This is a genomic window from Cupriavidus sp. 10L45, from assembly GCF_056395225.1.
Genome location: NZ_JBFTJC010000014.1, coordinates 1 through 54,379, shown reverse-complemented (window position 1 = coordinate 54,379; position 54,379 = coordinate 1). Strand labels below are relative to the sequence as shown.

The 54,379-nt window shown below is 68.4% G+C and carries 54 protein-coding genes (1 of these 54 cut by a window edge); 24 read left to right on the top strand and 30 right to left on the bottom strand.

The window, feature by feature from the left end; translation table 11 throughout:
* On the top strand, positions 1 to 2,924 hold the 3' portion of the coding sequence (locus tag AC1DFU_RS22820) for an efflux RND transporter permease subunit (RefSeq protein ID WP_441593379.1). Its footprint begins 250 nt before the window's first position; only the last 2,924 of its 3,174 coding nucleotides appear in the window; its start codon lies beyond the left edge, outside the window; it ends in the stop codon at positions 2,922 to 2,924.
* On the top strand, positions 2,921 to 4,396 hold the full coding sequence (locus AC1DFU_RS22815) for an efflux transporter outer membrane subunit (protein ID WP_092299463.1): 1,476 nt from the start codon (positions 2,921 to 2,923) through the stop codon (positions 4,394 to 4,396). The genes AC1DFU_RS22820 and AC1DFU_RS22815 overlap by 4 nt, the downstream gene beginning before the upstream one ends.
* Before the next feature lie 12 nt (positions 4,397 to 4,408).
* Here the strand turns inward: AC1DFU_RS22815 and AC1DFU_RS22810 are convergent, their stop codons facing one another.
* From AC1DFU_RS22810 to AC1DFU_RS22800, 3 genes are all read right to left on the bottom strand, one after another.
* Positions 4,409 to 5,776 carry an MATE family efflux transporter gene (locus AC1DFU_RS22810; protein WP_441593378.1) on the bottom strand — a complete coding sequence of 456 codons (1,368 nt, stop codon included), beginning with the start codon at positions 5,774 to 5,776 and terminating at the stop codon, positions 4,409 to 4,411.
* Positions 5,769 to 6,299 (bottom strand): winged helix-turn-helix transcriptional regulator, encoded by a 531-nt coding sequence (locus AC1DFU_RS22805; protein ID WP_441593377.1) that lies wholly within the window; start codon positions 6,297 to 6,299, stop codon positions 5,769 to 5,771. Before AC1DFU_RS22805 ends, AC1DFU_RS22810 begins: the two co-directional genes overlap by 8 nt.
* A gap of 74 nt (positions 6,300 to 6,373) precedes the next feature.
* Entirely contained in the window at positions 6,374 to 7,294 is a 921-nt protein-coding gene (locus AC1DFU_RS22800) for a LysR family transcriptional regulator (protein ID WP_092299131.1), read from the bottom strand.
* Between the two features lie 120 nt (positions 7,295 to 7,414).
* On the opposite strand from AC1DFU_RS22800, the gene AC1DFU_RS22795 reads away from it, so the two are divergent.
* The 5 genes from AC1DFU_RS22795 to AC1DFU_RS22775 all read left to right on the top strand — a co-directional run bounded on the left by AC1DFU_RS22795 (position 7,415) and on the right by AC1DFU_RS22775 (position 12,859).
* Positions 7,415 to 8,920, top strand: coding sequence for an acyl-CoA synthetase (locus AC1DFU_RS22795; protein WP_441593376.1), 1,506 nt, complete (start codon positions 7,415 to 7,417; stop codon positions 8,918 to 8,920).
* Between the two features lie 51 nt (positions 8,921 to 8,971).
* A complete protein-coding gene (locus AC1DFU_RS22790) occupies positions 8,972 to 9,952 on the top strand; it encodes a Bug family tripartite tricarboxylate transporter substrate binding protein (protein WP_441593375.1) in 981 nt (326 codons plus the stop codon).
* A gap of 81 nt (positions 9,953 to 10,033) precedes the next feature.
* Positions 10,034 to 11,548, top strand: a complete 1,515-nt coding sequence (locus AC1DFU_RS22785; RefSeq protein WP_477159813.1) for a chloride channel protein — start codon at positions 10,034 to 10,036, stop codon at positions 11,546 to 11,548.
* Between the two features lie 187 nt (positions 11,549 to 11,735).
* On the top strand, positions 11,736 to 12,008 hold the full coding sequence (locus tag AC1DFU_RS22780) for a hypothetical protein (protein WP_092299119.1): 273 nt from the start codon (positions 11,736 to 11,738) through the stop codon (positions 12,006 to 12,008).
* 98 nt (positions 12,009 to 12,106) lie between these two features.
* Entirely contained in the window at positions 12,107 to 12,859 is a 753-nt protein-coding gene (locus AC1DFU_RS22775; protein WP_092299116.1) for a hypothetical protein, read from the top strand.
* A 159-nt stretch (positions 12,860 to 13,018) separates the two neighbouring features.
* Here AC1DFU_RS22775 and dapB read toward each other — a convergent pair whose 3' ends face one another.
* Both dapB and AC1DFU_RS22765 read right to left on the bottom strand, forming a co-directional pair.
* Positions 13,019 to 13,828 (bottom strand): 4-hydroxy-tetrahydrodipicolinate reductase, encoded by an 810-nt coding sequence (dapB, locus tag AC1DFU_RS22770; protein WP_441593373.1) that lies wholly within the window; start codon positions 13,826 to 13,828, stop codon positions 13,019 to 13,021.
* A gap of 56 nt (positions 13,829 to 13,884) precedes the next feature.
* The gene (locus AC1DFU_RS22765; RefSeq protein WP_092299110.1) at positions 13,885 to 14,334 is read right to left on the bottom strand and encodes an Lrp/AsnC family transcriptional regulator; all 450 of its coding nucleotides are present in this window, start codon (positions 14,332 to 14,334) and stop codon (positions 13,885 to 13,887) included.
* Positions 14,335 to 14,482: 148 nt separating this feature from the next.
* Between AC1DFU_RS22765 and AC1DFU_RS22760 the strand changes: the two genes are divergently transcribed.
* The 3 genes from AC1DFU_RS22760 (at position 14,483) to AC1DFU_RS22750 (ending at position 17,581) form a co-directional block, all read left to right on the top strand.
* Positions 14,483 to 15,694, top strand: coding sequence for a saccharopine dehydrogenase family protein (locus AC1DFU_RS22760; RefSeq protein ID WP_441593372.1), 1,212 nt, complete (start codon positions 14,483 to 14,485; stop codon positions 15,692 to 15,694).
* Complete coding sequence (amaB, locus tag AC1DFU_RS22755; protein ID WP_092299104.1) at positions 15,691 to 17,211, top strand: L-piperidine-6-carboxylate dehydrogenase; 1,521 nt, start codon at positions 15,691 to 15,693, stop codon at positions 17,209 to 17,211. The genes AC1DFU_RS22760 and amaB overlap by 4 nt, the downstream gene beginning before the upstream one ends.
* A 136-nt stretch (positions 17,212 to 17,347) precedes the next feature.
* Positions 17,348 to 17,581, top strand: a complete 234-nt coding sequence (locus tag AC1DFU_RS22750) for a hypothetical protein (protein WP_441593371.1) — start codon at positions 17,348 to 17,350, stop codon at positions 17,579 to 17,581.
* A 50-nt stretch (positions 17,582 to 17,631) separates the two neighbouring features.
* Here AC1DFU_RS22750 and AC1DFU_RS22745 read toward each other — a convergent pair whose 3' ends face one another.
* The 6 genes from AC1DFU_RS22745 to hemA all read right to left on the bottom strand — a co-directional run bounded on the left by AC1DFU_RS22745 (position 17,632) and on the right by hemA (position 22,738).
* The gene (locus AC1DFU_RS22745; protein ID WP_092299097.1) at positions 17,632 to 18,255 is read right to left on the bottom strand and encodes a UbiX family flavin prenyltransferase; all 624 of its coding nucleotides are present in this window, start codon (positions 18,253 to 18,255) and stop codon (positions 17,632 to 17,634) included.
* Between the two features lie 2 nt (positions 18,256 to 18,257).
* Positions 18,258 to 18,569: a Grx4 family monothiol glutaredoxin gene (grxD, locus tag AC1DFU_RS22740; protein ID WP_092299094.1), complete on the bottom strand. Its 312-nt coding sequence runs from the start codon at positions 18,567 to 18,569 to the stop codon at positions 18,258 to 18,260.
* Positions 18,570 to 18,648: 79 nt separating this feature from the next.
* A complete protein-coding gene (prmC, locus tag AC1DFU_RS22735; protein ID WP_092299091.1) occupies positions 18,649 to 19,533 on the bottom strand; it encodes a peptide chain release factor N(5)-glutamine methyltransferase in 885 nt (294 codons plus the stop codon).
* Positions 19,534 to 19,700: 167 nt separating this feature from the next.
* The gene (locus AC1DFU_RS22730; RefSeq protein WP_092299088.1) at positions 19,701 to 20,024 is read right to left on the bottom strand and encodes a hypothetical protein; all 324 of its coding nucleotides are present in this window, start codon (positions 20,022 to 20,024) and stop codon (positions 19,701 to 19,703) included.
* A 203-nt stretch (positions 20,025 to 20,227) separates the two neighbouring features.
* Positions 20,228 to 21,310, bottom strand: a complete 1,083-nt coding sequence (gene prfA, locus AC1DFU_RS22725; protein WP_441593370.1) for a peptide chain release factor 1 — start codon at positions 21,308 to 21,310, stop codon at positions 20,228 to 20,230.
* 123 nt (positions 21,311 to 21,433) lie between these two features.
* Positions 21,434 to 22,738, bottom strand: coding sequence for a glutamyl-tRNA reductase (gene hemA / locus AC1DFU_RS22720; protein ID WP_092299082.1), 1,305 nt, complete (start codon positions 22,736 to 22,738; stop codon positions 21,434 to 21,436).
* Between the two features lie 171 nt (positions 22,739 to 22,909).
* Between hemA and AC1DFU_RS22715 the strand changes: the two genes are divergently transcribed.
* Positions 22,910 to 23,152 carry a GlsB/YeaQ/YmgE family stress response membrane protein gene (locus tag AC1DFU_RS22715; RefSeq protein ID WP_092299079.1) on the top strand — a complete coding sequence of 81 codons (243 nt, stop codon included), beginning with the start codon at positions 22,910 to 22,912 and terminating at the stop codon, positions 23,150 to 23,152.
* Positions 23,153 to 23,174: 22 nt separating this feature from the next.
* On the opposite strand, the gene AC1DFU_RS22710 is transcribed toward AC1DFU_RS22715, so the two are convergent.
* The gene (locus tag AC1DFU_RS22710; protein ID WP_441593369.1) at positions 23,175 to 23,948 is read right to left on the bottom strand and encodes a 5'-methylthioadenosine/adenosylhomocysteine nucleosidase; all 774 of its coding nucleotides are present in this window, start codon (positions 23,946 to 23,948) and stop codon (positions 23,175 to 23,177) included.
* A 173-nt stretch (positions 23,949 to 24,121) separates the two neighbouring features.
* On the opposite strand from AC1DFU_RS22710, the gene AC1DFU_RS22705 reads away from it, so the two are divergent.
* From AC1DFU_RS22705 to AC1DFU_RS22695, 3 genes are read left to right on the top strand one after another with little or no spacing between them, the layout of a single operon-like run.
* Positions 24,122 to 25,138, top strand: coding sequence for a DUF2157 domain-containing protein (locus AC1DFU_RS22705; RefSeq protein WP_441593368.1), 1,017 nt, complete (start codon positions 24,122 to 24,124; stop codon positions 25,136 to 25,138).
* Positions 25,135 to 26,253 carry a DUF4401 domain-containing protein gene (locus AC1DFU_RS22700; RefSeq protein ID WP_441593367.1) on the top strand — a complete coding sequence of 373 codons (1,119 nt, stop codon included), beginning with the start codon at positions 25,135 to 25,137 and terminating at the stop codon, positions 26,251 to 26,253. Before AC1DFU_RS22705 ends, AC1DFU_RS22700 begins: the two co-directional genes overlap by 4 nt.
* Positions 26,250 to 26,750 (top strand): GDYXXLXY domain-containing protein, encoded by a 501-nt coding sequence (locus AC1DFU_RS22695; RefSeq protein ID WP_092299067.1) that lies wholly within the window; start codon positions 26,250 to 26,252, stop codon positions 26,748 to 26,750. The genes AC1DFU_RS22700 and AC1DFU_RS22695 overlap by 4 nt, the downstream gene beginning before the upstream one ends.
* An 80-nt stretch (positions 26,751 to 26,830) precedes the next feature.
* Here the strand turns inward: AC1DFU_RS22695 and ychF are convergent, their stop codons facing one another.
* Positions 26,831 to 27,922: a redox-regulated ATPase YchF gene (ychF, locus tag AC1DFU_RS22690; protein ID WP_092299064.1), complete on the bottom strand. Its 1,092-nt coding sequence runs from the start codon at positions 27,920 to 27,922 to the stop codon at positions 26,831 to 26,833.
* Positions 27,923 to 28,060: 138 nt separating this feature from the next.
* Here ychF and AC1DFU_RS22685 point away from each other — a divergent pair, with 138 nt between their 5' ends.
* The 6 genes from AC1DFU_RS22685 to AC1DFU_RS22660 all read left to right on the top strand — a co-directional run bounded on the left by AC1DFU_RS22685 (position 28,061) and on the right by AC1DFU_RS22660 (position 36,136).
* Positions 28,061 to 29,368, top strand: a complete 1,308-nt coding sequence (locus tag AC1DFU_RS22685) for a UbiH/UbiF family hydroxylase (protein WP_441593366.1) — start codon at positions 28,061 to 28,063, stop codon at positions 29,366 to 29,368.
* Between the two features lie 58 nt (positions 29,369 to 29,426).
* Positions 29,427 to 30,185 (top strand): DsbC family protein, encoded by a 759-nt coding sequence (locus AC1DFU_RS22680; protein ID WP_092299058.1) that lies wholly within the window; start codon positions 29,427 to 29,429, stop codon positions 30,183 to 30,185.
* A 121-nt stretch (positions 30,186 to 30,306) separates the two neighbouring features.
* The gene (gene acuI, locus AC1DFU_RS22675; RefSeq protein ID WP_441593365.1) at positions 30,307 to 31,308 is read left to right on the top strand and encodes an acrylyl-CoA reductase (NADPH); all 1,002 of its coding nucleotides are present in this window, start codon (positions 30,307 to 30,309) and stop codon (positions 31,306 to 31,308) included.
* A 76-nt stretch (positions 31,309 to 31,384) separates the two neighbouring features.
* Positions 31,385 to 33,208, top strand: a complete 1,824-nt coding sequence (locus AC1DFU_RS22670) for a M61 family metallopeptidase (protein WP_441593364.1) — start codon at positions 31,385 to 31,387, stop codon at positions 33,206 to 33,208.
* 107 nt (positions 33,209 to 33,315) lie between these two features.
* Positions 33,316 to 35,673 carry an FUSC family protein gene (locus AC1DFU_RS22665; RefSeq protein WP_092299049.1) on the top strand — a complete coding sequence of 786 codons (2,358 nt, stop codon included), beginning with the start codon at positions 33,316 to 33,318 and terminating at the stop codon, positions 35,671 to 35,673.
* Positions 35,674 to 35,845: 172 nt separating this feature from the next.
* The gene (locus AC1DFU_RS22660) at positions 35,846 to 36,136 is read left to right on the top strand and encodes an acylphosphatase (protein WP_092299047.1); all 291 of its coding nucleotides are present in this window, start codon (positions 35,846 to 35,848) and stop codon (positions 36,134 to 36,136) included.
* Between the two features lie 14 nt (positions 36,137 to 36,150).
* Here AC1DFU_RS22660 and AC1DFU_RS22655 read toward each other — a convergent pair whose 3' ends face one another.
* The 8 genes from AC1DFU_RS22655 to rpe form a co-directional block, all read right to left on the bottom strand.
* Complete coding sequence (locus AC1DFU_RS22655; RefSeq protein WP_441593361.1) at positions 36,151 to 36,924, bottom strand: uracil-DNA glycosylase; 774 nt, start codon at positions 36,922 to 36,924, stop codon at positions 36,151 to 36,153.
* A gap of 17 nt (positions 36,925 to 36,941) precedes the next feature.
* Positions 36,942 to 37,595: a CYTH domain-containing protein gene (locus AC1DFU_RS22650; RefSeq protein ID WP_092299043.1), complete on the bottom strand. Its 654-nt coding sequence runs from the start codon at positions 37,593 to 37,595 to the stop codon at positions 36,942 to 36,944.
* Between the two features lie 15 nt (positions 37,596 to 37,610).
* Positions 37,611 to 38,414, bottom strand: a complete 804-nt coding sequence (trpC, locus tag AC1DFU_RS22645; RefSeq protein ID WP_441593359.1) for an indole-3-glycerol phosphate synthase TrpC — start codon at positions 38,412 to 38,414, stop codon at positions 37,611 to 37,613.
* A gap of 6 nt (positions 38,415 to 38,420) precedes the next feature.
* Positions 38,421 to 39,449 (bottom strand): anthranilate phosphoribosyltransferase, encoded by a 1,029-nt coding sequence (gene trpD / locus AC1DFU_RS22640; RefSeq protein WP_092299037.1) that lies wholly within the window; start codon positions 39,447 to 39,449, stop codon positions 38,421 to 38,423.
* A 56-nt stretch (positions 39,450 to 39,505) separates the two neighbouring features.
* A complete protein-coding gene (locus tag AC1DFU_RS22635; RefSeq protein WP_441593356.1) occupies positions 39,506 to 40,075 on the bottom strand; it encodes an aminodeoxychorismate/anthranilate synthase component II in 570 nt (189 codons plus the stop codon).
* Positions 40,076 to 40,098: 23 nt separating this feature from the next.
* The gene (trpE, locus tag AC1DFU_RS22630; RefSeq protein WP_092299031.1) at positions 40,099 to 41,616 is read right to left on the bottom strand and encodes an anthranilate synthase component I; all 1,518 of its coding nucleotides are present in this window, start codon (positions 41,614 to 41,616) and stop codon (positions 40,099 to 40,101) included.
* A 450-nt stretch (positions 41,617 to 42,066) separates the two neighbouring features.
* Positions 42,067 to 42,813 carry a phosphoglycolate phosphatase gene (gene gph, locus AC1DFU_RS22625; protein ID WP_092299029.1) on the bottom strand — a complete coding sequence of 249 codons (747 nt, stop codon included), beginning with the start codon at positions 42,811 to 42,813 and terminating at the stop codon, positions 42,067 to 42,069.
* Positions 42,814 to 42,830: 17 nt separating this feature from the next.
* Positions 42,831 to 43,532, bottom strand: coding sequence for a ribulose-phosphate 3-epimerase (gene rpe, locus AC1DFU_RS22620; RefSeq protein ID WP_092299461.1), 702 nt, complete (start codon positions 43,530 to 43,532; stop codon positions 42,831 to 42,833).
* Positions 43,533 to 43,792: 260 nt separating this feature from the next.
* Here rpe and apaG point away from each other — a divergent pair, with 260 nt between their 5' ends.
* Positions 43,793 to 44,167 carry a Co2+/Mg2+ efflux protein ApaG gene (gene apaG, locus AC1DFU_RS22615; RefSeq protein WP_092299026.1) on the top strand — a complete coding sequence of 125 codons (375 nt, stop codon included), beginning with the start codon at positions 43,793 to 43,795 and terminating at the stop codon, positions 44,165 to 44,167.
* A gap of 13 nt (positions 44,168 to 44,180) precedes the next feature.
* Here apaG and AC1DFU_RS22610 read toward each other — a convergent pair whose 3' ends face one another.
* Positions 44,181 to 44,378, bottom strand: coding sequence for a hypothetical protein (locus AC1DFU_RS22610; protein ID WP_092299023.1), 198 nt, complete (start codon positions 44,376 to 44,378; stop codon positions 44,181 to 44,183).
* Positions 44,379 to 44,557: 179 nt separating this feature from the next.
* Between AC1DFU_RS22610 and mltA the strand changes: the two genes are divergently transcribed.
* Entirely contained in the window at positions 44,558 to 45,652 is a 1,095-nt protein-coding gene (gene mltA, locus AC1DFU_RS22605; RefSeq protein WP_255370934.1) for a murein transglycosylase A, read from the top strand.
* Positions 45,653 to 45,673: 21 nt separating this feature from the next.
* Here the strand turns inward: mltA and paaK are convergent, their stop codons facing one another.
* From paaK to paaG, 3 genes are read right to left on the bottom strand one after another with little or no spacing between them, the layout of a single operon-like run.
* Positions 45,674 to 46,978: a phenylacetate--CoA ligase PaaK gene (gene paaK / locus AC1DFU_RS22600; protein WP_441593353.1), complete on the bottom strand. Its 1,305-nt coding sequence runs from the start codon at positions 46,976 to 46,978 to the stop codon at positions 45,674 to 45,676.
* Complete coding sequence (gene paaI, locus AC1DFU_RS22595; protein ID WP_441593351.1) at positions 46,975 to 47,409, bottom strand: hydroxyphenylacetyl-CoA thioesterase PaaI; 435 nt, start codon at positions 47,407 to 47,409, stop codon at positions 46,975 to 46,977. Before paaI ends, paaK begins: the two co-directional genes overlap by 4 nt.
* A 52-nt stretch (positions 47,410 to 47,461) precedes the next feature.
* Complete coding sequence (gene paaG, locus AC1DFU_RS22590; protein ID WP_441593349.1) at positions 47,462 to 48,286, bottom strand: 2-(1,2-epoxy-1,2-dihydrophenyl)acetyl-CoA isomerase PaaG; 825 nt, start codon at positions 48,284 to 48,286, stop codon at positions 47,462 to 47,464.
* A gap of 307 nt (positions 48,287 to 48,593) precedes the next feature.
* Here paaG and AC1DFU_RS22585 point away from each other — a divergent pair, with 307 nt between their 5' ends.
* Positions 48,594 to 48,818: a hypothetical protein gene (locus AC1DFU_RS22585; protein ID WP_255370941.1), complete on the top strand. Its 225-nt coding sequence runs from the start codon at positions 48,594 to 48,596 to the stop codon at positions 48,816 to 48,818.
* Positions 48,819 to 48,835: 17 nt separating this feature from the next.
* On the opposite strand, the gene AC1DFU_RS22580 is transcribed toward AC1DFU_RS22585, so the two are convergent.
* Genes AC1DFU_RS22580 through AC1DFU_RS22565 form a run of 4 tightly spaced genes read right to left on the bottom strand, consistent with a single transcriptional unit; the run spans position 48,836 to position 53,024 of the window.
* The gene (locus AC1DFU_RS22580) at positions 48,836 to 49,927 is read right to left on the bottom strand and encodes a lipase family protein (RefSeq protein WP_441593347.1); all 1,092 of its coding nucleotides are present in this window, start codon (positions 49,925 to 49,927) and stop codon (positions 48,836 to 48,838) included.
* Positions 49,914 to 51,140, bottom strand: coding sequence for an LssY C-terminal domain-containing protein (locus AC1DFU_RS22575; protein ID WP_441593345.1), 1,227 nt, complete (start codon positions 51,138 to 51,140; stop codon positions 49,914 to 49,916). The genes AC1DFU_RS22580 and AC1DFU_RS22575 overlap by 14 nt, the downstream gene beginning before the upstream one ends.
* Complete coding sequence (locus AC1DFU_RS22570; protein ID WP_177219984.1) at positions 51,137 to 52,441, bottom strand: LssY C-terminal domain-containing protein; 1,305 nt, start codon at positions 52,439 to 52,441, stop codon at positions 51,137 to 51,139. The genes AC1DFU_RS22575 and AC1DFU_RS22570 overlap by 4 nt, the downstream gene beginning before the upstream one ends.
* A gap of 22 nt (positions 52,442 to 52,463) precedes the next feature.
* Positions 52,464 to 53,024 carry a lipid-binding SYLF domain-containing protein gene (locus tag AC1DFU_RS22565; RefSeq protein WP_092299003.1) on the bottom strand — a complete coding sequence of 187 codons (561 nt, stop codon included), beginning with the start codon at positions 53,022 to 53,024 and terminating at the stop codon, positions 52,464 to 52,466.
* Positions 53,025 to 53,276: 252 nt separating this feature from the next.
* Between AC1DFU_RS22565 and AC1DFU_RS22560 the strand changes: the two genes are divergently transcribed.
* A complete protein-coding gene (locus AC1DFU_RS22560; protein WP_441593343.1) occupies positions 53,277 to 54,053 on the top strand; it encodes an enoyl-CoA hydratase in 777 nt (258 codons plus the stop codon).
* Positions 54,054 to 54,130: 77 nt separating this feature from the next.
* Here AC1DFU_RS22560 and AC1DFU_RS22555 read toward each other — a convergent pair.
* Positions 54,131 to 54,379, bottom strand: a 249-nt coding sequence (locus AC1DFU_RS22555) for a hypothetical protein (protein ID WP_477159879.1), incomplete at its 5' end; no start/stop codon positions are given.

Genomic DNA, 54,379 nt, shown 5'->3' with positions numbered 1-54,379 from the left:
CGCCCACCGGCTCGATGACGCTCAACGTCTACTTCGACATCGGCACCGACCCGGACACCGCCCAGGTGCAGGTGCAGAACCGAGTGAACCTGGCGCTGCCGCAGCTGCCCGAGGCGGTGCAGAAGACCGGCGTCAACGTGGAGAAGCGCTCCACCAGCTTCCTGCTGCTGATCGGGATCTATTCGCCGGATGGCCGCTTCGACCAGCAGTACATCAACAACTACGCGAACCTGTACGTGCTGGACGCCATCAAGCGCGTCAACGGCGCCAACCAGGCGCAGATCATGGGCTCGGCGGACCTCGCCATGCGCATCTGGCTGCGGCCGGACCGCATGGCGGCGCTCGGCATCACCAGCAAGGACGTGCAGAACGCGGTGCAGAGCCAGAACGAGCAGTTCGGCGCCGGCAGCGTCGGCCAGTCGCCGAACGCCAACCCGGTGGAGCTGTCGTTCCCGCTGGTGACACCGGGCCGGCTGACCACGCCCGAGCAGTTCGAGAACATCATCCTGCGCGCCGATGCCACGGGCGCCGCCATCGTGCGGCTGCGGGACGTGGGCCGCGCCGAGATCGGCCAGCAGCAGTACATGCTGCGCTCGGCCCTGAACGGCAAGCCGGCGACGATCATCGCGGTCTACCAGCAGCCCGGCTCCAACGCGCTCCAGGTGGCCAACGACGTGCGCAAGACGCTCGACGAGATGGCCAAGACCTTCCCGGCCGGCGTGGCGTACAAGGTCTCGCTGGACACCACCGAGTTCGTCAGCGCCTCCATCGAGGAAGTGGTCCATACGCTGGTCGAGGCCGTGATCCTGGTCGTGCTGGTGGTCTTCATCTTCCTACAGAACATCCGGGCGACGGTGATCCCGGTGCTGGCCGTGTTCGTGTCGATCATCGGCACCTTTGCCGGCCTGCTGGCGCTGGGCTTCTCGATCAACCTGCTGACGCTGTTCGCGCTGGTGCTGGCCATCGGCATCGTGGTGGATGACGCCATCGTGGTGGTAGAGAACGTCGAGCGGAACATGGCCGAGTTCAAGCTCTCCCCGCGCGAGGCCACCCTGCGGGCGATGGAGGAGGTCACCGGGCCGGTCATCGCCATCGTGCTGGTGCTCTCGGCGGTGTTCATCCCGGTGGCCTTCGTCTCGGGCACAACCGGGCAGCTCTACCGGCAGTTCGCGCTGACCATCGTCATCTCGGTGGTCATCTCGGGCTTCTGCGCGCTCACGCTCTCGCCGGCGCTGGCGGCGCTGATCCTGAAGCCGGGGCACCACACGCCGTGGCGCGGCTTCGTCTGGTTCAACGAGCGGTTCGACCGCCTGGTGCACCACTACGGCGGCTGGGTGCGCACGATCATGCGGCGCGCGGTGGTCGCGCTGGCGATCTTCGGGGCGATGCTGCTGGCTACGTGGCAGCTGTTCGCGCACATCCCCACGGCCTTCGTGCCGTCCGAGGACCAGGGCTACATCCTCGTGGCGGTGATCATGCCGGACTCCGCGAGCCTGGACCGCAGCGAAAAGGTCACCTCGCAGGTGGCCGAGATGTTCCGCAAGCACCCGGCCGTGGAGGATGCCTCCGCGCTGACCGGCTACAGCTTCATCGACAGCCAGTACAAGACCAACGCCGGCACGGTGTTCGTCGGCATGAAGAGCTTCAAGGATCGCGGTTCCGCCGATCTGGGCGTGCCGGCGATGCTGGCCGAGATGACGCCCAAGCTGCGCGCGATTCCCGAGGCGGTGATCATTCCGGTCAATCCGCCGTCGATTCCCGGGCTGGGCTCGCAGGGCGGCTTCGAGTTCTGGATCCAGAACCGGGGCACCGGCAACACGGCCGAGCTGGAAGGCGTGACGCGCCGCTTCATCCAGGCAGCGGCCGCGCACAAGGAACTGGGCCGGTTGACCAGCACGATCCAGTCGGCCTCGCGCCAGATGCGGGTGGAGGTGGACAAGGAAAAGGCCGAGACCATGGGCGTGCCGATTGCCGATGTCTACGGCACGCTGCAGACGCAATTCGGCTCGCTCTACGTCAGCCAGTTCACGCAGTACAGCCGCGTCTGGCAGGTGATCCTGCAGGCCGAGCCGCAGTACCGGGCCACGCCGACGAATCTCGAATACCTGTACGTGCGCGGGCGGGACGGCAAGATGGCGCCAGTCTCCGGGCTGCTGAAGACCTACTACTCCAGCGGGCCGGACCTGCTCTCGCGCTTCAACAACTTCCCGGCGGCCAAGATCACCGGCGATGCCGCGCCCGGCCACAGTTCGGGCCAGGCGCTGGCGGCCATGGAGGCGGTGGCGCGGGAGGTGCTGCCCGCCGGCTACAGCTTCGCCTGGAGCGGCGAGGCCTTCGAGCAGAAGAAGTCCGGCAACACCACCACCATCGTCTTCGTGTTCGGCATCGTCATGGTGTTCCTGATCCTGGCGGCGCAGTACGAGTCGTGGTCCTTGCCGCTCTCGATCCTGACCGCCGTGCCGTTCGGCATCTTCGGCGCCCTGATGGCGATCCTGTTGCGGGGCTTGTCGAACGACGTGTACTTCCAGATCGGCATGGTGACGCTGATCGGGCTGGCGGCGAAGAACGCCATCCTGATCGTGGAATTCGCGGTGATGAAGCACAAGGAAGGGCTTTCCCACGCCGATGCCGCCGTGGAGGCCGCCAAGCTGCGGCTGCGGCCGATCGTGATGACCTCGCTCGCCTTCATTCTTGGCGCGGTGCCGCTGTTCATCGCCTCGGGGGCGGGGTCGAATTCGCGGCATTCCATCGGCACCGGCATCATCGGCGGGATGATCGCGGCCACTTCGCTCGCGCTGCTGTTCGTGCCGCTGTTCTCGTGGCTGGTGGGCACGGCCGCCGACAAGTGGGCGGCGCGCCGCCCGCGCAAGGTCGCGGCGCCATCCACTTCGCATCCTTCACCGAGCGCCGGGGAGCCATCATGAATGCCGTACTGCGTAGCACTGCGATGTCGGCCGCCTGTCTGGCGATCCTGGGCGGCTGCGCCATCGGCCCGGACTACGCGCGGCCGGAGGCGGCCGAGCCGCCCAACTACCGGATCGACAGCGGCGTGCTGACCGTGGCCGCCGACAGCGACTGGTGGAACAGCTTCAACGACCCGGTGCTGACCGCGATGGTCGAGGCGGCGCTGCGCAGCAACTACGACGCGCGCATCGCGGCGGCCCGCATCGACGAATTCCGGGGCCAGCTGATGGTGGCGCGCTCGGGCTTCTATCCGCAGCTGAACGCCACCGCCTCGGCGGCGCGGCAGAAAAGCGGCTCGTTCAACGGCACGCCGTTCGCGGCGCTGGGCGGCCCGCGCAACAGCTACGAGGCGCTGCTGAACGCCAGCTGGGAGATCGACCTCTGGGGCCGCATCCGCCGGCAGGCCGAGTCGGCCGAAGCCAGCCTGTGGAATGCCGAGTACACCCGGCGCGGCGTGGTGCTGGCGCTGGCGGCCTCGGTGGTGCAGGGCTACGCCACGCTGCGCGGGCTCGATGCGCAGCTCGAGGTGGCGCGCGCCACGCTCGACGCACGCGGCCGCGCACTCGACATCTTCCAGCAACGCTATCAGGGCGGCGTGATCTCGCAGGTGGAGTTGTCCCAGGCCGAGAACGACTTCTATTCGACCGAGGCGACCATCCCGCCGCTGCGCACGTCGATCGCCCAGACCGAGAACGCGTTGTCCGTGCTGCTGGGCCGCGAGCCGGGGCCGGTGGAGCGCGGCAAGCCGGTGAACGAGCTGACGGCGCCGGCCATCGGCGCCGACCTGCCTGCCGCGCTGCTGGCGCGCCGGCCGGACGTCCTGCAGGCCGAGCAAACCGCCGTGGCCGCCAACGCGCAGGTGGGCGCCGCGCTGGCGCTGTTCCTGCCGTCGGTCAATTTGTCGGGGTTCTTCGGCGCGCTGGCCACCTCGCCGGCGGGCCTGTGGCAGAGCGCCTCGCAGATCTGGGGCTTTGGCGCCAACCTCGCCCAGCCGGTGTTTCAGGGCGGGGCGATCCGGGGGCAGGTGAATACGGCCGAAGCGGTGCGCGACCAGGCCATGCTCGGCTATCAGTTCAGCGTGCTCAATGCGCTGGCCGATGTGAACAACCAGCTGTCCAACGGCATCGAGACCCGTAACCGGCTCGGCAGCCTGCGCCGGCAGGAGCAGAGCCTGCTGATCTACGCGGACCAGTCCAGCGCGCGCTACGAGGGCGGCTATTCCAGCTATCTCGAAGTGACGGACGCCCAGGAGAAGCTGTTCACGGTGCAGTTGGCGGCGATCCAGGGGCAGGTCGATGTCCTGACCGGCACCGCCTCGCTGTACAAGGCGCTTGGTGGCGGCTGGCCCGCCATCCCGAGCGATGTGCGGGACGCCGGCCTGACCGGCGACGCCCGCGCTACTGTGCCGCCTCCGCCCCCTCCCGCTAAATAGAAGTCCCTTCCCTCAGCGCGGCGACCACTCGCCGCGCCGCACGCCCAGCGCCGTCACCAGCCCGTAGGCCGTGATGCCGAGCGCCACGCCGAGGAAATGGCCGTCGATGCCCATCCCCGCCACATTGGCGAGCAGCCAGCCGCCACCGGCCGCCAGCGCGATGCGGCACAGCCCGGCGGCGATGGGGCCGCGCATCCGCCCGGCGCCCAGCGAGGCGAAGTAGAGCGCCATGCCCAGCCCGAAGCCGCCGAAGGCCGGCCCCACCCAGGACAGCGCCCGCGCGGCAATCTCGCGGACTTCGACATCGTCGGTGAACAGCGACGCGAACGACATCGGCGCCAGTCCCACGGCGGCGCCCACGGCCCCCGCGATGACCAGTGCGATCAGCGCGCCCACCCACGCCGTGCGGCGCGCGGTATGCCAGTCCCCGGCGCCTACGGCACGGCCGACCAGCGCGGTCAGCGCCGAGCCCACGCCGAACGCGAGCGGAATCATCAGGAATTCCAGGCGCGCCGAAATGCCATACGCGGCCACCACCGAGGTGCCGTAGTGGCGCAGCTGCGCGGTGACGAGGATGGTCGTCAGGTTGGCCACCGAGGCCAGCGCGCACGCCACCAGCCCGACCGACAGGATGCGATGGAACAGCGCGCCCGAGGGCCGCACGCGCAGCGTCGGCACAAAGCCGGCGCCCCCGCGCATCACCACCCAGGCCATGGCGAGCGAGGCCGCCCAGGACACCGCCGCCAGCGCCGCGCCGATGCCGGCGAGACCCATGCCCATACGCTCGGCGAAATACCACGACAGCACCGGGAACACGATCCACATCACGCACAGCACGCGCGCGGCCAGCGCGTGGCGCCCGCCGCCGCGCAGCACCGAGGCCAGCGTGTTGGTCAGCCAGGCGGGAATCGCCCCCACGCCGAACAGCCAGATCGCGTAGGTCGCGGCGGCCTCGGCGGCGGTGGGGCCGGCCACCGCGCCGAACACGGCATGCGGGAAGCCGGCCAGCGCCACGGCGAAGGCCAGGCCGGCCACCACGGCGATGATCACCGCGTGCATGACCAGCGACGAGGCGTCCTCGCGCTTGCCGGCCCCGAGCGCGCGGGCGATGGCCGACACCACGCCGCCGCCCATCGCGCCGGCGGACATCTGCTGGAGCAGCAGCGCAAAGGGCAGTACCACGGCCCAGCCGGCCAGCGAGGCGGTGCCCTGGCGCGCGGCCAGCCAGGTTTCGATCAACTGCGCGCCGGCCTGGAGGAAGGCCACCAGGCTGGTCGGCGCGGCCAGCACGGCGATGCGGCGGGCGAGTTCGGAGGCGGGAACGGGGTCGGCAGGGGCCTGGGCGCTCGCGCCGAGGGTGAGGGCATCGGGCTTATTCATGGTCGATGGCCTCGGTGCCGGCGCCGGCTTCGACGCTGGCTTCCCCTTCGCCGAAGCGCGCGCGGATGTAGCGGCCCGCGCCGGGGCCGGGCCGCACGCGCAGGTCGTCCGCGGTGATCGTGCTGCCATCGGGCCGGGTCAGGCCGCCGGCGACGATCTCGCCGCCGTCGCGCTTGTCCTCGAAGATCGTCGGCGGCCCTTTCTCATCGGCCAGCCAGCGCTCCGCCCACTGCTTGAGCGACACGTACACGGGGAAGAAGTCGCGGCCCATCTGGGTCAGCGTATAGATATGGCGCGCGCCGCCGCCCGGCGCCGGTGACTTCTCCAGCAGGCCATGGCTGACCAGCGTCTTGAGCCGCGCGCTGAGAATGTTCGGCGCAATGCCGAGGTGCCGTTCGAATTCGTCGAAGCGCGTGCTGCCGTAGTAGGCCTCGCGCATCAGCAGGATCGCCCAGCGCTCGCCGAGCATCGCCATCGAGCGCGCCACGGGGCAGGGCATGTTGGAAAAATCGGTGGGGGCCATGTCTCCTCTTTTACTTTTGATCTGCAAGTTGAGGAGAGAATAGCTTGCAAATTGAAAGTTCGCCAGCCCGTTTTCTAGGAGGTGCGGAAGACGTCGAGCCCGGCCACCGCCTCCCGCAGGAACGAAATCAGCGCCCGCGTGGCCATCGACGGATGCGGATTCGGCGTGGTGATGATGTAGAGCCGATTGCCCAGCCCTTCGGGCTTCCAGTCTGGCAGCACCGGCACCAGTGAGCCGCGCCGCACATCCTCCCAGCCGGCGTAGACCGGCAGCAGGCTGATGCCATGGCCCTCGCGCACGGCCCGGATCAGGAAGGGAAAGTGTTCCGATTGCAGGTAGGGGGTGATCTCGACGCTACATCGTTCCGGCCCATTGCAGCTATCGCGGCCCAAGGTCAATGAGAATCGTCTGGTTGTGTAGGGCGGACAGAGAAATCGGCATGCGGCGAGATCGGCCGGCTCCCGCACGGGCGGCACCTGAGCGAGGTAGCCCGGCGAGGCGCACAACTGCCAGCGGATGGCGCAGACCTCGCGCGCCACGGTGTCCAGCGGCGGCTCGGAGGTCACGCGCAGTGCCACGTCGATCTCGGCGGCAATCAGGTCCGTCACGCGGTTGGCGAAGAACACGCGCAGCGAGATGCCCGGGTGCCGCTCGGCAAACTGCAGCAGCAGCGGGGCGATAAAGGCGTCCCCCAGCCCGGTGGGCACGCTGACCCGCACATGGCCGCGCAGGGTCTTGCCCAGGCTGTCGATCTCGGCCTGCGCCGCCGCCACCTCCTGCAGGATGCGCAGGCCGTGCTCGTAGAGGGACTGGCCCGAGTCCGTCATCTCCAGCCGCCGCGTGGTTCGCCGCAGCAGTTGCGTGCCGGCCTGATCCTCGAGCTGCCCGAGCTGCCGGCTGATCTGCGAGCGCGTGACGCCGCGCCGCCGGCCCGCCTCGGCGAGGTTGCCGGCTTCCACGATATCGACGAAGGCCTGAATCAGGTTGAGGTCCATGCGAGGTGTCTGAAAGATTGTAAAGTCTGGCGCAACATTGTGATTCCGAACTACCGGATTGTCGATCTCAGCGATGGGCTTTACGATGGACCGCTTGTCGAATGTTGAGATGGAGACCGCATGCCCGCAGACCTTTGGTTCGAATCGCTGCACCGACCCGGCACGGAGGTACTGGCACGCGGCACGCACCTCGCGGGCGGCTTGCGACGGCTGGGTTTGCAGGAGGGCGACGTGGTGGCCGTGCTGCTGCGCAACGACCCGGTCTTCGCCGATGTGATCTTTGCGTGTCGTACCGCCGGCACCTATTACTGCCCGATCAACTGGCACTTCACGGCCGAGGAAGTGCGCTTCCTGCTCGAAGACAGCGGCGCGCGCGTGCTGATCGCCCATGCGGACCTGCTGCCTGCCCTCAACGCGGTGATCCCCGCCGGGGTGGCCGTGCTGGCGGTGGGTGGCACGCATCCCGGCACCTCCGCTGATGCCATCGAATACGAACCCTGGCTTGCCAGCCAGACCCCGTACGACGGCCCGCGTGTGGCCCCGCGCGGCCATCTGGCCTACACCTCCGGCACCACCGGCCGCCCCAAGGGCGTGTTGCGCGAAGCCGTGCCGCTGGACCAACTCGACGACCAGCTCACCCGCATGCGCTCGGTGGTGGCCAAGGCCATCGGCGTGGTGCCCGGCTGCCGCGCGCTGATGTCCGCGCCGCTCTATCACAGCGCGCCGGGCGTGTTCATCCAGAACGCCCTGCAGATGGCCGAGCGGCTGGTGCTGACGCCGCGCTTCGACGCCGAGCAGGTGCTGGCGCTGGTGGAGGAACACCGCATCGACGTGCTCTACCTCGTGCCGATCATGTACGTGCGGCTGCTGAAGCTGCCGGCCGAGGTGCGCGCGCGCTACGACCTGTCGTCGATCCGCTTCGTGGCATCTACCGGCTCGCCGTGCTCGCCCGAGGTCAAGCGGGCGATGATCGAATGGTTCGGGCCGGTGATCCACGAGACCTATGCGTCGAGCGAGGCCGGCATGATTACCGTCGCCACGCCCGAGGACGCCGCGCAGCGGCCCGGCACGGCGGGCCGGCCTGTCGATGCCGCCAGCGTGCGCATCCTCGACGAAGCCGGCCAGCCGTGCGCGCCCGGCGAAACCGGCCTGGTCTACGTGCGCCAGCCGGCCTACCCGGACTTCACCTACCTGAACAACGACGCCGCGCGCCGGGCCATCGACCGAGAAGGCCGGGTCACGCTGGGCGACCTCGGCTACCTCGATGCCGATGGCTACCTGTTCATCTGCGACCGCGCCTCGGACATGGTGATCTCGGGCGGCGTGAACATCTACCCGGCCGAGATCGAGCATGAACTGGTGCGCTATCCGGGCGTGGCCGACTGCGTGGTGTTCGGCGTGCCGGACGACGAATACGGCGAGCGGCTCCACGGCGTGATCGAGCCGATGCCGGGCGCGGAGATCGTGCCGGCGGCCGTGATCGACTGGCTCAAGGCGCGGCTGTCGGGCTTCAAGGTGCCCCGGACGATCGAGATCACCGCGCGCCTGCCGCGCGACGAGACCGGCAAGCTGGCCAAGCGCCGGCTGCGCGACCAGCACTGGGCGGGGCGCCAGCGGCGGGTCTGAACCCCGGCCCGGCGCACCCGCCCTCTATATAAATACAAACAGGAGACAACCATGCATCGCACATTCGCCCAACTGGCGGCGGGGGCGTTCGGCCTTGCGCTGGCCATCGGCCACGCACCGGCGACCTTGGCGGCCTGGCCCGAGCGGCCGGTCAAGCTGGTGGTGCCCTACACCCCGGGCGGCTCCACGGACCAGTTCGGCCGGGCGCTGGCCGAAGGCATGGCGCGCGACCTGAAGCAGCCCGTGGTGGTGGAGAACCGCCCCGGCGCCAACACCATGGTGGGCACGCAGAGCGTGGCGCGCGCGCAGCCGGACGGCTACACCATGCTGATGGGGACCAGCGCGAGCATGGTGCTCAATCCCATGCTGTACAAGAAGACCGGCTATGACCCGAAGGACTTCAAGGTCATCGCCATCGGCATCGAGGTGCCGCTGGTAGTCGTCACCAACACGCAGGTGCCGGCGGCCAATATCCGGGACTTCGCGGCCTACGCCAAGGCGGCCGGCGGCAAGCTCAACTACTCGTCCGTGGGGCTCGGCAACCCGCTGCAGCTGGCCACCGAGATGCTGAAGTCCGAGCTGGGCATCGACATGACCCACGTGCCTTACAACGGCAGCGCGCCGGCGTTGTCGGCGCTGCTGGCCAATGACACCCAGTTGATGGTCGATGTGGTCAGCACCTCGCTGCCCCATATCAAGGCTGGCAAGCTCAAGGCGCTGGCCGTGACCAGCAACGCGCGACTGGACGTGCTGCCCAACGTGCCGACGGTGGCCGAAAGCGGCTATCCGGGCTTCCACGCCGCCACGTGGTTCGGGCTCGCCGTGCCGGCGCAGACCCCGCCCGAGGCCGTGGCCCGGCTCCAGGCCGCCGCCGCGCGCGTGCTGGTCGATCCGCAGTTCCGCAGCACCTTCGGCGCCTTGGGGCTGGTCGTGCAGGCGCCGCGCACGCAGGCTGAGATCGACCGCTACGTGGCCGCCGACCGCGACAACTGGGGCAAGGTCATCCGGGCCAACCACATCAGCCTGGACTGAGCCGACGGGGCGACCGGGGGCAGCTTGCGGGAGGGTGGGGGCGTATAGTACGGGGACGTTTCGATCCTCACCGCCCCCGCCATGACCGATTCCGCCGAGCCGCCAGATCCGTCCGCTTCGTCCGATTCGCCTGCATCGCCGCCTTCGTCCGCTTCGCCTCCCTCGTCAGATTCCCCGACGTCCCCCCCGCCCGCCGATTCCCGCGCCGCCGCCGAGACCGGCCGCCTGCGCGCGCTGCACCTGCAGGCCCGCCACGCGGCCCGGCGCAAGACCCGCCAGGTCAGCCGCATCTCGCGCACGTCGCTGCGCTACGGCGTGTTCATGTGCGGCGCCGGCTGCGTCGCGCTGTTCTCCATCGTCTTCGCCTATATCGCCGAACTGGCGTTGCGCTGGAACGCGCAGGTGACCACGGCCACGCCGTGGCTGGCGTTCGTGCTGCTGCCGTTCGGGCTGGCCGCGTTGCGCTGGCTGACCATCCGCTTCGCCCCGCAGGCGCGCGGCAGCGGCATTCCGCAGGTGATTGCCGCCGTCACGCTGCCGCCCGATGGGGTGGCGCAGGGCGTGCTGGTGTCGTTCCGCCAGTCGATGTGGAAGGTGCTGCTGACCACTGGCGCGCTGATGGCCGGCGCCTCGGTGGGCCGCGAGGGGCCCTCGGTGCAGGTCGGCGCGGCGGCGATGCTGGCCTGGGGCCGCTGGTGCCAGGACAAGTTCCGCTTCCGGATCGGCTTTCATCCCAATGCGTTGATCGCCGCCGGCGCGGCGGGCGGGCTGGCCGCCGCGTTCAATACGCCGCTGGCCGGTGTGGTGTTCGCCATCGAGGAACTCGGACGCGGTACCGCCGTGCGCTGGGACCGCCTGGTGCTGTCCGGCGTGCTGACGGCCGGGTTCCTGTCGCTGGCCGTGCTCGGCAACAACCCGTATTTCAACGTGAAGGTGCCGATGCTGGTGCTCCACGACGCCTGGGGCCCGGTGCTGCTCTGCGCCGTGGTCAACGGCGTGTTCGGCGGGCTGTTCGCCAAGGTGTTGATTGCGGGCGTGCCGGGGCTCACGCCGTCGCGCTGGCGCGCGTGGGTGGTCGACCATCCCATCTGGGTGGCATTCGGCTGCGGGCTGGTGGTGGCGGCGCTAGGCTGGGCCACGGCCGGCGCTACTTTCGGCACTGGCTACGAGCAGGCGTCCGCGCTGATCAATGGCGAATCCCACCACACGCTGTGGTTCGGGCTGGCCAAGCTGGGGGCCACGGTGGTGTCGTACTTCGCCGGCATTCCGGGCGGGATCTTCACGCCGGCGCTGGCCATCGGGGCGGGCATCGGGGAGACCGTGTCGCACTTCCTCTCGGGCATGACCGAGCCGCGCGTGCTGGCGCTGGTGTCGATGGCCGCCTTCCTGGCCGCCGCCACGCAGGCGCCGATCACCGCCAGCGTGATCGTCATGGAGATGACGCGGACGCAGGACCTGACGCTGTTCCTGCTGGCGTCGTCGCTGCTGGCGTCGTTCCTGTCGCGCCAGTTCAACCCGCATCCGTTCTATCACCACATGGGTCACGCGTTCCGGCGCGAGGCCATGGCGATCGGCCGCAAGGCCGCCCCGGGCTGACCTCCTGGCGGGCGCGTTTCCGCGGGGGTGTCTCAGTTTCGCATCGCCCCCCTTGGCCGTTGTGGCGTGGGGGCTGGCGATGGCATACCATGTGCCGCGCGCGGACCGGCAGCAGCAGACTTCCCGGCCGCGCTGTGTACCGGCGGCACACCGCGATGCGTCGGGAATCTTCTGAGGGGGAGCTGGAATGGGATCGCAACGACCGGCCGGCACGCGCCCGGCCACCAAGCCGACGACATCGACCGCCACACATCGTCCGATCGTGCAGGATCTGGGCGCCGACACGGCGATCTGGCACACGCGCGGGCTGCAAACCAATTCCCGCATGCGCACGCCGCTGGTCCAGCGCACGCCGTCGACGCAACTGCCGCCGAGCATCGTGCCGCGCCTGATGCTCTGGGCCGTGGTCATCGGCATCGCCCTGGTCGGCTGCCATTACCTGAAACAAGTGCTCTATTAAGTGCGTTATTAAGCGCTCTTGCGCGCCGTGGTAAGGTCGCGGCTGGAACCCCTGCCACGGGGTGGGCTCCAATGCGGAGCCGATTTCAGGAGTCAGTTTTGAGAGTTTCCCTCGCCGGGCTGGCCGCCGCCGCCCTGCTGGCGGCCACGGCCGCCCATGCCGCACCGAAGGCCGCCGCGTCGCAGCCTGCCGCCACCCCCGCCGCCCCCGCCGCTCCGTCCACATCCGCCACGCCGTCCGCCAATGACTTGCTGGCGCCGATGCTCCACGTGCTGGAGATCGGCAATCCGCTGCCCACACTGCCCGATTGCGCCGACCATCGCACCCCCGATGGCCGCGACGTGACCGCGTTCTGCGTGGAATTGCGCGGCGACGGCGTGATGCGCCAGGTGGGCGTGCCGCGCGACAAGCGTCCCGCGTTCATGGATGGTGCGCGCCTGGTGGCGTTCGTCGATGGCAACGCGCTGGTCGGCGTAATCGTGCCGACCGACGGCATCCGCTCGCAGGACGCCGCGGTCCAGTCGCTGACCGCGCGCTATGGCAAGCCGTTCCGGCAGGAACAGGAAGACATGAAGGACAAGGCCGGCAAGCCCGTGAAGGCGATCCACGCCGGCTGGATGCGTCGCCCGCTCACCGTGGAGCTGTACGCGATTCCCGAGAATCCGAACGAGGGCACCATCGAGCTGATGCTGCCGCAGGCGCGTGCGTTGATGGCGAACCGCGATGCCGAGGTGGACAAGGCGCTCGCCCCGCCGGCTTCGGCGCCGGGCGCCAAGAAGCCGGAAAAGTCCGAGAAGTCCGACAAGTCGAAGAAGGAACCGGCCAAGCCGGTGAACCCGGGTTCCTGGTGATTGGGGGGTGATAGGGTAGCGGGCGCCGGCCCTCTCCCCCGACCCCTCTCGCAAAGGGAGAGGGGAGGAACACCGCCGGTTTGCTCCCCTCGCCCGCTTGCGGGAGAGGGGCCGGGGGAGAGGGGCGGCGCATCCAATTCGCGCCGGCCTCCCCGGTGCCTACAGCCCTTCCATCACCTTATCCAGCCCCCGCACCAGCCCGCGCAGGCCGCGCACCTTGCGGATGGCCAGCAGCGCGCCGGACACATACGGCTTCGAGCCATCGCCCGCCTCGTGCTTGAGGTGCAGGCGCTGGCCGTCCGCGCCGAAGATCACTTCGACGCCCAACTGGTACCCGGGCAGCCGCACGGCATGGACCTGCGAGCCGGACATCGTCGCGCCGCGCGTTTCCTTCGGCCCGTTGACCTGATCCACCGGCACGACCTGCGTGGCGGCCTTGATCTCGCCGAGCCGGAAGGCCAGTTCGCGCACCGTGCCGGACGGCACATCGACCTTGCCCGCCTTGGCGTAGTCGATGATTTCCCAGTGGTCGAGGTGGCGCGCCGCCATCTCGGCGAACTTTTGCAACAGCACCACCGTGATCGCGAAATTGCCGCAGGCGAGCACGCCACGGTCGGCCTGCCGCGCGGCGGCGTCGATCTCGGCGTAGTCGTCGTCGGTCAGCCCGGACGTGCCCACCACCACGTGCGCGCCATGCGCCAGCGCCTGCAGGATGTTGTGCTTGGCGATGTTCGGCTTGGTGTACTCGACGTAGACATCGTAGGGCGTGGCGCCCAGCGCCTCGATGCTGGCGGCGGCCACGCCGGGGGTGTCCGCATGGCCGGTCACCTGCGCCAGCGGCTGCCCGGCGGCGCCGCGCGAGAGGCCGGCCACCAGCGTCATGTCCGGCGCGTGCGCCACGCCGCGCGCCAGTTCGCCGCCGGCCCAGCCGGTGACGCCGCCCACGGCAACGCGAATCCGATCGCTCATCGTCATCTCCTTAATGTTGGCCAAAGCGCCTGACCAAAGCGCCCAAGCATAGCGCGCTATCCGGCCGCGCGCCGGCGGTCGATCTTGCGCGCCAGCACGATCGACGTGGTGGTGTGATTCACCCCATCGAGCATGCCGATCTCGTCTAGCAGTTTGTCGAGGCGGGCGTGGGTATCGCAGCGGATCACGGCCATGTAGTCCACCGGGCCGCTGACCGAGTTCAGTTCCTCGATCTCCGGAAAGCGCTGCAGCGCCCGGACGACCGTGGGCGCGGCCTTCGGCTGCACGGACAGGCCGCAGAAGGCCAGGATCGCGTTGTCCTCCATCCGCCCGCCCAGCCGCACGCCAAAGCCGGCGATCACGCCGGACTTTTCAAGCCGGGCGATGCGCGCCACCACTGTGGTCCGGGCGATGCCCAGCACGCGGGCGAGATTGGCTGCGCTCTCGCGCGCGTTGCCCTGCAGCAGGGACAGCAGGTGCCGGTCGGTCTGGTCGAGGTCTGCCATGGTGTTCGCTCGGGGTGACGTTTCGTCAGGATGGATCGTCGATACGTCCGATTATGGGGCGTTTTCGTCGATCTTGCAGCTACAAAACGTGCGCGCCGCTGCCCATACTTCCCTCACGGATTCACGCATTTTTGACGGGGGAGCCATCATGCAACCATCCAACCTCGGTCCCGGCGCAGCACGGGACCTGACCCAGTCGCCCCGGCCGCTGTCGGTCGTCGTGCTCGGCGCCGGCAAGATCGGCCGTGTGATCGCGACGATGCTCGCCGACACCGGCGACTACCGCGTCTGTCTGGTCGACCATGACCCGCACCGGCTGGACGGCCTGCCGCGCCAGATCGCCGTGCGCGCCGGGGACCCGACCGAGCCCGGCACTTGCGCCGCCTTGCTGGCTGGCGCCGATGCCGTGCTCAACGCGCTGCCGTTCCACGCGGCCATCCACGTGGCCACCGTGGCCGCGCGGCTCGGCGTGCATTACTTCGATCTGACCGAGGACGTGGCGGCCACCCACGCCATCCGCCAACTGGCCCAAGGCGCGCGCTCGGTGCTGATGCCGCAGTGCGGCCTGGCGCCGGGATTTATCGGCGTGGTGGGCAATGATCTGGCGCGGCGCTTCCTGCGGGACGGCGGCGACCTGCTCGACCTGCGCATGCGCGTGGGCGCGCTGCCGCGCTACCCGAGCAACGCGCTCAAGTACAACCTCACCTGGAGCACGGAAGGGCTGATCAACGAGTACTGCAACCCGTGCGAAGCCATTGTCGATGGCCGCCGCGTGGAGTTGGCGGCGCTGGAGGGCCATGAATCCTTCGCGCTGGACGGCATCGAGTACGAAGCCTTTAATACCTCAGGGGGCCTGGGCACGCTGCCGGATACCCTGGCGGGCCGCGCGCGCCATGTCGATTACAAGTCGATCCGCTACCCGGGGCACTGCGCCCAGATGAAGCTGCTGCTGAACGACCTGCGGCTGCGCGAGCGCCGGAGCTGGCTGCGCGAGATCTTCGAGCACGCCATTCCGGTGACCGAGCAGGATGTGGTGATCGTGTTCGCGAGCGCCACGGGGCATCCCGGCGCCAAAGCCGGGCAGGGTGGCCATGGCGGACAGGGTGGGCGGGGGCCGCTGACGCAGGCGTCCTTCTCGGCGCGGATCGGCGGGATGGAGGATTTTGGCGGCATCGGGCACGTCAACGCCATCCAGCTCACCACGGCCGCCGGCATCTGCACGGCGCTGGACCTCGTGGCGACGGGCGTGCTGCCCCAGTCCGGCTTCGTGCCGCAGGAAGCCATGCCGCTCGATCGCTTCCTGGCCAACCGGTTCGGCCAGCATTACAGCCACCACCCGCTACAGGAGACGCTCGCATGAAAGCGCAGGACATAGCCGCATGCTGGCAGGCCATGGGCCTGCGCCAGCCTTGGGACGATTCGCATGGCGCGGGCGAGGCCCTTGCGCTGCGCTCGCCCGTCGATGGGGAAATCTTCGGCCACCTGCCGGCCTGCCCCGTGGCCGACGCCGATGCCCGCATCGCCCGCGCGCACGCGGCGCAGACCACCTGGGCGCTGACCCCGGCCCCGGCGCGTGGCGAGGTGGTGCGGCGCTTCGGCGAGGCGCTGCGCATGCACAAGGCCGCGCTGGGGCGGCTGGTGGCGCTGGAGTCCGGCAAGATCCTCCAGGAAGGACTCGGCGAAGTGCAGGAGATGATCGATATCTGCGACTTTGCCGTCGGACTCTCACGCCAGCTTCACGGGCTGACGATTGCCTCGGAGCGCCCCGCGCACGCGATGCGCGAGACCTGGCATCCGTTCGGGCTGTGCGGGGTGATTTCGGCGTTCAACTTCCCGGTGGCGGTGTGGGCGTGGAACGCGGCGCTGGCGCTGGTCTGCGGCAACGGCGTGGTCTGGAAGCCGTCGGAGAAGACGCCGCTGTGCGCGCTGGCCGCGCAGGCGCTGCTCGATCGGGTATTCGATGAGGCGGCGCCCCAGCACGCCGGCCTCTGCGTAGTGCTGCCGGGCGGGCGCACGCTCGGCGCGCAGCTCGTGCAGCATCCGGCCGTGCGGCTGATCAGCGCCACCGGTTCCACGCGCATGGGCCGCGAGGTGGGCATGGCCTGCGCCGGGCGGTTCAAGCGCACCATCCTCGAGTTGGGCGGCAACAACGCGGCCATCGTCGCGCCATCGGCCAACCTGGAACTGACCATCCGCGCGATGACCTTTTCGGCAGCCGGCACCGCCGGCCAGCGCTGCACCACGCTGCGACGCGCCTTTGTCCACGTCGACCTGATCGAGACCGTGACCAACCGGCTGCGCCAGGTCTACGCGCGGCTGCCGGTGGGTGATCCGCTGCAGGCGGGCACGCTGGTCGGCCCGCTGATCGACATGGCCGCCGGCGACACCATGGCCAACGCGCTGGCCGCCTGCCGCGCGCAGGGCAACGTCGTGCACGGCGGCGAACGGCTGCTGGCGGACCGCTATCCGCACGCCTGCTACGTGCGGCCCGCACTGGTGCTGACCGACACCCAGCACGACACCATGCTGACGGAGACCTTCGCGCCCATCCTCTACCTGATGCCGTACACCTCGCTCGACGAGGCCATCGCGCTGAACAACGCGGCGTCGCACGGGCTGTCGTCCTGCCTTTTCACCGAGTCCCTGCGTGAGGCCGAACTGTTCGTCTCGGCGGCGGGCAGCGACTGCGGCATCGCCAACGTGAACATCGGCACCAGCGGCGCCGAGATCGGCGGCGCCTTCGGCGGGGAGAAGGCCACCGGCGGCGGGCGCGAGTCCGGCTCCGATGCGTGGAAGGGCTACATGCGCCGGGCGACCAATACCATCAACTACGGCGATGCATTGCCGCTGGCACAGGGCATTCGCTTCGATCTGTAATACATCGTAATAATGCGAAGGATGAACCCGTAGCGACTCGTAACAATAGTTACGGGGTCTTGACGCTGTATTACCAAACCGCCCCGTATAACGTTCATGAGGGCAGGCACTGCCTGACACACTCAAGGACAACAACATGCGAGCGAAAGCGATAGGTGCGATGGGTTTGGTGGCGATTGGCGCGGCGATGCTGGGCGGCTGCGCTGTCTATCCGACGCCGTACGGCCCCGCCGTGGCCCCGGCTCCGGTGGCCGTGGCGCCTGCGCCGGTCTATGTCGGACCGCCCGCCGTGGTGGTGCGGCCCGCGCCGTATTACTACGGTGGTCGTGGCTACTACGGCGGCCGCCGTTACTATCGCGGCGGCTGGTAAATCGACGAGAGCTACGCAGCAGGTGACAACAAGCAGAAGCGGGCAGAGCCCTAGTTGCCGGCGTCGGCCGCAGCCGGGTTCAGCCCGCCCCAACTTGGCGTGAGCGACTGACCGATCTCTGGCAGATCGACGAGATCGAGCACGCGCCCGACCGTATGGTCGACCAGTTCCGCAATCGTCTGCGGCTTCTGGTAGAAGCCGGGCACCGGTGGGAACACGATCCCGCCCATCTCCGTGACCGCCGTCATATTGCGCAGGTGCGCCAGGTTCAGCGGCGTTTCACGCACCATCAGTACCAGCTTGCGCCGTTCCTTGAGCGTGACGTCCGCCGCGCGGGTGATCAGGTTGTCGGAGAGGCCATGGGCGATGGCGGCCAGCGTGCGCATCGAGCAGGGCGCCACGACCATCGCATGGGCGCGGAACGATCCGCTGGCGATGGTCGCGCCGATGTCGCGCACGTTGTGCACCACGCCTGCCAGCGACTCCACCTGGGCACGGCTGATATCGAGTTCGTGCTGGAGGTTCATCACGCCGGCGGGCGAGATCAGCAGATGGGTTTCCACCCCCGCCACGCCTTGCAGCACCTGCAGCAGCCGGACGCCATAGATGGCGCCCGTTGCGCCCGTGATGGCGACGATCAGCCGTTGCGGCACGGCGCCATCCGGTACGGGCATGATTACGACTTCAGCAGCGATTGCAGTTCGCCGTTCTGGTACATCTCCATCATGATGTCCGAGCCGCCGACGAACTCGCCGTTCACGTAGAGCTGCGGAATCGTGGGCCAGCTCGCATATTCCTTGATGCCCTGGCGGATGCCTTCGTCCTCGAGCACGTTGACCGTGGTCGGGGTGTCCACGCCGCAGGCCTTCAGGATCTGGATGGCACGGCCGGAGAAGCCGCACATCGGGAACTGCGCCGTGCCCTTCATGAACAGGACCACGGGGCTGCCCTTCACGATCTGGTCGATCTTCTGTTGTACGTCACTCATGGTGTGTAGCTTCCGGTTGCGCGCGGCGCCGTGTGGCGTCGCCAGTGTCTGGGGATGGGGATTTCCGCCGAAGCGGATGTCAGGTCGGAATTTTACCGGATTCGCCCGACCATCGCCCGCCGCTGCACCGCTCCTGCCCGGCGAGGTCGCGGGCGGTGGCCACCTCGGTAAATCCACCCGCCTCAAGCAGCGCCCGCGTGGCCGCGCCCTGGTCGTAGCCGTGCTCCATCAGCAGCCAGCCGCCGGGCAGCAGGCGATCCGCCGCGCCGGCCACGATGGTGGCCAGGTCGGACAGGCCGTCCTCGTGGTCGGTGAGGGCGTCGATCGGCTCGAAACGCAGGTCGCCCTCCACCAGATGCGGGTCGCCGGAGGCGATGTAGGGTGGATTGCTGACGATCAGGTGGAAGCGCAGGGTGTCCGGCACGGCTTCGTACCAGTCCGACACCAGGAAGTGGATGCCATGCGCCTCGAGCGCGCGGGCGTTGTCCTGGGCCACCATCAGCGCACCCGGCGAGATATCGGTCGCCCAGACCTCGGCGTCGGAGCGCTCGCGGGCAATCGTCACAGCCAGGATGCCGGAGCCGGTGCCGAGGTCCAGCACACGCGGCGCGTGCACATGGGCCACGCGCGCCAGCGACATTTCCACGGCTATCTCGGTATCAGGGCGCGGAATCAGCACATCGGGCGTCACGCGGAAAGTGCGGCCGAAGAATTCGCGCTCGCCCAGCAGGTAGGCCATCGGCTCACCGGCCAGCCGCCGCGCCATCAACGTGGAGAATGCATCACGTTGTGCTGCATTGAGATGGTCGGTATCACGCGTGATGAGTTGCGTACGCGTGAGGCCGGTCACGTGGGACAGCAGCATGCGGGCTTCGAGCGCCGGCAGGCCGGTCATCGCAGCCAGCGTCTGGGCTTCGCGCAGCGTGGGGGCGGGCGACAGGGCGCCCGACGGTGTGGAAGACATCGGAAATAGATGGCTGAAACTGGGAGAGCGGGTGCAAAAAACCCCGTCGGGGCCTGGCGCGACGGGGTTCTTTGCTGGCGCCACAAGGGCGCCCGGTATTAGCCGCTCAGTGTAAGCCGATTTGGCAACGCGCGGGCGCGCGAGCGGCGTGATTCCATATGGACCAATTACTTATTGACGGTTTCCTTGGCCTTGTCTGCCGTGGTGTTCACGGCATCGCGTGCGGCTTCCTTGGCGTTGGCCATGGCGTGGCCGGCATCGGTCTTGGCCTGTTCGGCGGCGGCCGAGACATCGGCGGCGGCACCGCTCGCGGCGGCCTTGGCGGCGTCCGCGGCGTTTGCTGCGGCGGCGGCGGCATCGCTGGCGGCGGCCTTGGCCGATTCGGCAGCGCTCTGCATGGCGGCGTCGGCGTTGGCGGCCGGGGCGTCTTCCTTCTTGCTGCAAGCCGCCATGGCGGCGGTGATCATCAACAGGGCGAGCAGTTTCTTCATGATTTCATCCTTGGTGTCTGTTTTGAGGAGTCGACTTCAGCCCAGACTTCGTATGCCACCAGGTGCGGAAAGTGACGCATGGGGGCGGTCTGGTCGAATCGATTATAGACACCGCGTTTTGGCGGGCCAGTGCTGTTTCAAGCATTTACCTCCGTTACAAACACTTGCCCACGGGTGATGAAATCATCACTGCGCGATGAAAATCAGCCCTCGTCGCCCAGCGCCGCAAGCTGGTCGGCCTGGTGTTCGGCGGAGAGCGAGGCGAGCAATTCGTCCAGGTCGCCGTCCATGATCATGTCGATCTTGTAGAGCGTGAGGTTGATGCGGTGGTCGGTCACGCGGCCCTGCGGGAAGTTGTAGGTGCGGATGCGGTCGCTGCGGTCGCCCGTGCCGATCAGGTTGCGCCGCGTGCTGGCTTCCTTGGCCTGCGCCGCGCGCAGCTGCATGTCCTTGATGCGCGCCGCCAGCACCTTCATCGCCTTGTCCTTGTTGCGATGCTGGCTGCGGTCGTCCTGGCACTCCACCACGATGCCGGTGGGCAGGTGGGTCAGCCGCACCGCCGAATCGGTCTTGTTCACGTGCTGGCCGCCCGCGCCGGACGCGCGGAAGGTATCGACGCGCAGGTCGGACGGGTTGATCTCCACCTCGCCCACCTCGTCCGCCTCCGGCATTACCGCCACGGTGCAGGCCGAGGTGTGGATGCGGCCCTGCGCCTCGGTGGCCGGCACGCGTTGCACGCGGTGCCCGCCCGACTCGAACTTCAGCTTCGAGAACGCCGCGTCGCCGGCAATCCGCACGATCACTTCCTTGTAGCCGCCCAGGTCCGACTCGGACTCGCTCATCACCTCCACCTGCCAGCGCTGCCGTTCCGCATAGCGCGTGTACATGCGGAGCAGGTCGGCGGCGAACAGCGCGCTTTCCTCGCCGCCGGCGCCGGCGCGGATTTCCAGCAGCAGGTTGCGGTCGTCGTTGGGATCCTTCGGCAGCAGCAGGGTCTGAAGGCTGGCGGCGAGGTCTTCCAGCCGCTGGCGCGCCGCGCCGATCTCGTCGGCGGCGAACTCCTTCATCTCGGGGTCGTCCAGCAACGCCTGCGCCGTGGCCAGATCCTCCTGCGCCTGCCGGTACTGGCCGTATTGCTCGGCCACCGGCGACAGCTCGGCATGCTCCCGCGAGAGCTTGCGGTACTGGTCGATGTTGGCCGTGGCGTCCTCGCGGGCAAGCAGGGCGTTGACTTCATCGAGTCGCTCGGCCAATTGGTCGAGCTTGTTGAGCATGCTGGCTTTCATGGGCATCCGAAAGGAAACTGGGGCGCGATGGGCGGGAGGTCTGCGCGGCGCCGTGGAGGGCGAACCGAGGGGCGCTGGCAGGGACGCCAGCGGGCCGGCGCGGCCGGCCGGGGACGAGCGCGGCTAGCGCTCGGAGTGGCTGCTGTGGCGGAACAGGCCCGGTACCAGGCGCAGCAGCGCCTCGCGGTCTTCGCCCTGGGTGTGGTTCAGCGCGTGGGTGGGGCCGTGCAGGAACTTGCGGGTCAGCGCGCCGGAGAGGGCTTCCAGCACGGCTTCGGGGTCGTCGCCACGCGCCAGCATGCGGCGCGCGCGTTCGAGTTCGGCCTGGCGCATGGCCTCGCCGTTGGACTGGATCTCGCGGATCACGGGCACCACGCTGCGCGTCTCCAGCCAGTGCATGAAGTTCTGCACGCGGCTTTCGATGATCGCCTCGGCCTGCGCCACGGCGGCCTGGCGCAGCGCGCTGCCCTCGCGCACCACGGCGCCGAGGTCATCCACGGTGTACAGGAACACGTCGTTCAGGCGCGCTACCTCGGGTTCCACGTCGCGCGGCACGGCCAGGTCGACCATCATGATCGGGCGATGCTTGCGGCGCTTGACCGCGCGCTCCACGGCGCCCAGGCCGATGATCGGCAGCGAACTCGCGGTGCAGGACACCACGATGTCGAACTCATGCAGCCGCTCGCCCAGATCCTGCAGGCGGATGGCCTGCGTGGTCAGGCCCTGTTCGGCCAGTTGCTCGGCCAGCCGCTCGCCACGCTCGACGGTGCGGTTGGCCACCACGATCTGGCGCGGCATCTGCGCGGCGAAGTGCGTGGCGCACAGCTCGATCATCTCGCCCGCGCCGATGAACAGCACGCGCTGGGTCGAAACACTTTCGAAAATCCGCTGCGCCAGCCGCACGGCGGCGGCAGCCATCGACACCGAATGGGCGCCGATCTCGGTCTGGCCGCGCACTTCCTTCGCCACGGCGAAGGTGCGCTGGAACAGCTGGTTCAGGTAGGTGCCAAGCGCGCCGGCCTCGCCAGCGGTGCGCACCGCGTCCTTGAGCTGGCCCAGGATCTGCGTTTCGCCGAGCACCATCGAGTCGAGTCCGCTGGCCACGCGGAACGCGTGACGCACGGCTTCGGACTGGGGCAGGGCATACAGATGGGGGGCCAGTTCGCCGGCCGGCACGTTGTGGTGCTGGGCCAGCCAGCGCAGCGTGTGCTCGAAGCCGTCCGCACCGGGCTGCAGCACATCGGTGGCGCAGTAGATCTCGGTACGGTTGCAGGTGGAGAGGATGGCGGCCTCGGTGCCGCTGCGGCCGGCCAGGTGGGTGCGCAGGGCGCCCAGGGCCGGTTTGATCTGCTCAAGCGGAAACGCCACACGCTCGCGGAGCGAGACGGGTGCCGTAGTGTGATTGATGCCGATCGCGAGCAGTTGCATTTGTGGGGTTCGTTGCCATCCGGATCGTAGCCGGAAGCGATGGCCATTATACCGCCGGGCCGCGATTTTGCAGGGCGAGGGGGCGTTTTGTTCCAAGTGCGCCAAAACGCCAGTATTGTTACGGCGCGGTCACGCGGTGCTGGCCGAATCCGGATCAAATAGGGGGTGCCGATGCTCGGCTTGGTGGTGGTGGGGGCGATCGTGGGCCTGGCGGGACGCCAGATGCACCCGGCCGGGCGAGTCGTGAGCCTGCCGGCCGCGCTGGTGCTGGGTGTGCTCGGCGCGCTGGGCGCCTTCTACGGCGGGCGCGCGGCCCACTTGTTTACCGACGGCCAGCTCTCGGGCTGGACCGCCGCGATCGTCGGCGCGGCGCTGCTGGTCGGCGTCTGGGGTGTGGCGCGCCCGCGACGGTAGGGCTGTCCGCCCCGCCGGCTGCCTAGGCTTGACCCCGCGCGGACAGGAAGCGCCGCAGGATCGCGCTCGAATAGTGGCTCGCCACGTCGCGCAAAAATGCCGAAAAGTCCACATGCGCGACATCGTCGGCCCGGTCCGATACGGTACGCATGACTGCATAGGGCACGCCGTACTCGTAGCAGATCTGGGCCAGCGCCGCGCCTTCCATCTCCACTGCCTGCACGCCCGGCAGGCGCTCCCGCAAGTCAGCCACGGCCGCCGGGGCGTTGATGAACTGGTCGCCGCTGGCCACCATGCCCACGTGCAGGCGCGGCGCGGCCACGCCGAAGCGGGCCAGCACGCCGTCCGGCACTTCGGTGGCGAGGTCGTGGCGCAGGAAATCGGCAGCCGCCGCGCGCAGCGCCGCCGTCAGTTCGGCATCGGCCGGAAACTCGGCGCGCGCCAGCAGCGGCACCTCGTGGCGCGGGAACAGCGGGCGGGCGTCCAGGTCGTGCTGGAGGGTGCGGTCCGCCACGACGATATCGCCCACGCGCACCTCGGGCCCCACGCCGCCCGCCAGCCCCGTGAACACGATCTCGTCGACGCCGAACTCGCGGATCAACGTGACCGTGGTGGCCGCCGCCGCCACCTTGCCCACGCGCGCGAGCACCAGCACCACGGACTGCCCGTGGAGCGTGCCGGCGTAGTAGTCCCGCATGCCGATGGTGCGCACGGTGGCGCGCGCGTCTTCGTGCCGCATGGCGGCGATCAGTCCATCGACTTCGTCGTGGAGCGCGGCAAGGATGCCGAGGGTCATGGCTGCCCGGATTGGATGAGAAAGGCGCCAGCATACCGGCGCCGGGAGCGCGGCGAAAGCGGGGCGCCGCGTTTTCAGAACCCTCTCATAGGCACGGGCAGGCCGCTTTGCTACAGTGCGCTTGCGTTCGCATTCCATCGTTTTCCATCGCATTCCAGCCCGGGAGAATTCCGTTGGAACCCCTTTCAGATCGACGCATGGCCCAGCAGGCGCTGGCCGACTGGCGCGCCCAGGATCGCCTTGGCGCGGAAAGCCTTGCGCCCGCGTGGGCCCGCACCTTGCCGGCGCGGGCCGACTGGCACCGCTGGCTCGAGCGGGCGCTGCTGGCGCTCGGCACCGCGCTGCTCTGCGCCGGCGTCATCGTCTTCTTCGCGTTCAACTGGGAGGCGCTGCACAAGTTCGCCAAGTTCGGGCTGCTGGCGGGCCTGCTGACCGGGCTTGCGGCGCTGGCGGCATGGCGGCCGGCCGGGGACGGCATCGGGCAGGCCGCGCTGGCCGGCGCGCAGGTGGTGTCGGGGGTCTGGATGGCCGTGATCGGCCAGACTTACCAGACCGGCGCCGATGCCTGGCAACTGTTCGCCCTGTGGACGCTGCTGGCCGTGCCATGGGCGCTGGCCGCGCGGGCGGCGCCGCACTGGTGGCTGGTGATCGTGGTCGGCAACGTGGCGCTGCTCCGTTATGGCAGTGTGCGGCTGGGCGTGGGCAGCATGTTCGACCTGCTGTTTTCGGGGCGCCATGCGCGCGAGACCACGCTGTTCCTGCTGCTGGCGTGTTGCATCCAACTGGTGATCTGGTACGTGCTGGCGGCCCGCGCGGCCCGCTGGGGTTTTCGGGGCGATGCCGGCCCGCGCCTGATCGCCGTGCTCGCCTGTGGATATGCGGCCTGGCTGGGCCTGACGAGCGTGCTGGTCCATCGCGTGGAGGCGGTGGGGCTAGTGGCCGGCGCGGTGGCGCTGGCCGGGCTCGGCGCCTGGTTCCGGCGGCGCGCGTCGTTCGACATCGTCGTGCTGAGCCTCGCGTGTCTCGCCGGCATCGGGCTGGTGGTGTCGGCGCTGGGGCGCCTGCTCGCCGAGGGCCATGGCGACTTCGGCATCTTCCTGCTGCTCGGGCTGGTCACGGTAGGGCTGGCTGCTGCGGCGGCGGCATGGTTGCTGCGGGCATGGCGTGACGCCAGCGGGAGGCCGGCATGAGCGCGCAAGCGGTGGAGCGAAAGCTCTGGGACGACCTCACAGCACAGGGCGTGGTCGAGGGAGAGTACGTGGCCACGCAGCGCACGCCGTGGCCCATTCGCCTGCTGATGGGCGCGGCGGGCTGGCTCGGCGCGCTGTTCTTCCAGGTATTCCTGCTCGGCTCGGTGTTCGCGGCAACGAGCGGCAACGGCCCGGCCATGCTGGTGACCGGGCTGCTGATGCTGGGCGGGGCCGTGCTGCTGTACCGGATGGCCGGCGAGGGCAGCGGGCGCATCGCGCTCGGCCAGTTCGCGTTGGCCCTGAGCCTGGGCGGGCAGGGCATGGCGATCTTCGGCACGGCCCAGATGCTCGGCGGCGAGTGGCTGGTGGACCGCGCGGCGTTCTGGCTCGCGGTGGCCGTGTTCGAGGTGGCGCTGTACGCCATCGTGCCGAACCGGCTCCATCGTTTCGTGGTGGCGCTCGGCGCGTGGACGGCGCTGGCGTTCGCGCTGAATATCGCGCTGGCCGGCGCCCGGCACTACGGCTGGGTCGTGCTGCCGTGGTCGCTCGGATGGCTGATGCCGCTGGCCTGCGCGGTGGTCACCGTCTTCGTGCTGAAAGAGCATTGGCTGGCGGCGCGCGGCGACCATGGGCGATGGGAGCCCGGCGCGGACGCCACGCTGGTCTTCGCGCTGGCGGCGGCGCTGCTGGTCACCGGGGCAAACCATCCGCTGGCTGGGGTTTTCGATGAACGTGGCGCACCGCGCCTGCTCGCGCCGTGGCTGGCCGGGGCGCTGATCGAGGCGGTGCTGCTGATGTTCGCGTTGTTCGAATGCCGGCGCCTGCATGTCGAGCCGCGCATCGGTGCGGCGGTGCTGGGTGTGACGCTGGCCTTCGCCACGCTGATGGTGATGGCGCCGGCAGTCGGTGCCGGCGTGCTGGCACTGGCGCTGGCCCTGCGGCGCGGGTCGCTGGCATGGCTCGGGCTCGGCATCGCGGCGGTCATCGCGGGCTTTGTCTGGTACTACGGCTCGCTCCAGTGGACGCTGCTGGCCAAGTCCGCCACGCTGGTGGCGGCCGGCGTGCTGCTGCTGGCGGTTCGGATCGTGATGCGACGGATGGAGGCGCGACCATGAAACGATGGATCGTGGTGGCATGGCTGCTGGTGATCGGCGTGGCCGGGGCGGTCATCGTCGGCAAGGAACGGGTGCTGTCGCATGGGGAGGTCGTCTACCTTCGGCTGGCACCCGTGGACCCGAGGTCCCTCATGCAGGGCGACTACATGGCGCTGAATTTCGCCCTCGGGCTGGAAATCGCCGCCGCCCAGGCCCGCGCCCAGTCCCCGCGCGAGCGGGAGACCGAAGTGGTGATCCGCCGCGACGCCGCCGGGGTCGGGCAACTGGTCCGGCTGCAGAACGGCCAGCCGCTGGCCGAGGGCGAGCGGCGCCTGCGCGTCCAGAACGTCCCCTCGCGCTGGGGCGGCCCGATCGTGCAGGTCTCCACCGACGCGTGGTTCTTTCAGGAAGGACAGGCGGAGCGGTTCGCCAAGGCCCGCTACGGCGAATTCCGGCTGGATAGCAGCGGTCAGGCGCTGCTGGTGGGCATGCGGGATGAACAGTTGAAGCCGTTGTAGCCGCGAGCGAGGGCTCGCGCTGCGCCCTAAAGCAAAAAACCCGGCATCTGCCGGGTTTTCTCGGGTTTGTTACGCCTGCCTCAGACGTTGAACAGGAAGTTCATCACGTCCCCGTCCTTCACCACATATTCCTTGCCTTCGGCGCGCATCTTGCCGGCTTCCTTCGCGCCCTGTTCGCCCTTGAACTGGATGAAGTCATCGTAGGCGATGGTTTGCGCGCGGATGAAGCCGCGTTCGAAGTCGGTGTGGATCACGCCGGCGGCCTTGGGGGCGGTGTCGCCCACGTGGATCGTCCAGGCGCGGACTTCCTTCACGCCTGCCGTGAAGTAAGTCTGCAGGCCCAGCAGCGTGAAGCCGGCGCGGATTACGCGGTCCAGGCCGGGTTCTTCCATGCCCAGGTCGGCAAGGAATTCGGCCTTGTCGGCGTCTTCCAGGTCGGCAATCTCGGCTTCGATGGCTGCGCAGACGGCCACGACCGGCGAATTGGTCAGCTTGGCGTGCTCGCGCACTGCGTCGAGGTGCGGATTGTTCTCAAAGCCGTCTTCGCGCACGTTGGCCACGTACATCGTCGGCTTGGCGGTGATCAGGCAGAACGGGCGGATGGCTTCCCATTCCTCGGGCGACAGGTCCAGCGTGCGCACGGCCTTGGCCTGATCGAGCACGGTTTGTGCCTTCTCCAGCACTGCCACGAGGCGCAGCGCTTCCTTGTCACCGGCGCGGGCGGGCTTGATATAGCGCGCGTGGGCCTTTTCCACCGTGGCCAGGTCGGCCAGCGCCAGTTCGGTGTTGATGACTTCGATGTCCGACAGCGGATCGACCTTGCCCGCCACGTGGATCACGTTCGGATCCTCGAAGCAGCGCACGACGTGCGTGATGGCGTCGGTTTCGCGGATATTGGCCAGGAACTGGTTGCCCAGGCCTTCGCCCTTGGACGCGCCCGCCACCAGGCCGGCGATATCGACGAATTCCACCGTCGCCGGCAGGATGCGCTCTGGCTTGACGATGTCAGCCAGCTTCGTAAGCCTCGGATCCGGCACTTCCACGACGCCCACATTGGGTTCGATGGTGCAGAACGGATAGTTTTCGGCGGCGATGCCGGCCTTGGTCAGGGCATTGAACAGCGTGGACTTGCCGACGTTGGGCAGGCCGACGATGCCGCATTTGAGGCTCATGGTGTCTGGCTGGAAATAGCAAAGGCTGTATTCTAGCGGATGGCCACCCTTGGCCAGCCTTTATCCCTCGGCGGGCGGCCCGCCACGGCTTGTGAGATGTCTCCGATGGCGCGCACGTCACGTCGCTATAATCGAGGCATGACCGGATCAGCCGCACCGGCGCGTCGCGCCGCCTCCCATTCCATGCCCTCGACTCCATCCTCCCGCTTTCAGATTGCCGTGGTCGGCGGCGGTATCGTCGGCAAGGCCTGCGCACTGCTGCTGGCCCAGCAGGGCATGCAGGTGGCCCTCGTCGCGCCGCGCCCCGTGGGCGAGACCGCGCGCACCGGGGAGGACGACTGGGACAGCCGCATCTACGCGTTCTCGTCCAGCTCGCAGCAGTTGCTGGAGCGGCTGCGCGTCTGGGAGGCCCTCGACCCGGCCCGTGTGCAGCCCGTGCGTGACATGCGCGTCTTCGGCGACGTCAGCGCCGCGGAGGCCAGCCCCTCGCCCCATGGCGATCTCCATTTCTCGGCTTACGCCGCCGCCGTGCCGCAACTGGCCTGGATCATCGAGTCGAGCCATGTGGAGCGCGTGCTGGACACCGCGCTACGCTTCCAGCACCAGGTGCAATGGTTCGATGAGGCGGCCGAAGGGCTCGATCGTGACGTTGACGGCGTGACCCTGACCCTCGCCAGCGGCGCCCGCGTGCGCGCCAACTGCGTGGTCGGCGCCGACGGCGCGCGCTCCTGGGTGCGCCAGCAATGCCATATCGGCACCAGCCAGCGGCGCTACCGCCAGCTTGGCGTGGTGGCGAACTTCGCCTGCGAACTGCCGCATCAGGAAACCGCATGGCAATGGTTCCTGGGCGCGCCCGAGAAGCTCATGGCCGACGAGGAACTCGCCAATGGCGAGATCGTCGCCATGCTGCCGCTGCCCGGCAACCGCGTGTCGATGGTCTGGTCCGCCGATGAAGCCCACGCGCAGGACCTCGTCGCGCTGTCCCCCGAGGCCCTCGCCGCCACCGTGGCCCAGGTGGCCAACGGGGCGGTCGGCGCCCGGTTCGGCGCACTGCGCTGCCTGACGCCGGCCAAGGGCTTCCCGCTGGTGCTCCAGCGTGCCGAGCAGTTCGTCCAGCCGCACGTGGCGCTGGTCGGCGATGCCGCGCATGTGGTCCATCCGCTGGCCGGGCAGGGCATGAATCTTGGTTTACGCGATGTGACGGAACTTGGGCGCGTGATGGCCGACAAAGAACCGTTCCGATCGGAAGGCGACTTGCGCCTGTTGCGCCGCTACGAGCGTGCACGCGCCACGGACCTGCTCTCCCTGACTGCCGCCACCGATGGCTTGCACCGGCTGTTTTCGCTGCCGGGCGCGCCCGCGCGGCTGATACGCAACGCCGGCATGCGCGCCGTGGGCGGCCAGGGGCTGCTCAAGCGCTTCCTGATCGGCCGCGCGCTGGGCTGAGCCGGCCAACCACTATTTAAAGATTCTGCCGACAAGGCACCCGAACCCTGGAGTCACCATGTTGCAACTGTTCCGCCGCCGTTCCGCCCGCATGGGCGCCCTTGCTGCCCTGGCCGGTGGCCTGGCCCTGGGCGGCTACGCCCTGCACGCGCTGGCCGCGGACGAGCCGGGCACGGACCGCATCAAGGCGTCCATCCAGAAGATGCTGGGCGGCCGCGCCGAGGTGAAGAGCGTGACCAAGGCGCCGGTACCGGGTTTGTATGAAGTCAACGTGGCTGGCCAGATCGTGTACACCGACCCCACCGGGCGCTACATCATCAATGGCGAGGTCATCGACACCAAGACCAACACCAACCTGACCGAGGAGCGTCTGGCCGAGCTGAACAAGATAAAGTGGTCCGATCTGCCGCTGGCGCGCGCCATCAAATGGACGAAGGGCGATGGCAGCCGCACCGTGGCGGTGTTCTCGGACCCGAACTGCGGCTACTGCAAGAAGATCGAACAGACCTTTCAGCAGATGGACAACATCACGGTCTACACCTTCCTCTACCCGGTGCTGTCGCCCGATTCGACGACCAAGGCCAAGCAGGTCTGGTGTGCAACAGACCGTACCAAGGTGTGGCGCGACTGGATGCTGAACCACGTGGCCATCACCGGCAACGGTAGCTGCAAGACGCCGGTGGACGAGAACCTGGCGCTGGGCCAGAGCCTGAATATCTCGGGCACGCCGGCAGTGTTCTTCACCGACGGCACGCGCATCCCGGGCGCGGCGGACATCGCCACGCTGGAGCGCAAGCTCGCCAGTCTCAAGAAGTAACGCGCGGCGCCGGACCCTCCCGGCTGTCTGAAGCGGCCGGCACTGTCCGGCCGTTTTGCTTTCCGGCGCCTGCGCTGCGTTACCAAATTCCCTGAAAAATCAAAGAGATCGAGGAGACACCATGACGTTCCAGGCTTTGCTGCTGACCCAGGCCGATGGCAAGACGGCCGCCGCCGTCACCCAACTCGATGAATCCGCGCTGCCGGTGGACGGCAACGTGCTGGTGGCCGTCGACTATTCGACGATCAATTTCAAGGACGGCCTGGCAATCACGGGCCGCGCGCCGGTGGTGCGCAAGTGGCCGATGGTGGCGGGGATCGACGGCGCCGGCACGGTGCTCGATTCGAGCGACCCGCGCTGGCGCACCGGCGACCGCGTGGTGCTGAACGGCTTCGGCGTGGGCGAGACGCACTGGGGCTGCCTGGCGCAGCGCGCGCGGCTGCAGGGCGACTGGCTGGTGCGGCTGCCCGATGCGTTCACGTCGCGGCAGGCCATGGCGATCGGCACGGCCGGCTACACGGCCATGCTGTCGGTGCTGGCGCTGGAGCGCGGCGGCGCGCTTGGGCCCGTGAAGCCCGGCGATGGCGAGGTGCTGGTCACGGGCGCCTCGGGCGGCGTGGGCTCGGTGGCCATCGCCATCCTGTCGAAGCTCGGCTATCGCGTGGTGGCTTCCACCGGCAAGACCGCCGAGGCGGATTTCCTGCGTGCGCTGGGCGCCGCCGACGTGATCGACCGGGCCGAACTGGGCGCGCCGGGCAAGCCGCTCCAGAAGGAGCGCTGGGCGGGCGTGGTGGATTCGGTCGGCTCGCACACGCTGGTCAACGCCTGCGCCCAGGTGCGCTACGGCGGCGTGGTCACGGCGTGCGGGCTGGCGCAGGGCATGGATTTCCCGGCCTCGGTGGCGCCGTTCATCCTGCGCGGCGTGACGCTGGCCGGCATCGATAGCGTGATGGCGCCGATGTCGCTGCGCGAAACCGCGTGGAAGCGGCTGGCGCGGGATCTGGCCCCGGACCGGCTCCAGGCCATCACGCGTGAGATCCGGCTGGGCGAGGCCATCGACGCCGCCAGCCAGATCATGGCGGGCGGCATGCGCGGCCGCGTGGTGGTCGATGTGAACGCCTGAGGGAACGTCCGAGGGAACGCCCACAAGACAAGTCCACGTTCGAAGGGAGACGGGGCGTGGCGCTACAATCACAACCATGACGCCGATCCGCTACGCCATCGCCCCGCTTCAGCCCGAAGCCCATCTGTTCGCCGTGACCGTGACGGTGGACGTCCCCGACCCCGCCGGCCAGGTCTTCACGCTGCCCGCGTGGATTCCCGGCAGCTACATGATCCGCGACTTCGCGCGCAACATCGTCCGCATTCGGGCCGATGCGGGCGGGGTGGCGGTGCCACTGACCAAGCTCGACAAGCAGAGCTGGCAAGCCGCACCGGTGGCTGCCGATGCCGGGCCGCTGGTCCTGCAATACGAGGTCTATGCCTGGGACCTGTCGGTGCGCAGCGCGCACCTCGACACCACCCACGGCTTCTTCAACGGCAGCTCCGTGTTCCTGCGCGTGGTGGGGCAGGACGACCAGCCGTGCACCGTCGATCTCCATGCGCCCGCCGGCGAGGCCTATGCCGACTGGCGCGTCGCCACGGCGCTGCCCGAGGCGCGCGGCCCCGGCGGCGCGCGCCGCTACGGCTTTGGGCGCTATCAGGCAGCCAACTACGACGAACTGATCGACCATCCGGTGGAGATGGGCACGTTCGCCATGGCCAGTTTCCGTGCCTGCGGCGCCCAGCACGACGTGGTGTTCACGGGCAAGGTGCCGAACCTGGACCTGCAACGCGTCTGCCGCGACCTGAAACAGATCTGCGAGGCCCAGATCCGGCTGTTCGAGCCGCGCTCGGCCCGCGCGCCGTTCCTGGACAGCAATCGCCGCTACGTCTTCATGACGATGGTGACCACTGACGGCTACGGCGGCTTGGAGCACCGCGCCAGCACGGCGCTGATGTGCGCGCGCGGCGACCTGCCGGTGCGCGGCAACGCCGAGACCAGCGAGGGCTATCGCACCTTCCTGGGGCTGTGCAGCCACGAGTACTTCCACACCTGGAACGTCAAGCGGATCAAGCCGGCGGCGTTCGTGCCGTACCAGCTCGCGCAGGAAACCTATACGCCGCTGCTGTGGCTGTTCGAAGGATTTACGAGCTACTACGACGATCTGATCCTGGCCCGGACGGGGCTGGTTTCGACCACCCAGTACGTCGAGATGCTGGCCAAGACCTGGAACGGCGTCTTGCGTGGCAACGGCCGCACCAAGCAGAGCGTGGCCGACAGCGCCTTCGATGCCTGGACGAAATACTATCGGCAGGACGAGAACGCGCCGAACGCCATCGTCAGCTATTACACCAAGGGTTCGCTGGTAGGGCTGGCGCTGGACCTGACCATCCGCGAGAAGACCGGCGGGCGGAAATCGCTCGATGACATCATGCGCGCGCTCTGGCAGCGCTACGGTCGCGACTTCTACGCGCCGGGCGCCACCCAGCGCGGCGTGACGGAAGCCGAGGTCCACGCGCTGTTCGATCAGGTGACCGGGCTGTGGCTCGGCACGCTGCTGCGGGCACTGACCGAGGGCACGGGCGAGATCAACCTGCCGCCGCTGTTCCGCGCCTTCGGCATCAAGGCCGAGAAGGTCGAGCCGGGTAAGCCGTCCGCCGGCGCGGCGCTGGGCATCAAGACCCGCAACGAGGAAGGCTGGGTGCGCGTGAGCCAGGTGCTCGACGGCGGGGCGGGACAGGCCGCCGGCGTCTCGGCGGGTGACCTGCTCGTGGCGCTGGACGGCCTGCGGCTGGCGCCCGGCCAGCTCGACAAGCAACTGGCGCGCTACCGGCCCGGCGACGCCGTGCAGCTCCACCTGTTCCGGCGCGATGAACTCCAGGTGCTGCCCGTCACCCTGGCGCGCGAGCCGGCCATGCAGTACAAAGTGAACGTGGAGCCCGGCAAGCATGCGGCCCGCACGCGCTGGCTGGGGCAGTAACCGGCCGATGACGGCGCCCGGGTCCTGACACCGGGCGCCAGTCGACAGTCGACAATCGCCCCCCGCTGCCCCAACGTCGCCATCGTCCGCCAGCCCAACATCGCCCCATGGAATACGCGCACGATCCTCGTACGTTTCTGTTCTCTCACTATATCTACCGTGGCCTGCGCTCGGCCACGGGGGTCATCGGCGCCACGCTGCTGGCCATGCAGGTCATGGACCTGCCCAGCGCCATGGTCGTGTCGATGGGCGCGCTCTGCACCAGCCTGATGGACCTGCCCAGCCCGCTGAACCACAAGTTCAACGAGATGCTGGCCAGCGTGCTGCTGTGTACCGCCGTGACCGCCGTGGTGGCGCTGGCCACGCCGTTCCCGCGCGTGCTGCCGTGGGTGCTGGTGCTGGTGACCTTCCTCGCCGGCATGATGACGGTCTATGGCAACAAGACCATGCCGTTGCAGTTTTCGGCATTGTTCGTCATGACGCTCACCGTCAACGAGGACTTCGTGCTCCAGAAGGCGTTCGTCCATGCCGGGCTGTTCGGGGCCGGGGCGGTGGCCTATATGGCCTATGCGATGGCGGTCAGCTGGGTCATGGAGCGGCGCACGCGCCAGCAGATACTGGCCGAGTCGCTGTACGAAATGTCTCACTACCTCGAGATCAAGGCAGGTTTCTACGATGCCGGCACCGACTACGAGGAACAGTTCAACCAGCTGGTGCGCCAGCAGATCGTGGTGGCCGAGCGCCAGCAGGCGGCGCGCGATCTGGTGCTGCGTGGCAACCGCACCAAGCGTGACGGCCTGCTGGTACGCGTGCACCTGCGGATGCTCGATCTCTACGAGTACATCCTTTCCACCAACACCGACTATCCCTTGCTGCGCCAGACCTTCGGTGGCACGCCGGCGCTGGACGCGATACGGCGGCTGGTACGTGGGCTGGGCAAGGATCTCGAGGAAATCGCCTACGACGTCACACGCGGCAAGCCTTCGTACAGCGCCCATGACTACGGCCCCGACCTGCGCGCCGTGACGACGGAAATCGAACAATTACGACATCACCACGTGTCGGCGGCGGCCATGACGGCGGTCGCGGAGACGATTGAGATGATTCGCGGTGCAATCACGCTGGTCGGCCAGTTGCACGAGGCGTCCCGCACACCGGTGGAGCCGGCCAAGGTGATGCCGGGGTCGGACATGACACCGTTCCTGACCCGCCAGAAGTACGAGCTGGGCGTGATCCTGGACAACCTGCGCTGGCGCTCGCCGGCGTTTCGCTACTCGCTGCGCATCACGATGGCGGTGGCGGTGGGGCTCTGGCTGGGCGACCGGCTGCCGTATGCGTCGCACAGCTATTGGATTCTTCTCACGATTGTCGTAATCCTGAAGCCGAATTACAGCCTGACCAAGCAGCGCTACAACGACCGGCTGATCGGCACGCTGATTGGTTGCCTGATCAGCGTGGTGGTGCTGCGCGTGGTGACGGAGCCGCTGGCGCTGCTGGCGGTGCTCTACGTGGCACTGGTGGCCAGTTCGGCGTTTTCCACCATCAAGTACCGCTACACGGCCATCGCCGCCTGCGTGCAGGTGCTGATCCAGATCAACCTGCTGATGCCGGGCAGCCAGACCGTAGTGGGCGAGCGGCTGATCGATACGGTGATCGGCGGCGTGATCGCGTCCATCTTCAGCTTTGTGCTGCCGAGCTGGGAGTACCGGGCGATTCCCAAGCTGGTGGAGAACGTGCTTCAGGCCAACCGGCGTTATATCGCCGCCACGCGCGACCTGCTGCTGCGCCGCGCCCAGGACGACTTTGCCTACCGCGTACAGCGCAAGCAGTTCATGGACAACCTGTCGGCGCTGATCGCCTCGTTCCAGCGCATGCTCGACGAACCGCGCAGCCGGCACCGCGCCGTGGACAACCTGAGCCGCTTCATCAATCAGAACTATCTGGTGGCGGCGCATGTGGCGGCGGCGCGCATCCAGGTGCGCCAGCACTACGAGGAACTGGACGTGCCGGCGGCCGAGGCGGCCATCGAGCAGGCCACGGAAGCCGCCACGCGCAGCCTGACGCTGGCCAGCGAACGGCTGGCGGGCGAGGAGCGGCACGGGCCGCGCGGCGCTGGCTTTATCCGCACGCCGACGGAAACTGCCGTCGCCGGGGTGGGCCTGCCGCCGCACGAACTGGTCGCAGGGGCCGCCGCCGATGACGACGAAGCCAGCGAGCGCCGCGCACGGATCGCCGATTCGGCGGATCGGCGCAAGGCGGACGTGCTGGTCCAGGCCGCCGCGGCGGGCGAGATCGGCGCGGACGAGCGCGATGCCGCCGCGCAACCTGCCGAGTCGGGCGCGAGTTCGACCGGCCGCGCCGCCAACGCGGTGCTGGAGCGCCGCCTGCGCGCGCTGCGCGAAGACGCCGCCAAGATCGCGCTGCGCACCGGCGCGATTGGCCGGTCGATGGCGGAGAAGGATTGAAAGAACCGTGCGACTGGATGCGCCGACCCTCTCCCCCGGCCCCTCTCCCGCAAGCGGGCGAGGGGAGACCACAGGCAGCGGCTGAAGGGTAATGGTTTGCTCCCCTCTCCCTCCGGGAGAGGGGCTGGGGGAGAGGGCAGGCGCCCGCAGCACCTCAAACGGAGAATCACCGATGACAGCCATTCATGAAACCTGGCATCTCATCGCCCATGGCCGCGTGCAGGGCGTGGGCTATCGCGCGGCCTGCGCGGACCGCGCCGTGGCGCTGGGGCTGGTGGGATGGGTGCGCAACCGGACCGATGGCACGGTCGAGGTGATCGCGCAGGGGCCGCGCGACCCGCTTGAGGCGCTGCGGACGTGGATGGCGGCGGGCCCGCCGGCCGCGCAGGTGTCGAAGGTGGAGATGACCCCGGCGGACGACGAAGGGCCCTTCAGCGGGTTCCGCTGGCTGCCGACTGCTTAAATATTAGACAGCGCTTAGTCGGCCTTCAGCCAATCAATCGGCGCCCGGCCATGCCGTTCCAGCCAGTCATTGGCCTGCCGGAAATGCCCGCAACCCAGGAATCCGCGATGCGCGGACAGCGGCGACGGATGCGGCGCCTCCAGGACGCAATGCGTGTGCGCGGTCTGCCCATCGAGCAGTGCCCGCTTGGCCTGCGCATGGCTGCCCCATAGCAGGAACACGAGATTGGGCTGCGACGCCGCCAGCGCGTGGATCAGGCAATCGGTCACCGCCTCCCAGCCGCGCTTGGCGTGGCTGGCCGCCTGGCCTTGCTCCACGGTTAGCACGGTGTTCAGCAGCAGCACGCCCTGACGCGCCCAGCCCTCCAGATTGCCGGAGGCGCGCGTGGGCTCGGCGCCATACTCGGCACCGATTTCCTTGAAGATATTGCGAAGGCTCGGCGGCACCTTGACGCCCTCGGGCACCGAGAACGCCAGCCCGTGCGCCTGCGGAATCTCCGCGCCACCGACCACGCCGGTGCCGTGATACGGGTCCTGCCCCAGGATCACGACCTTGACGGCATCGGGCGGGGTCAGGTGCAGCGCGTGGAAGACCGCGTGCGGAAACACCGGCTTGCCGGCGGCGCGCTCGCCATCGACAAAGCGCGCCAACTCGTCCCACGCGGCATGGCCGAGGCACGGCGCGAGCAGGGTGCGCCACGCGGCGGGCAGCGCATCGACCTGGGTTTGCAAAGGGGCGATGGCAGGAGGCTCGGCGGCCACGGGTGCAGCAAAGAAGTCGGCTTGCATGCGGGGAGGGGAGAGAGTCAGGAGAGTTCGCCGCCCGTCAGGCGATAGCCGCGCGCGGCCTTGCTCAGATCGGACGGGGTGAGCGGCGCCACATGGGACAGCCGCGCGGCGAACGCACGCAGCGCGGCTTCGGCAAGCTGGCTGTCGTCGGCCCCGCCGTTGTCATCGCCCGGCAGCCATTCGAGTTCGAGTTCCTGGATGGTCTCGACCTGGGCCTGCCCCGGCGCGGTGATCTTGCCAGTATCGAGCGCGGCTTCGATGCGCGCGCCGTCCTGCATGACGATCCATGTGCGGCGGACGAAATCGGTGCGGAATACCGGCGCCAGATGGTCGGCCAGCGGCGCCAGCACGGCGCGCGCCTCGTCGGGGAAGCGGGACAGCTCGATGGCCTCGCCGGCCACGTCGCACTCCCACTCGTTGCGCGAGGCCATCCCGCCCTGGCTGCTGCCGGCAGTCTTCAGCGTCTGGAGCCACTGGCTGCCCTTCTGGTCGCCCTTTTGGCGCAGTCGGAGCGCGGCACGCTGGCGGGCGAGGTCGCGCGCGGGCGTGTCCAGGTAGACGTTGAGCAACGTGGTTTCGCCGCGCGCCTCGCCGTTGGCATCGAGCCACGCGGCCACGGCCGCCAGCGCGGCGTCTGGCACGGCCAGCTTCAGTTCGATTTCACGCGGCATGGCAGCGATCCGTCGTTATGCGAACAGCCGTGCCAGTTCCACGCCCGGATCCGGCGCGCGCATGAACGCCTCGCCCACCAGGAACGCGTTGACGTTGGCGTCGCGCATCCGCTTCACATCGGCCGGGCCGAGGATGCCGGACTCCGTGACCACCAGCCGCTCCGGCGGCATCGACGGCAGCAGGTCCAGCGTGTTGTCCAGCGAGACCTCGAAGGTGCGCAGATTGCGGTTGTTCACGCCGACCAGCGGGGTCTTGAGGCGCAGCGCGTGGTCCAGTTCGTCGGCGCCGTGCACTTCCACAAGCACGTCCATGCCCAGTTCCAGCGCGCAGGCTTCCAGTTCGGCCATCAGGCCCGGGTCCAGCGCGGCCACGATCAGCAGGATGCAGTCGGCGCCCCAGGTACGGGCCTCGTAGACCTGATACAGGTCGACCATGAAGTCCTTGCGCAGCGCCGGCAGCGGGCAGGCCCCGCGCGCGCGCTTCAGGAAATCGGCATGGCCCTGGAAGAAGTTCACATCGGTCAGCACGGACAGGCAGGCCGCGCCGTGGCTGGCGTAGCTCTCGGCAATGGCCTCGGGCACGAAATGCTCGCGCAGCACGCCCTTGGACGGCGACGCCTTCTTGACCTCGGCAATCACGCCCGCGTGGCCCGTCGCGATCTTCTCGCGCAGGGACCGCTCGAAGCCGCGCGGCGCCAGGCCGGGCTCGGTGCGCAGGGCCTCGGCCTCGGCGCGCAGGCTGGGCAGGTCGCGCTTCTTGCGCGCGGCGGCCACTTCGTCGGCCTTCACGGCCAGGATTTTTTGCAGGATGTCGGACATGGCGGATTACTTGAATTGCTGCGTGGCACGCACGAACTGGTCGAGCTTCTCGCGGGCGGCGCCGCTGGCGATGGCCTTGCGGGCGCGTTCGATGCCGTCCTCGATCGAGCTGGCCACGTTGGCTGCGTAGAGCGCGGTGCCGGCGTTCAGCGTGACGATCTCGCGCGGCGTACCCGGCACATCGGTCAGCGCTTCGAGCAGCATCTCCTTCGATTCCACGGCATCGGCCACCTTCAGGCCCCGGTTGGAGATCATCGACAGGCCGAAGTCCTCCGGGTGAATCTCATACTCGCGCACCTCGCCATCCTTGAGTTCGCCCACCAGCGTGGCGGCGCCGAGCGAGACCTCGTCCATGCCGTCCTTGCCGTACACGACGATGGCGTGCTTGGCGCCCAGGCGCTGCATCACGCGCACCTGAATGCCAACGAGGTCCGGGTGGAACACGCCCATCAGGATATTGGGGGCGTCGGCCGGGTTGGTCAGCGGGCCGAGGATGTTGAAGATGGTGCGCACGCCCATCTCCTTGCGGATCGGGGCGACGTTCTTCATGGCCGGATGGTGCGTCGGCGCGAACATGAAGCCGATGCCGGTCTGCTCGATGCACTGGCCGACCTGCTCCGGCGTGAGCATGATGTTCACGCCCAGCGCCTCCAGCACATCGGCGCTGCCCGACTTGGACGACACGCCCCGGTTGCCGTGCTTGGCGATCTTCGCGCCGGCGGCTGCCGCCACGAACATCGACGCCGTGGAGATGTTGAACGTATGCGACCCATCGCCGCCCGTTCCCACGATATCGACGAAATTGTCGCGGTCCGTCACCGGCACCTTGTTGGCGAACTCGCGCATCACCTGCGCCGCCGCCGAGATCTCGCCGATGGTTTCCTTCTTGACGCGCAGCCCGGTCAGGATGGCGGCCGCCATCACCGGGGAGATCTGCGCCTGCATGATCTGCCGCATCAGGTGCAGCATCTCGTCATGGAAGATCTCGCGGTGTTCGATGCAGCGCGTCAGCGCTTCCTGCGGCGTGATGGACATGGCGGATTCTTGAATAGGGTCGGGGGCGGGGGCGAACGTTGCGGGATCGAGCCGCCTCATCGCGGCACCTTCAGGAAGTTGGCCAGCAGCGCATGGCCGTGTTCGGACAGGATCGATTCCGGGTGGAACTGCACGCCTTCCACGGCCAGCGTCTTGTGGCGCACGCCCATGATCTCGCCGTCCGGCGTCCACGCGGTCACTTCCAGGCAATCGGGCAGGGTCTCCCGCTCGATCGCCAGCGAATGATAGCGCGTGATGTCGAAGTGCCGGGGCAGGCCGGCGAACACGCCTTCCTGGGTGGTTTCGATGGTGCTGACCTTGCCATGCATCACCTGCTTGGCGCGAATCACTTTTCCGCCAAATGCCTCGCCGATGGCCTGGTGGCCGAGGCACACGCCCAGCAGCGGGATCTTGCCCGCGAAGTGTTGCAGCACGGCCACCGAGATGCCGGCTTCCTTCGGGCTGCACGGGCCGGGCGACACGCAGATGCGCTCCGGGTTGAGCGCCTCGATCTCCTCGAGGGTGATCTCGTCGTTGCGGTAGGTCCGCACATCGGCGCCGAGTTCGCCGAAGTACTGCACCAGGTTGTAGGTAAACGAGTCGTAATTGTCGATCATCAGCAGCATGGTCGTTTCTCCAGTTCCTGGGGTCAGAGGTCGGCGTCCAGGCCGTCCTGGACTTGCTCGGCGGCGCGGATCACGGCGCGCGCCTTCGCCTCGGTTTCCCTCCATTCGGCCTCGGGGTCCGAGTCCGCGACAATGCCGGCGGCAGCCTGCACATAGAGATTGCCGTCCTTGATGATGCCGGTGCGGATGGCGATGGCGAGGTCCATTTCGCCGCCGAACGACAGGTAGCCCACCGCGCCGCCATAGATGCCGCGCTTGCGGGGCTCCAGTTCGTCGATGATTTCCATCGCCCGCACCTTGGGCGCGCCGGACAGCGTGCCGGCCGGGAAGGTGGCACGCAAAACGTCCAGATTGCTCATGCCCTCGCGCAGCGTGCCTTCCACCGAGCTGACGATGTGCTGCACGTGCGAGTACTTCTCGATGACCATCTTGTCGGTCACCTTGACCGTGCCGGTTTCGGCAATGCGCCCGATGTCGTTGCGCGCCAGGTCGATCAGCATCACGTGCTCGGCAATCTCCTTCGGATCGTTGAGCAGTTCGGTGGCGAGCTGGGCGTCACGCTCGGGCGTGCTGCCGCGCGGGCGCGTGCCGGCCAGCGGGCGGATCGTCACGATGTGCTTGCTGTCGGCATCGCCGTTCGTGCCCATCTTGCGGGTTTCCTGGCGCACCAGGATCTCCGGCGAGGCGCCCACCACCTGGAAATCGCCGAAATTGTAGAAATACATATAGGGCGACGGGTTCAGCGAGCGCAGCGCGCGGTACAGCGACAGCGGCGAGTCGCGGTACGGCTTGACCAGCCGCTGGCCGATCTGCACCTGCATCATGTCGCCGGCCATGATGTATTCCTTGGCCTTGTGCACGGCGGCGATGTAGTCCGCCTTGGCGAATTCGCGGTAGACCTCGGACTGCACGGACGGGCTGGTCACCGGCACGTCCACCGGCTGGCGCAGCTTCATGCGCAGTTCGCGCAGGCGCTGGCGGGCGCGCGGGTAGGCTTCGGGGGTGGTCGGGTCGGCGTAGACAATCAGGTACAGCTTGCCGGACAGGTTGTCGATGACCGCCAGTTCCTCGCACAGCAGCAGCTGGATGTCGGGCAGGTCGAGATCGTCCGGCTTCTGCCTGTCGGCGAGCTTTTTCTCGATATAGCGCACCGCGTCGTAGCCGAAGTAGCCGGCCAGGCCGCCGCAGAAGCGCGGCAGGCCGGGGCGCATGGCCACCTTGAAGCGGCTCTCGAACGTGGCGATGAAGTCGAGCGGATTGCCCTCATGGGTCTCGACGACCTTGCCGTCGGTGACCACCTCGGCGCGCTGGCCGTAGGCGCGCAGCAGCGTACGGGCATGCAGGCCGATAAACGAATAGCGGCCGAAGCGCTCACCGCCCACCACCGATTCCAGCAGGAAGGTGTTCACGCCGCGCGTTTGCGACTGAGCCAGCTTCAGATAGAGCGAGAGCGGCGTCTCCAGGTCGGCCAGCGCCTCGGCGATGATCGGAATACGGTTGTAGCCCTGGTCGGCCAGCGATTTGAATTCCAGTTCGGTCATGTCGATCCTCTTCTTGCGGCACCCGCGTATCGGATGTGGGGCGCGGCACCGCTTGTGTCGGCAGGGGAGGGCTGGCGCAACGCTGGCAACCCGCCCCGGGGGCGGACCGTGGTGCGAAGGGCTTGCACGAAGGCGCACAAGCGCGCACACGGCCGGGCGTGGCGTGCGGCGCGTTCTTGAGCTAACCGTAGCACATGCGGCTACGGCGCTGGCGGAGGGATCTGGGGATCGGCGCGGGGGCCGGCCTGGTGTGGCGGGGCCGGGTCCGGCGGAACCGGAACTCGTCGGGGGCGGCTGGCCGCGTGAAGCAGCTTGGTCCGGCCCGGCAAGTCCGTCAGGTGACTCGCGAACGCACTTTACGCCTGTTCAGAGGCGCGCCAGCGACGCCAGGGCCAGGCCTGCCGATCACTGCCAGAAAAGATGCGTTTGCGGTTGAGAAACATGGAGTTTTCAGCGTGGTACCCGCTGTGCGCGCTGTGCGGTAACAAGCGCTGCGGCGCGGGCAATGTCGGGGACTATACCATCGGCGTCAACGCCTTGTACAGGGTTCCCATGGTTGTAGCCATATGGCACCAACAGCACACCCATGCCGGCCGCGCGGGCCGCCTGCGCGTCGTTTTCGGAGTCGCCGATGGCCAGCACGGCGGCCGGATCGAGGCGGAATGCCTCGGCCACCCTGAGCAGCGGGAACGGATCGGGCTTGCGCAGCGCGAAGGCGTCGCCGCCGTAGACCAGTTCGAAAAACGGCGCCAGGCCGGTCTTGGCCAGCAGCGGTTCGGTGAAATTCCAGGGCTTGTTGGTCACGCAGGCCAGCCGCAACCCGGCCGCCTTCAGCGCCGCCAGCCCCTCGCGCACATTGGGGTAGAGCGCCGAGAACTGGCCGTTGATGCGCACGTACTCGCGGTCATAGAGCGCGTAGGCCTCGGCGAACAGCCCGTTGGCGTGCAGCGGCGAGAAGCGCGCGTCCAGCACCCGGCGGATCAGGTTTTCCGAGCCCTTGCCGACGAAGCTGACGATCTCCTGGGTGGACATCGGCGCCACCGGCCCCAGGTGCGGATGCAGGTGCGCCAACGCCAGCAGCATCGCGTTGACGGAGGCGTGGAAGTCGCCCGCCGTATCGACCATGGTGCCGTCCAGATCGACGATCACCGCCTCGATGCCGCTCCAGTCCGTGCGGCGCAGGATTTCAAGACCCATCTGTCCGGCCCGCCCGCTCAACGGCCAGCCGTGGCCAGCGCGTCGCGCAGCTGGCCGAGGACGCCGCGGTAGCCGCCATCGGCGTCCGGCTTGCTGAACACGGCGGAGCCGGCCACGAAGGTGTCCGCGCCGGCCGCGGCGATCTCGGCGATGTTGTCCACCTTCACGCCGCCGTCCACTTCCAGCAGGATCTGCCGGCCGGTGCGGGCCGTGTAGGCGTCGATGCGGGCGCGTACGGCGCGCAGCTTGTTCAGCGTCTCGGGAATGAACGACTGGCCGCCGAAGCCCGGGTTGACGGACATCAGCAGGATCACGTCCAGGCGGTCCATCACGTGGTCCAGGTGGTGCAGCGGCGTGGCCGGGTTGAACACCAGGCCGGCCTGGCAGCCGTGGTCGCGGATCAGGGCCAGCGAACGGTCGATGTGATCGCTCGCCTCCGGGTGGAAGGTGATGATATTGGCGCCCGCCTTGGCGAAGTCCGGGATGATGCGGTCTACCGGGCGCACCATCAGGTGCACGTCGATCGGGGCGGTCACGTGCGGGCGGATGGCCTCGCAGACCAACGGGCCCACGGTCAGGTTCGGCACGTAGTGGTTGTCCATCACGTCGAAATGGATCCAGTCGGCGCCGGCTTCGGTGACGCGGCGCACTTCCTCGCCCAGGCGGGCGAAGTCGGCGGACAGGATGGACGGGGCGATGCGGTAGGTGGGCGTGCTCATGGTGTGGGGCGGTGCGGGCGGGGCGGGTGGCCCGGCCGGCATCCGGATCGTCGGCATGGGAATGGCGCGTATTTTACGCCGGACCGGGCCCCTGGCGCCGGCGTCGCCCAGAATCCCGCCCAACCACGCCCAAAATCCGCCCGCTTGCCCCTGCCGGGGCCTTGCCGCACAATGCGGACACCCGACCGTGGCGCCTGGCGCCGCAGGCCGCCCCGATCCTCCATCCGATCCGTCGATCCCGGTCGACGCATGAGCCAGCAATGAGCGAGTACGCTTTTTCCGTGGCGGTACGCACCCAGTACCTGCCCGACCAGTCGGACCCCGATCGCGGACGTTTCGCGTTCGCGTACACCATCACCATCCACAACACCGGCGAAGTGGCCGCGCAGCTGATTTCGCGCCACTGGACCATCACGGACAGCGACAACGCCGCGCAGGAAGTGGCCGGCCTCGGCGTGGTGGGCCATCAGCCGCTGCTCAAGCCGGGCGAGCACTTCGAATACACGAGCTGGGCGACGATTTCCACCCCGGTGGGGTCGATGAAGGGCCTGTACTTCTGCGTGGCCGAGGATGGCCATCGCTTCGAGGTGCCGATTCCCGAGTTCGCGCTGGTGCTGCCGCGCATGCTCCACTAAGACTGGCGGGAACTCAGGCGGCGGGCGGCGGGTCTGCGTCCTTCGGTGCCTCGGCGGTCCGGGATGGATGATCCTTGGGCGCGCGGCTCGGGCGCGGATGCTTGCGCGCCGTGCCCATGGTCCAGACCACGATGAAGATCAGCAGCAACAGCGCCACGCCGGCTTCGGCCGCGAGCAGCAGGGTGGGATGGTCTTCGAAGAACTGGCTCATCGGGATCAGGATCGGGATCGAGGCGTGGATCGGTCAGACAGGTACGAGATTGTAGGACATGCGTGCCGCCGTGCAGCGCGCGCACGGTGCTAACAACGAAGACGATGGCATATCAGGAATCCTTTGGGGCGGTATCTCCGTGCAACCGGCCGGCAACGGGCGGGAAATCGGTGACATCCATGGCTGGATGGCGCACGTGGCTGGCGCTGGCCGGGGCAGCCGTGCTGCTGGCCGGCTGCATGAGCGGCCCGCCGCCGCGCGTGGAAGGCCCGGGCGGCACGCCCGGCACCCCGACGCCGCCGCCCTCCGCCAACGCCGGCCGGCTGCAGCCGGCGAGCTGGGCCGAGATCGGCGGCTGGAGCCAGGACGACGTGCGCGCCGCCTGGCCCGCGCTGCAGGCCAGCTGCCAGGCCCTGAAGAAGCGCGCTGACTGGAACCGCGTCTGCGCGGTCGGCCTGATGGTGGATGCCGGCGACCTCGCCGCCATGCGCGAGTACTTCGAGACCCATTTCCAGCCGTTCCGCGTGATCAATGGCGACGGCACCGATAGCGGCCTGATCACCGGCTATTACGAGCCGATCCTGCACGGATCGCGCACGCGCCAGGGCACCTTCCAGATTCCGCTGTACCGCCGTCCGCCGCAACTGGGCAAGGGCGCGCTGCCGGCCCGGGCCGAACTGCTGCGCAACCCGGCGCTGCGCGGCAACGAGGTGGTGTGGGTGGACGACGCCGTGGAAGCCGCCTTCCTCCAGATTCAGGGTTCGGGCCGTATCCGGCTGCCCGATGGCTCGGTGATGCGCGTCGGCTTCGGTGGCACCAACGACCAGCCGTTCCGGTCCTTCGGCAAATGGCTGCTCGACCGGGGCGAGATCACGTCCGCGCAGGCCACGATGCAGGGCATCAAGGCGTGGGCGCGCGCCAATCCGGCCCGCGTGGAGGAGATGCTCAACGTGAATCCGCGCTACGTCTTCTTCCGCGAACTCCCCGCGAACAACGACGGTCCGGTCGGCGCGCTGGGCGTGCCGCTGACGGCCGAGCGGTCGATTGCCGTCGATCCGGCCACGATTCCGCTGGGCGTGCCGGTGTTCCTCTCGACCACCCGGCCGCTCTCGACCGAACCGATCCAGCGCCTGATGTTCGCGCAGGACACCGGCTCGGCCATCAAGGGCGGCGTGCGGGCCGACTTCTTCTGGGGTGCCGGCGACGCCGCCGGCGAGACGGCCGGCCGCATGAAGCAGGGCGGCCGGATGTGGGTGCTGATGCCGCGCAGCTAAGCGGCAGCCTTCCACTTCGGGCTAGCGCGGCCGTTGATCCACGATGCGCCGCGCCTTGCCCACCGACCGCTCCACGCCGCCTTCGGGCAGGATCTCGATGGCGGCGGTGACGCCGATATACGCCTTGATATCGTGGACCAGCCCCGACCGGGCGTGCTGCGCCCCCTCGGGCTCGGCGCCGTGGGCGCATTCCACGCGCACCGTCAGCGTATCCATCGACCCTTCCTTGCCCAGCACGCACTGGTAGTGCGGCGCCAGTTCGGCGTGCTTCAGGATCAATTCCTCGATCTGCGACGGGAACACGTTCACGCCACGCACGATCATCATGTCGTCGGTGCGGCCGGTGATCTTCTCCATCCGGCGGAACGCGGCGCGCGCCGTGCCCGGCAGCAGCCGCGTGAGGTCGCGCGTGCGGTAGCGGACCACCGGCATCGCCTCCTTGGTCAGCGAGGTGAAGACCAGTTCGCCGAACTCGCCATCGGGTAGCACTTCGCCGGTGTCCGGGTCGATGATCTCGGGGTAGAAGTGGTCCTCCCAGATCGTCGGGCCGTCCTTGGTCTCGGCGCATTCGTTGGCCACGCCGGGGCCCATCACCTCGGACAATCCGTAGATATCGACCGCCGAGATGCCCATGCGGCGCTCGATGGCCAGGCGCATCTCGGGCGTCCACGGCTCGGCGCCGAAGATGCCGATGCGCAGCGAGGTGCTGGCCGGGTCGATGCCCTGCCGCTCGAATTCATCGGCAATCGCCAGCATGTAGCTGGGCGTGACCATGATGATTTCGGGCTTGAAGTCCTGGATCAGTTGCACCTGGCGCTCGGTCTGGCCGCCGCCGAACGGGATTGCCGTCAGTCCGGCCTTTTCCACCCCGTAGTGCGCGCCCAGCCCGCCCGTGAACAGGCCGTAGCCGTAGCTGACGTGGACCTTGTCGCCGCGCCGCGCGCCCGAGGCGCGGATCGAGCGCGCCATGACCGTGGCCCAGGTATCGATATCGCGCAGTGTGTAGCCGACCACCGTGGGCTTGCCCGTAGTGCCGGAGGACGCGTGGATGCGCGCGATCTGGTCCTGCGGCACGGCGAACATGCCGAACGGGTAGTGGTCGCGCAGGTCCTGCTTGGTGGTGAACGGAAAGCGCGCCAGGTCCGCCAGCGACTGGATCTGGTCCGGATGGACCCCGGCGGCGTCGAACTTGCGCCGATAGACCGGCGAATGGTCGTAGGCATGGCGCACGGACCATTTCAGGCGATCGAGCTGCAGGGCCTGGAGGTCTTGCCGGCTGGCGGTCTCGATGGGCTCCAGCGGCAGGTCGGTGAGGCGCGCGCTCATGTCGGCTCCACCACGTGGCCCTTGATCTGGGCGGACTTGCCCCGGAACATCGCCACCGGCTCGCCGGCCTGGTTGGACACGCGGATGTCGTAGACGCCGTGGCGGCCGGACAGCACCTGCTCCTGGGCCTCGGCCGTCAGCACGTCGCCGCCGTGCACCGGGCGCAGGAACTCGATCGAACAGCCGGCGGCCACGGTGTTGATGTTGTGGCTGTTGCAGGCGAACGCGAAGCTGGAATCGGCGAGCGTGAACATCAGCCCGCCATGGCAGATGCCGTGGCCGTTGAGAAATTCGGGCCGCACCGGCATCGAGAGCCGGGCGTACCCGGGGCGCACGGCTTCCACGACGATGCCGAGCCAGCGGCTGCACGCATCGGCCTCATACATGGCGGCGGCGGCCGCTTCGGCGAGGGCCTGGGGGTCTTGGGGCAAGCGGGTCTCCTCGGGCTGTCTATATATATAGGGGGCGATGTTGGGCAGCGGGCTATCGGCCGGTGAAGTGCGGGGCGCGTTTCGCCAGGAAGGCGTTCACGCCTTCCGTGTAGTCGTGCGACTGGCCGAGGTCGCGCTGGAGGTCGCGTTCGAGGTCGAGCTGGGTGTCGAGCGTGTTCGTGGCGCTGGCGTACATCGCCCGCTTGATCGCCGCCAGCGCGCGGGTGGGCTGGGCGGCGAGGTGGGTGGACAGCGCCATCGCCTGTTCGGCCAGCAGGGGGTCGTCCATGACTTCCCAGACCAGGCCCCATTTCTCGGCCTCTTCGGCGCTGAGTCGGTCGCCGGTCATCGCCAGCCCCATCGCGCGGCCCATGCCGAGCCGCTTGGGCAGCAGCCAGGTGCCCCCGGAGTCCGGCACCAGGCCGATCTTCACGAAGGCCTGGATGAAGCAGGCCGAGCGGGCCGCCAGCACCATGTCGCAGGCCAGCGCGAGGTTGGCGCCAGCGCCGGCTGCCGTGCCATTGACGGCCGCCACCACGGGCAGCGGGAGCGCCTGGAGGCGGCGGATGAGCGGGTTGAACCAGGTGTCGATCAGTTCGCCGAGGTCGGTGCTGTGGCCGGGCGTGAAATCGAGATCGGCAAGATCCTGGCCGGCGCAGAAACCGCGTCCGGCACCGGTCAGCAGCAGGGCGCGGGCGCCGCCGGCTTCCACGTGGTCGAGCGCGGCGACCAGCGCCTCGTGCATCTGGTGCGTGAAGCTGTTGAGCTTGTCGGGGCGGTTCAGCGTGACCACGGCCACGTCGCCCTGCCAGCGCAGCAGGATCGGGCCGGCGTCGAGCGTCGCCCGGGCCGTGGCCGACGATGAGGATGGGGGCATGGTTGTCTCCTGCGCCATATTGTTCTCCGGGTCGGTGAGTGGATCTGACGCCACGATGCGCGCCCGGCCATTGTAGACAGCCATCGCGCGCAATTAAATAAACCGACCAGTCGGTCGGCAAATAATAGTAGGCCTGCGGATTGGGCGCAAGATGGGGTTACGCGCAGCCGCCTCGATCAGGCCGACTGCCATCCCCTCGCAGATTTGACAATTCTTGCCCTTCGACTACGGTTAGCGCGTGAGCTAGCGCTTTCATCACCTCTGCGAGGCCCGTATGCGCAAATGGAATCCATGGCTGGCCGTCCTGATGGCGGCGCTGGTATTACCCGTGGTGCCCGCCACGGCCTCGGCCACCGAGCAGGCCCAGCAACGCCGCGAAGGGCGCGACGTGCGCCAGGACACCCGTCAGGGATCGCGGGAGACGAAGCAGGATTGCCGCGCCAACGACCAGAAGAGCAATCCGCAGTGCCGGCAGGACAAGCGCCAGACCAAGCAGCAAGGCCGGGAGACCGCGCGCGACATCAAGTATTAATAGGCGGATCTCTGGATCTAGCGCGCCGGTTTCGCCAGTTCCTCGTCGATATAGCGCAGCAGCGCCTCTGACAGCGCCTCGCGCGGGTAGGCGTTCTGCGTGACGAACAGCGCGGCGACGGTGGTGCGCGTGCGGGCGATTGGCACGGCGAGTGCCCAATGGTCCGCATTGACGTAGGCCAGCAGCGTGCTGCCCGGAATCACCTGATCGTAGAACAGCATCTGGCTGTCATTGCGGGGATCGATCTGCGCCAGCTTCTCATGGCTCGACGTCAGGATCGACGAAATACGCCCCGGCTGGGGAAACGTCACCAGTGAGTAGTAGCGCGGCCCCGCCGGCAACGGATGTGCCGCCAGCCAGGCCTTGCGGACGGCCGGCCGCAGGCTCATCACGCCGCCGCCATCGCCGGGCTGGCAGGTGGAGCCGGGGAAGTGCTGGAGCAGGTCCGCCTGATATTGCTCGGCATCGTTGGCGAGCGGCGAGCCGCCCACCGCGCCCGCCGCGCTGACCACCGCCGCCACGCGGCCGAGGATCTCCGGGTAGTTGACCAGGGCCTCGAGGATGTCCGGCGCGCCCTTCGAATAGCCGATCAGTACGAGTCGCGGCCCAGCGGGGTCGAGCGGCGTGGCCATGACCGCGTCGCGGATCTGGCGCGCGTTGTAGGCCGAACTGGACAGCGCATCGACCGACAGCATCGCCCCGTCATAGCCGAACTCGCGCAGGTGCTTGCCCACGGCATCGGGCGGATTCAGCCACGGCGCGAAGCAATTGAAGCCGATGCCGGGCACGACCATCGCCACCAGTGGCCGGCGCGCAGGGCCGAGGTCGGCCGGCTTGCCGGTGCCGGACGGCTCCGTGCCGACGCGCGTCAGGGCTTCCTCGCAGGGGCGATAGTCGGGCACGGTCTGCTGGCGGGTCTGCAGGATCGCGCAGAAGATCTCGCGGAAGCGCGCCCGCCCATCGCCCACGCCGGCGGCGGCGGCGGGCAGCAGGACCAGCGGCGGGGTCTCGGTGGAGTAGGGCACCAGCGGCTTCGAGGCGCAGCCCGCCAGGGCCAACGCCAACGCCAGTACCAACGCCAGTACCAACGCCAGGCTACTCGCTCGCATGGGACTCCCCTTCGACGATCGGCTCCCAGTCCAGGATGTCGATGTCCGACAGGCTCAGCGGGCGGAGCACGAAGAACATCACCGCCCGCCGCCCGTCGGTGTGGTAGTGGGCGCCGCTGAAGGTGGCCCGCTCCTGCGCCAGCGGCACCGGCGTGGGGCCCCGGACGAAGGCCAGCTTCTCCAGGCCCTCCGAATACATGCAGTCCTGGACCATCAGGTTGCGCGCCTCATCGACATCCCCATGCATCAGCTGCGCGACATCGGCCGCCGCGAAGCGCCCCCCCACCGGGCGGCCAACCTGCAGCAGGTACACCGGCCGCCCCTGATAGCTGATGGGCGCCAGCCAGACGCGGATCCACGTGGCCGGCGCCCCCGCCTGCGCCTGCTTGCGCAGCACCGCGTCCGGAATCCGGCCGAACACGCGCTGGGCGTTGTCGAAGTCCTGCTGGTTGCGCCGATAGTTGCGGCGGATCATGGCCGCGCTGAAATCCGCCACGGCGCCGACGACGATGCCGTTCAGCGGCTCGCCCACGCCCTGCCCGGCGGCGTCCGTCGCACAGCAGGGCAGGCGCTCCAGCGCGGCGCGCAGGCTGCCGAGGTCGGGATAGTCCGTCACGGCGGCGGGCGGATAGGCGAACAGCTTGCGCGAGAAGTCCGGGTGGCTGGCATCGTCCGGCACGCTCAGGAACAGCGTGAAGGCGATCAGGGTTTGATCGCCGAGCAGGTCGACATTCAGCAGCTTGGTGCCGCGCGACGGATTGGTGAACACCACGCCGGAGCGGGTGGCGCCGGCCGGGATCGGATTGCGGAAGCCCTGCCGGTTGAACCACTCGTCCAGCCGCGCGTTGGACTTGCGGTCGAACCAGCTATGCACGGACCACGCCACTTCGAGCGGCGAGAAGTAGTCCGGATCGGTGCCGGTGCGGAGCAGGATCATCGACCGCTCGGAGGCGTTCTCCACCTCGATCCATACCGGCTGGACCCCCGTGCCCCGGATGTCGATGCCGAACATCCGGTCGGTGTCGGCCTGGCTCAGCACGGCGGCGCGGAGCGTGATGCCCTGCTTGGACGTGGTCTCCGCGCGGGCGCGCAGCGCGGTCACCGCGTCTGTGGTTGGCGGCTGCCAGGTGGAGCAGCCGGCCAGCAGCCAGGCGAGGAACGTCATCGGGAAGAGCGCGGGCAGCCAGCGCAGGGAGAATCGCCGCAGGGTCATCGGCCGATCCCCGGGGTGGCCCGGCGCTGGGCGTCGTGGTCCTGCCAGCGGAAGAACTGGATGCTGTCCAGCGACACGGGCCGGCGGTCGAACACCATCACCAGGCGGTCCCCATCGGTGTAGTACGGGTCCGTGGTCAGGTTCTGGCGCGGCTGCTCGGGCGGGGCGGCGCCGACGCCCGAGGCGTAACCGATCATCACCAGGCTTTGCGAATACGCCATGTCCTCGGCCAGCGCGGTGCGGGCTTCATCGACATCCGGGTCGATCTTGTGCGTGGTCAGCGTGGGCGAGTGGATGGTCAGGCGGCTGCCGATGTCGCGGCTGATCTGGCCGACCCAGACCGGCTTGCCGCGATAGCGCAGGGGGCTGAGCCAGAGCCGCAGGTGGTTGCGCTGGTGGATGGTGTCGCGCGCCTTCTGCAGCGCGAGGTCCTGCGGGCGGCCGAACAGGTAGAGATCGCTGACGGGCGCGTTGAGGTAGCGCTCGCCTGAGAGTGCCGATGAGACAACTCGCATGATGGCGCCCGACCATTTGGTCTCCGTCGGCCGCCAGCCGCGGCGCACGAGGGCCGGGAAGGCATCGTCCAGCCCGCCAACGATCACCAGGTTGAGCGGATCGGCGGGCTTGCTGCCGCCCTCGTTGGTGGCACAGCAGGGCAGGGCCTCGAGCGCCGCGCGGAAGGCGTCGTCATCGTCGTAGTCCCGAATCTGGTCGGGCGGATAGACCTCGCGGCGGAAGACGGCGCTGGTCTGGTAATCGCCGCGAAAGCCCGGCACGACGGTGAAGATCGAGAAGGCGTGGGCGTGGTCCTTGGCGACGAGGTCGAGCTGGATCAGCTTGACGCCTTCCTCGAGGTGGGTCAGGACCATGCCCGAACGGGTTTGGCCGGGGAGTACCGGGTTGCGGAAGGCGAGGCGGCCAAATCGCTCGGCGGCCTCGCGCCGCGCTTCGCGGGAGGCATCGGCGGCAAAGATATCGGCGGCTTCGGAGCTGGGGAAGAAGCTGGGGTCCAGTCCTACGTACATGAGCCAGATCGGGCGATCTGTCTCATTGTCGATCTCGACCCAGACCGGCTGCATGCCCCGCTTCGCCAGCGGCACCCCGTAGAGCGCTTCGCTCTCCGTCGCGGACAGGACCGAGACGGACACGTTGACGCCGCCATCCGAACGTGACCGCATGCGGTCCCGGTAGCCGGCGCCGGACTCGGGCGCCGGGCCGGCGCAACCGGTCACGAGCACGGCCATGCCGATGGTCGCCGCCACCCAGGCGGCCAGTCCGGCCCGCGAATGCCCGGGCGACATGGCGGCGCACGCGCAGGGCGACTCAGTTCAGGTCTTCATCCTTGTAATACTTGGTGCCCTTGGCCGTCAGTTCGACGGCCAGCCCGCTGTCCGTGATCTGGTAGACCCAGATCCCCGGCGCGACGGCCACCGCGCCCTGGAAGGCGCTGCCGCTGTCACCGGTTTTCGCGGCGGCGGTCGCTTGCCCCCCAATCGTCCAGCCAGAGTTGATGAATTCGTTCAGCGCCTTGTCGTTCTCGAACACCCAGACCATCTGGAATTTCTTCACGCCGATGCCCAACCCGGCCTGCAACTCGACCATCTTCATATAGACCATGGACTTGGTCTTGTTGTTGACGGCGATGCCTTCCCCCTTGCCGCTCCCCGCCAGCAGGATCTTCATGCCGAAGTTACTGAACGCGGCGTAGCCGGCGGCGGACTCGACCTGCTTGCGCGCCGCCGGCTGCGCCTTGTAAAGCGCATTCAGGGCATTTTGCGCAGCCTTGCGTACTTCAGCCTGCTCTTCCGCCTTGCTCGCGCCAAAGGCGAGGCCGGGGAAGGCGATCAGGGGGATTAAGGAGAATGTGGCCGTGCGACGATTCATGATGGCTCCCTTCTCCGCATCGACGGGGTCGAATGCGGATGCTGGCAAAGCATCTGGGATGCCGCTCGGCGCAATAGGAGGTGCGGCGCTTTTTGTAAGTGTTACCGCAAAATCGTGGGTTCAGATTAGGCGACGGTATGGCGCCGCGCAAGCGTCGCGCCGGTCTTCCCGCTTGACCGCCACGCCGCCCGCGCGCCAGTATCGTGGGCTGGCAGCAGACCTAATCCCATTGATAGAGAGAGAGGAGCAGACATGTCGTACGAGAACATCCTGGTGGATACGCGCGGGCGCGTTGGCCTGGTGACGCTGAACCGCCCCAAGGCGTTGAATGCGCTGAACGACGCGCTGATGGACGAACTCGGTGCCGCGCTGACCGCATTCGACCAGGACGAGGCGATCGGCTGCATCGTCATTACTGGCAGCGAGCGCGCCTTCGCGGCGGGTGCCGATATCGGGATGATGGCGAAGTATTCGTTTATCGACGTCTACAAGGGCGATTACATCACCCGGAATTGGGAAACCATCCGGCGCATCCGCAAGCCCGTGATTGCCGCGGTGGCCGGTTACGCGCTGGGTGGCGGCTGCGAGCTGGCGATGATGTGCGACATCATCCTCGCGGCGGATAGCGCGAAGTTCGGCCAGCCCGAGGTCAAGCTCGGCACCATGCCCGGCGCCGGCGGCACCCAGCGCCTGCCGCGCGCGGTCTCCAAGGCCAAGGCGATGGATTTGTGCCTGACGGCCCGCATGATGGACGCGGCGGAGGCGGAACGTGCCGGGCTGGTATCGCGCGTGGTGCCCGCCGACAAGTTGCTCGAGGAAGCCTTCGCCGCGGCGGACGCCATCGCGAGCTATTCGCTGCCCGTGGTCATGATGATCAAGGAATCCGTGAACGCCGCCTATGAGACGACACTGAATGAAGGCGTCCACTTCGAGCGCCGGCTGTTCCATGCCACCTTCGCCACGGCAGACCAGAAGGAAGGCATGGCCGCGTTTGTGGAGAAACGCGCACCTGATTTCAAGCATCGTTGAGTACTGACTAGGGAATACCCGAGGCCAGTTGAGGGGTATTATCCCGCGGCAAAAATATTCTGCGGAGTGGAATTTCCTTATCGATCAAGGGTTTGTCTGGATAATGCGCGCTTGTCACGCACGGTGGCATGACAAGCGTGTTGCAAAGCCTTGGAAACGGGCCTACTATTCGTCCCCTCGCAACACAAACCGCGCTGCAAACGCAGCAGCGACAAGGGTTGCGGGGTTGATGGGGTGGTCGGGCTGAGGAGTTTTCCAGCGCTGACCGCAGCGAAAAAAACTTCGCTGACCTGTTGACGAAACGCAGGTTGTTCTTCATAATTAAT

Excerpts from the sequence above, each read along its gene's own strand:
- AC1DFU_RS22815 (WP_092299463.1), top strand. The coding sequence starts at position 2,921 with ATGAATGCCGTACTGCGTAGCACTGCGATGTCGGCCGCCTGTCTGGCG.
- AC1DFU_RS22810 (WP_441593378.1), bottom strand. The coding sequence starts at position 5,776 with ATGAATAAGCCCGATGCCCTCACCCTCGGCGCGAGCGCCCAGGCCCCT.
- AC1DFU_RS22805 (WP_441593377.1), bottom strand. The coding sequence starts at position 6,299 with ATGGCCCCCACCGATTTTTCCAACATGCCCTGCCCCGTGGCGCGCTCG.
- AC1DFU_RS22800 (WP_092299131.1), bottom strand. The coding sequence starts at position 7,294 with ATGGACCTCAACCTGATTCAGGCCTTCGTCGATATCGTGGAAGCCGGC.
- AC1DFU_RS22795 (WP_441593376.1), top strand. The coding sequence starts at position 7,415 with ATGCCCGCAGACCTTTGGTTCGAATCGCTGCACCGACCCGGCACGGAG.
- AC1DFU_RS22790 (WP_441593375.1), top strand. The coding sequence starts at position 8,972 with ATGCATCGCACATTCGCCCAACTGGCGGCGGGGGCGTTCGGCCTTGCG.
- AC1DFU_RS22785 (WP_477159813.1), top strand. The coding sequence starts at position 10,034 with ATGACCGATTCCGCCGAGCCGCCAGATCCGTCCGCTTCGTCCGATTCG.
- AC1DFU_RS22780 (WP_092299119.1), top strand. The coding sequence starts at position 11,736 with ATGGGATCGCAACGACCGGCCGGCACGCGCCCGGCCACCAAGCCGACG.
- dapB (WP_441593373.1), bottom strand. The coding sequence starts at position 13,828 with ATGAGCGATCGGATTCGCGTTGCCGTGGGCGGCGTCACCGGCTGGGCC.
- AC1DFU_RS22765 (WP_092299110.1), bottom strand. The coding sequence starts at position 14,334 with ATGGCAGACCTCGACCAGACCGACCGGCACCTGCTGTCCCTGCTGCAG.
- AC1DFU_RS22760 (WP_441593372.1), top strand. The coding sequence starts at position 14,483 with ATGCAACCATCCAACCTCGGTCCCGGCGCAGCACGGGACCTGACCCAG.
- amaB (WP_092299104.1), top strand. The coding sequence starts at position 15,691 with ATGAAAGCGCAGGACATAGCCGCATGCTGGCAGGCCATGGGCCTGCGC.
- AC1DFU_RS22750 (WP_441593371.1), top strand. The coding sequence starts at position 17,348 with ATGCGAGCGAAAGCGATAGGTGCGATGGGTTTGGTGGCGATTGGCGCG.
- AC1DFU_RS22745 (WP_092299097.1), bottom strand. The coding sequence starts at position 18,255 with ATGCCCGTACCGGATGGCGCCGTGCCGCAACGGCTGATCGTCGCCATC.
- grxD (WP_092299094.1), bottom strand. The coding sequence starts at position 18,569 with ATGAGTGACGTACAACAGAAGATCGACCAGATCGTGAAGGGCAGCCCC.
- prmC (WP_092299091.1), bottom strand. The coding sequence starts at position 19,533 with ATGTCTTCCACACCGTCGGGCGCCCTGTCGCCCGCCCCCACGCTGCGC.
- AC1DFU_RS22730 (WP_092299088.1), bottom strand. The coding sequence starts at position 20,024 with ATGAAGAAACTGCTCGCCCTGTTGATGATCACCGCCGCCATGGCGGCT.
- prfA (WP_441593370.1), bottom strand. The coding sequence starts at position 21,310 with ATGAAAGCCAGCATGCTCAACAAGCTCGACCAATTGGCCGAGCGACTC.
- hemA (WP_092299082.1), bottom strand. The coding sequence starts at position 22,738 with ATGCAACTGCTCGCGATCGGCATCAATCACACTACGGCACCCGTCTCG.
- AC1DFU_RS22715 (WP_092299079.1), top strand. The coding sequence starts at position 22,910 with ATGCTCGGCTTGGTGGTGGTGGGGGCGATCGTGGGCCTGGCGGGACGC.
- AC1DFU_RS22710 (WP_441593369.1), bottom strand. The coding sequence starts at position 23,948 with ATGACCCTCGGCATCCTTGCCGCGCTCCACGACGAAGTCGATGGACTG.
- AC1DFU_RS22700 (WP_441593367.1), top strand. The coding sequence starts at position 25,135 with ATGAGCGCGCAAGCGGTGGAGCGAAAGCTCTGGGACGACCTCACAGCA.
- AC1DFU_RS22695 (WP_092299067.1), top strand. The coding sequence starts at position 26,250 with ATGAAACGATGGATCGTGGTGGCATGGCTGCTGGTGATCGGCGTGGCC.
- ychF (WP_092299064.1), bottom strand. The coding sequence starts at position 27,922 with ATGAGCCTCAAATGCGGCATCGTCGGCCTGCCCAACGTCGGCAAGTCC.
- AC1DFU_RS22685 (WP_441593366.1), top strand. The coding sequence starts at position 28,061 with ATGACCGGATCAGCCGCACCGGCGCGTCGCGCCGCCTCCCATTCCATG.
- AC1DFU_RS22680 (WP_092299058.1), top strand. The coding sequence starts at position 29,427 with ATGTTGCAACTGTTCCGCCGCCGTTCCGCCCGCATGGGCGCCCTTGCT.
- acuI (WP_441593365.1), top strand. The coding sequence starts at position 30,307 with ATGACGTTCCAGGCTTTGCTGCTGACCCAGGCCGATGGCAAGACGGCC.
- AC1DFU_RS22670 (WP_441593364.1), top strand. The coding sequence starts at position 31,385 with ATGACGCCGATCCGCTACGCCATCGCCCCGCTTCAGCCCGAAGCCCAT.
- AC1DFU_RS22665 (WP_092299049.1), top strand. The coding sequence starts at position 33,316 with ATGGAATACGCGCACGATCCTCGTACGTTTCTGTTCTCTCACTATATC.
- AC1DFU_RS22660 (WP_092299047.1), top strand. The coding sequence starts at position 35,846 with ATGACAGCCATTCATGAAACCTGGCATCTCATCGCCCATGGCCGCGTG.
- AC1DFU_RS22655 (WP_441593361.1), bottom strand. The coding sequence starts at position 36,924 with ATGCAAGCCGACTTCTTTGCTGCACCCGTGGCCGCCGAGCCTCCTGCC.
- AC1DFU_RS22650 (WP_092299043.1), bottom strand. The coding sequence starts at position 37,595 with ATGCCGCGTGAAATCGAACTGAAGCTGGCCGTGCCAGACGCCGCGCTG.
- trpC (WP_441593359.1), bottom strand. The coding sequence starts at position 38,414 with ATGTCCGACATCCTGCAAAAAATCCTGGCCGTGAAGGCCGACGAAGTG.
- trpD (WP_092299037.1), bottom strand. The coding sequence starts at position 39,449 with ATGTCCATCACGCCGCAGGAAGCGCTGACGCGCTGCATCGAACACCGC.
- AC1DFU_RS22635 (WP_441593356.1), bottom strand. The coding sequence starts at position 40,075 with ATGCTGCTGATGATCGACAATTACGACTCGTTTACCTACAACCTGGTG.
- trpE (WP_092299031.1), bottom strand. The coding sequence starts at position 41,616 with ATGACCGAACTGGAATTCAAATCGCTGGCCGACCAGGGCTACAACCGT.
- gph (WP_092299029.1), bottom strand. The coding sequence starts at position 42,813 with ATGGGTCTTGAAATCCTGCGCCGCACGGACTGGAGCGGCATCGAGGCG.
- rpe (WP_092299461.1), bottom strand. The coding sequence starts at position 43,532 with ATGAGCACGCCCACCTACCGCATCGCCCCGTCCATCCTGTCCGCCGAC.
- apaG (WP_092299026.1), top strand. The coding sequence starts at position 43,793 with ATGAGCGAGTACGCTTTTTCCGTGGCGGTACGCACCCAGTACCTGCCC.
- AC1DFU_RS22610 (WP_092299023.1), bottom strand. The coding sequence starts at position 44,378 with ATGAGCCAGTTCTTCGAAGACCATCCCACCCTGCTGCTCGCGGCCGAA.
- mltA (WP_255370934.1), top strand. The coding sequence starts at position 44,558 with ATGGCTGGATGGCGCACGTGGCTGGCGCTGGCCGGGGCAGCCGTGCTG.
- paaK (WP_441593353.1), bottom strand. The coding sequence starts at position 46,978 with ATGAGCGCGCGCCTCACCGACCTGCCGCTGGAGCCCATCGAGACCGCC.
- paaG (WP_441593349.1), bottom strand. The coding sequence starts at position 48,286 with ATGCCCCCATCCTCATCGTCGGCCACGGCCCGGGCGACGCTCGACGCC.
- AC1DFU_RS22585 (WP_255370941.1), top strand. The coding sequence starts at position 48,594 with ATGGCGGCGCTGGTATTACCCGTGGTGCCCGCCACGGCCTCGGCCACC.
- AC1DFU_RS22580 (WP_441593347.1), bottom strand. The coding sequence starts at position 49,927 with ATGCGAGCGAGTAGCCTGGCGTTGGTACTGGCGTTGGTACTGGCGTTG.
- AC1DFU_RS22575 (WP_441593345.1), bottom strand. The coding sequence starts at position 51,140 with ATGACCCTGCGGCGATTCTCCCTGCGCTGGCTGCCCGCGCTCTTCCCG.
- AC1DFU_RS22570 (WP_177219984.1), bottom strand. The coding sequence starts at position 52,441 with ATGTCGCCCGGGCATTCGCGGGCCGGACTGGCCGCCTGGGTGGCGGCG.
- AC1DFU_RS22565 (WP_092299003.1), bottom strand. The coding sequence starts at position 53,024 with ATGAATCGTCGCACGGCCACATTCTCCTTAATCCCCCTGATCGCCTTC.
- AC1DFU_RS22560 (WP_441593343.1), top strand. The coding sequence starts at position 53,277 with ATGTCGTACGAGAACATCCTGGTGGATACGCGCGGGCGCGTTGGCCTG.